This window comes from Paenibacillus sp. IHBB 3054 (assembly GCF_051594305.1).
In the GTDB taxonomy this organism is placed as follows: domain Bacteria; phylum Bacillota; class Bacilli; order Paenibacillales; family Paenibacillaceae; genus Paenibacillus_AQ.
Window position 1 is genome coordinate 230,686 of record NZ_JBOFBG010000005.1, and the last position, 48,556, is coordinate 279,241.

Consider the following 48,556-nt stretch of genomic DNA (forward strand, 5'->3'; position numbering starts at 1 on the left):
CAGGAACACTGCCCTGCTTCAGATTCAAGTCAAAACAATTACAGATTTTAAGTTAACCCAAAGACACCTTTAACCGCCGTCAGGCGCGACTAAAGGCGTCTTTTTCAAATTATGCACGTCTTCATATGAGTCAACTGCGTTATGTACAACCTGGAACAAGGTCAGAGAGAGCGCCCGGCGAAGGCTGGGGAAATGGGGGAAGAACATGGTTAAGAAAAGCCTCGGACTGTTGCTGTGCGGAGTATTGCTGACAGGAATAGGAGGCGGATCGCTTTCTGCGCAGGGGGCGCCGTTTCCGGATGGCTTGCAGACTGCGGGGAATGTATCGTCTTCAGGAAAGATCAAAGAAATAGGAAGTACCCTGACCGGCAGCAAAAAGAGTGCAGCCTCGATAACCGATCCGGTACCGCAAATTATCAAAGAGGTTTCCCCGTCGGTAGTAGGAATTATCGGCAAATATTCAGAAGATCGCTCTAATGCACCCAATGACCGTTTTAATCTGTCCCATGGATCAGGTATCATCGTCAGGGCAAACGGCTGGATTATTACGAATGCGCATGTGATGAAGGGACTGCAGAATGCTGTGGTCGTTACATCGGACGCGAAGTCCTACAGCATCACAAATACGTATTTGGATGAGGTTAGTGATCTGGCACTGATCAAGATCAATGCCAAGGCATTAAAGCCCGCGAAGTTTGCCCAATCTGCTGCCAGCCTTCAGGTTGGCGACAAAGTGATTGCCATCGGTACACCCATTTCCTTCTCGCTGCGAAATTCTGCCACGGTAGGGGTGGTCAGCGGTCTTAACCGTTCAGTTGATGCTGCCTATCGGCTCATCCAGAGTGATACGGCGATTAATCCAGGCAACAGCGGCGGTCCGCTCGTCAGCATGAAAGGCGAGGTACTGGGCGTGAACAGTCTGAAATTTGCCGCAGTAGGTGTAGAGAATATGGGATTTTCTATCCCGTCTGATACGGTACAGTACATTATGAACCAGCTGTTCAAGTATGGAGAGGTAAAACATCCAAGTCTTGGCCTGGAGCTGGAGGAAAGCTGGTCTGCCTTAGTGGGCCTGCCCTCACAAGATCCCTTAACAGTTACGAAGGTCATCTCTGCGGAAGCAGACAAGGCAGGGATTCTTGAAGGGGATGTTTTATACGCGATTAACGGCCACTGTGTCGGCTCCTTAGTGGATGTTAATGAACTTTTCAAAAGCTACGCACCGGGTGCAGTGGTAAATCTGCTTATGCAGAGCGACGGCGATATTGTTACCCGGAAGCTCACGCTTGGCCAGGGCGATCCCCTGATAAACAATGAAGAAGCTGATGTGGAAGGTGATGCTGATGGACAAGCGGAAGAGTAAAGGGGTACTGGGAAGAGAGGGGCGGAAGAGGGACCGCAGATTTACTTATCGTGGTCTATGTACAATGATGCTTGCTCTGGTGCTGCTGCTGACTGTGCTCCCGGTCACAGAGGTGCATGCGGCGGAGAAGGCGGAGCTGCAGCTCACCCTTAAGGTCGGCAGTCCGGTTGCAACGGTGAATGGCAAAAAAATTACGATTAAGCAGCCTTTTATGAAGAATGGTACCGTCATGGTGCCGCTCGGCGTGTTCAAGAAAACATTTGGCAGCACGGTTTCCCTCGAACCCAGCGGTGTGGTCAAGGTGATGTACGGACGGCATACGGGAACGATGGTGATAGGCAGCAGTACTGCCTGGAAGGATGGCGTCAAAATCAAACTTGCTACACCGCCGCATATGGTCTCTGGGGTTTTGATGGTCCCACTGAGGTTCGTGGCGGGAGTGCTGGACGCACGTGTAACTTCCGGCAGCAACGGTGAGCTGGTAGTGTCGCTTGTGCCATCGGTCACTGAAGAAGAGGCGCCCGGGGATAGCGGCATTGACAGCGATGTCGGTAAGACGCGGATAGGGAACAGCCATTTTCAGTGGAGCATCAATTATCCTCCCGGACTGGTGGTTGGCGACAGCGGCGGCAATGAAGGCGTGGCTACCTTTATGAATTCAGAGAATCAGTATTATCTGGAGGTTCATGCCTCACCGCAGGAGAATCCGGCAGACCCGGAACAATTGCTGGATGGGCTGCTCCGCTCGGCCGAAGAAGGCGGGGAAACGATTTTGGACCGGGAAACTTATCCGAATGCCGTTGTGCCCTACGCGCGAATTGTCAGCAAGGATTCCAGCGGCGCACTGTGGGAGAACAGGCAATATAATGCCGGAGGGAGACTGTATGAGCTGTATCTGACCGATGACAATGCAGCGAACTATAAGGATTTTGATGAATATGCGGTGCTGTTAAACTCCTTCCGGCCAACCTTTGATCCGAATGATAAAAGCCAACGTGATCTCTCCACAGTGAAAAACGGGCTGCATGAAGGGTACAATGAGGACTACGGCATTGCGCTGCAGGTCCCTGCAGACTGGAGTATGGATGACCAGCATCTGTATTATGAGAGCAAACAAGGGAGCTATTTGCGTGTGAAAGTGACATCTGCTCCGTCCGGTTCTACGCTGGAAACCTGGAGCAAGGAGTTGGAGGCGCAGATTCGAGCCAACTATGTGGACGGGGCTTATACGATTAATGAAAGCACGTCTGCAAAAGTTTCCGGTCAACCGGCGCGGGTCATTGAAAGTCTGCTGAATCCGGGCAGCGGCTGGATTACGAAATATCAAACCCTGCTGTTGAAGAATGGGCACCGCTATTACGTAGAATATGTGGCAGTTGCCGGTCAGGATGAGGACAAGGCACGGTTCAAGGATATTTTAAGCTCAATCGATATTGATTTTGAATTAATAAAAGAGAACTTCGGGCGGCTGGAAATAGATGACTATCCGGTACTTTACGCTAAAACAGTCAACAAAAGCTCCAAAACCTATGGCTACAGCATTCATATTCCGTCATTATGGACAGCTGTCCAGGATGTCTTTGAAACCCAGAACGTAGAGTACCGCTTCACCGGAGGGCGTTTCCAAATCACTGTGAGCCCCGAAGGTTCGGCCGAGTACACTGTGAGCCAGCTCCAAAGCTACTATCAGAACACGAAAAACGACCCCAAAGGCCCGCAGGTCGAACGTGTGGAGGACATCACCTTTGCCGAAGTTCCAGCCACAAGCCTTACTGTCCACCAGAGCAAAAACGGCATTCCTTACCGCACCCAGCTCATCGTTTTAAGTAAAAATGAACGGGTCTATACTCTCACTGTCACGCTAAATGACGCTAACGCAACGCCTGAGCAGCAGGCTCTTATAGACAAGACGCTGAAGTCTTTTGTATTGGCGGGGGAGAAAAAATAGGTAGGACATGTTGAGGAATAAGGAATAAATAGTATAATTATTGCAGACGAAGAACGTCCCAAGTTGCCAATTTTGGCTGGGGCGTTCTTTTTTTTTATGAAGAAATGAGGAGGGATTGAGCAATGAGTTTTGAACAAGAACATCAGTTATTGATGGAACATCATTTAGGACTAAGAACAGGGGGACGGCGGGGACGTTTGGCTAGAGGACATCTATATGCCAAAAAGCTTCTGCTGCAAAATGTCTGGGTGCCACTATTCGGTAATTTTGATGACCTGCATCCTGAATATGAAGTTTACGATTGGAATCGCAAGTCGCAATTTCTTTGGCCTGGTTACTCTTTGAACCGGGATGCTTTTTTATCAGGGCTGGGTTGGAGAATCATTCATTTCTCCTTCGACGATGTGCAAAGGCGGAAGGGATAGGTTAGGAATAAGTTCGGTTTAAATAATCCGGTTAAAGCCCTTTCCCTGTATAATTTCTGGCAAATCAATGGCGCAAGGCTGTGATTTTTGATACAATTAATAAGTTGAAGAGATGGAAATGACCCGTCCATATGACGGTTTGGGAGGATATAAATGAACGAGCAAGGAATACGCAGGGAAGACGTGGAACTGTTGGCTCCGGCAGGTGACTGGGAGTGCATGCGTGCAGCAGTGGCGAACGGGGCGGATGCTGTCTTTTTTGGCGTAGAGAAATTTAATGCACGGGCCAGAGCAAACAACTTCCGCTCGGAGGAGCTGCCGGAGATTATGGCATTCCTGCACAGCTATGGCGTGAAGGGGTTTCTGACCTTTAATATACTGGTGTTTGAGAACGAGCTGGCAGATGCAAAAGAATTGATTGATGCCTGTGTAGATGCTGGTGTGGATGCGGTGATTGTACAGGATTTGGGGCTCGTCAAAATGATCCGCGAGATTTCTCCGGACTTTCCAATTCACGGTTCGACGCAAATGACGATTACTTCACCGGAGGCGGTGGAGTTTACGAAGCCCTTCGGGCTGGAGCGTGTAGTGCTCGGCCGTGAGAACAATCTGAAGCAGATCCGCACGATCGGGGAGCAGGCCCGCCTGCCGATGGAAGTTTTCGTGCATGGAGCACTTTGTGTGTCCTATTCAGGGCAATGCCTGACCTCGGAAATGTGGGGGGGACGTTCCGCGAACCGCGGGGAGTGTGCCCAGGCCTGCCGTTTGCCGTATGACCTGATGGTCGACGGTGAAGTGAAGCCGATGGGTGATGTAACCTATCTGCTGTCTCCTAAGGATCTGGCGGCCATTGATCTGATGCCGGAGCTGATCGAAGCGGGTGTGACCTCTTTCAAAATAGAAGGCCGTCTCAAAACCCCGGAGTACGTGGCAAACGTGGTGAGCAAGTACCGTAAGGCTATTGACCGGTATTTTGACGGAAACTGGTCTCCGACTTCTAAGGAAGATATCCGTGAGCTGCAGCAGAGCTTTTCCCGCGGCTTTACGCATGGCTTCCTTGAGGGAACAAACAACAAGAAGCTGGTTGACGGGACTTTCCCGAAAAGCCGTGGTGTGTATATGGGCACGGTTGAGCAGATTTTGCGCGATGGTGTAGTCTGCCGCATTCATGCTCCGCTTAAACGCGGAGACGGCATTGTGTTCGACGCCGGTGATCCGACCAAGAAGGAAGAAGGCGGACGCGTGTATGACTTGCGCCGCAAAGGCGTGAAGCTTGAGGGCGAAGCCGGAGAAGGCTGGATCATCGACATTGTGCCTGGGCGCAACGATGTGGATTTGCGCCGCCTGCATGTCGGCGACCGCATCTGGAAGACCAATGATCCGGCGCTCGACAAGGCGCTGCGCCAGAGTTACGAAACCGAGAAGCCGTACCGCGTCTTCCCGGTTCATGTCAAGGTGGAAGGCCGCGCCGGAGAGAAGCTGGCTACATGGTGGACGGACGTGCAGAAGGACGTCACTGTCCGTGTAGACTCGGAGCTGCTGCTGGAAACCGCGCAAAAGCGCCCGATGGACGCCGCACTGCTGGAAGAACAATTCGGCCGCCTGGGCGGGACCGTGTTCCAGCTTGAGGCGCTTACGTCGCAGCTGGAAGGCGACGTGATCGTGCCTATGCGCGAGCTGAACAGCATCCGCCGCCAAGCGGTGGAGCTGCTTGCCGGCGAGCGCCCGAAACCGCCCGTCTATGTGAAACGGGCGGTAGAGATCTATAGCGACGCCTCCCGCAGGGACGTCGCTGCACGCGGTGATGCGGAGCTCACCGCGCTGTGCCGCAGCCTGCCGCAGGTGCAGGCTGCCCTCGAAGCCGGCGTAAGAAGCATTTACGCCGACTTCGAATTTATCAAGCAGTTCCCGGCAGCGGTAGACGCTGTCCGGGCTGCGGGGGCCAGCATCACGCTAGCCACGCCACGCATCCATATGCCGGGCGAGAACGGCTATCACGCCAATATTCTGCGCCTGCAGCCGGATGCTGTGCTGGTGCGCAATACCGGCGCGCTGTATTATTATCTGCGCCGCCGCATGGAGCAGCCGGATGCTGTGCATCCACGGCTGATTGGCGACTTTTCGCTGAATATCGCCAATCATAAGGCGGTGGATCTGTTCCTGGAAGCGGGCTGCGATGTTGTCACGCCTTCTTATGACCTGAACATTCAGCAAATGGTCGATCTGCTGGGCCGCAGCAATACCTCGCGGATGGAGGTTGTGATCCATCAGCATCTGCCGATGTTCCACACCGAGCACTGCGTGTACTGCACCTTCATGAGTGAAGGCACAGACTATACGAACTGCGGACGCCCTTGCGAGGAGCAGCGTGCATCTCTGCAGGACCGGATTGGCATGTCCCATCCTGTCCGCGTGGATGAAGGCTGCCGCAATACCGTATACAATGCGGTTGAACAGTCAGGCGCGGAATACCTGAACAATTTCCGCGAGCTGGGCGTTTCTTCTTTCCGCGTCGAATTTCTGGAAGAAACACCGGAGCAGGTTGCCGAGGTCATTAGTCTCTACTCCCGTGCGCTCCGTGGGGAGATCTCCGGCACGCAGGTATGGAAGAGCCTGAAGGCCACCAACCAGCTTGGGGTTACACGCGGACAGCTCGTCAACGCGAAATAAAGAAGAGTGGGACTGGCTTACCAATCCCATGGTAATTAGTCCCTAGCTCCGATTCAATGCAGAGCCAGTGTGGCAAAGGAGGTTTGATGAATCCTCCATGCCACACTGGCTCTTTTTGTCTACAGGATTATTCTTACTGGAGGTTAACCATATAACTGCCAAAAATCGTCCATAACTGCTATAATTAAAATAATTATGCATTTTACCATGTCATCTAAAAACCGGAAAAAGAAAAGAATACGAAGGAGCTATATGATGAAGATCCGTAAAGCGATTATTCCCGCTGCCGGTCTCGGAACCCGTTTTTTGCCCGCGACCAAAGCGATGCCCAAAGAAATGCTGCCGATTGTAGACAAACCAACGATTCAATATATTGTAGAGGAAGCCGTTGCCTCCGGCATTGAGGACATCATCATTGTGACGGGTAAAGGCAAGCGCGCGATTGAAGACCATTTCGACAACTCATTTGAGCTTGAGTTCAACCTGGCTGAGAAACAGAAGTGGGAGCTGCTGGAGTCTGTGCGCAAATCCTCCGAAATGGCCGACATTCACTATATCCGGCAAAAGGAACCGCGTGGACTAGGACATGCTATCTGGTGCGCCCGCAAATTCATCGGGAATGAACCGTTTGCTGTATTGCTCGGAGACGATATTGTTGAAGCGGACAAACCTTGCCTTAGACAGATGATCGAAGTTTACGATCAATATAAATCCTCCATAGTCGGAGTTCAGCCGGTGCCTTGGGAAGAGGTATCCCGATACGGCCTTGTAGATGGTACACCTTTGGCTGAACGTGTCTACAAAGCTAACCGCCTTGTTGAGAAGCCAAAGAGAGAAGAGGCTCCTTCCAACCTGGCGATCTTGGGACGTTATATACTGACTCCGCGTATTTTCGATATGCTCGGAGAACAGCAGGTTGGAGTAGGCGGCGAAATCCAGCTTACGGATGCCATTGCCCGTTTAAGTGAAGTGGAGCGGATCATCGCTTACGACTTTGAAGGCAAACGCCATGACGTCGGCGAGAAGATGGGTTTCATCCAGACGACGATCCACTATGCGCTCCAGCATGAGGAGCTTAAGGAAGGCTTGCTGCAGTACCTCCAGGAAGTGATCCAGAGCGAAGCTCAGAAAGTCGGTAATTAACTGAGCGTCGGTACCCTTAAATCTACACACGGCATTTACCATAACACAAAATAAATAAGAGCGCTCCGCTGTCTATAACTGCGGGACGCTCTTATTTATTTTTCGAACTAAAGATCTATAAGACGATCATATGTTCATAGCTCTTATTACAGCGGGCGCTGATTCCATATAGAATATCGTCCGCTACCTTGTTATCCTGTTAATTACTCTTGAAATGATGTGCTTGCAATTTCAGTAATCTTTTCAATTTCCGCAGGATCAGCAGCGATTAGCTTATTATACACATCCTGATCGAGAGCGGTGTTGGCCTTTTGTTGAGCAGCAAGGTACCAACGGGCAATTTCGCGGTTAGTAGCATCAGTATAATTCTCACTCAATCCAAGCTTCAATGTTGCGGCAGCAACCTGAGTTTGACCTGCCATGAACTGAATTCGGCCTGCATTCAAAGTAATTGCTGAAGGAATGGCCTGGCCCTGCAAGTCTGTAGTTACCTGACGATAGGCTTCGAGGCCGATTTTGAGATTAAGCTGTTTACTATCGTCATTCTTTTGAGTGAAAGCCTGCTGAGCCAGCTCGTAGGAACGGCTGATAAGCGCGCTATACCAGTTCGTGTCCCAGAGAGTTGTACTGTTTACGATATCAGTATAGTTGTCGTTAAAGCCTAGTTTTAACGTTGCTGCCGCTGCATCATTTTCTCCAGCCAGCAACTGCATTCGGCCGATATTTAATGCAATGTTTGGTGTTATCGAGAATGGACGGCCTTGCAGCTGCTCAGGAGGCAAAGTTTTCAGGTGTTCCACTCCATCAACCACATGCTTGTAGGCATCAAAGCCACTAGTCAGGTATTGTTGTTTTTTAGGTTCATCCTTTTGCACACTTGCTGCATTTGCAAGTGCTTGGGACCGGCTGATTATCGTCTCATACCAATCAATGTCCCACACAAATTTATCGGCATTATCAAGGTAGACGCCCAGGGCAAGATCGCTCTGCCCCTTAAGGTCATAATATCCGACTAATTGCTTCAACAAATCCTTATTATAAGGCTCGTCCTTAAGCGCACTTGAAATTACGCTGTAAGCTTCCTCCAGATACTGCTCATCTTGGGTTTGGCTAAAGACTTGCTGATCCATGGACGATAAGTATATCGCCGATTCTGGATGGAATGGACGGTCTTTCAGGGCATCTACCAAAGGTGCTTTAATTTCCTCATAAGATTGGCTGACGCCGATCAGTTTTTTGGCTTTCATTGCGTCATTGCTTGATCCGATATAGCTTATCGACATAAAGACCAGATAGATGGTGCCAATGGTGAGTACAGCCAAGTAGCCGATACGCAGTCCGGGTTTACTCCAGCCACGGCGAAGCGGTTTGCTGTCCATGACAGCGGCCATTCCAGCCAGCCCAAGGAAAACAAGGATTCCCATAAAGGCATAGCTTAGGTTGAAATCCAGTAGGCTGTGGACAAGAATGGACAAGGCGATAATAAGGAAGAAAAATCCATTGTCAAATTCATCTTTCTCCCGTTTCACATAGCTGCGGATATATTTATAGAAAATGTATCCGATAAAGCCCATAAATACGATGAATCCGACAATTCCAACCTCAATCAGATATTGGAGGAAGAAATTATGTGCTTGGCGGCTGGTATAAGGGTTATTCTGATAGTGCTCGTAGAGAGAAGCCCAGCCTCCGCCTCCCGCGCCAAGAATCGGATAATCTTTAACAACCTTAAGAGCATCTTTATAGAAAGTGAACCGCTCCAGTACACTGTGCTGCTTGAAGTTGATATTCTCCAGCCGTGTTTCAATATTGTCCGGCAAAACACTGCGGACGCTTGTACCAATGAGCAGGAAAGCCGCAATTCCAACAAGCACAATCGATGCCAGTGGAAGCCACAGCCCGGAAAACTTACGGGAAGACATGCCGGATAGCTTTGCTTCCAGCCAAGGAGCAACAACACGCTGAACCGCCCACCCAAGAGCAGCAACGATAGCAGAGGCCCCGATCAGATACGCCCAAGCTTTAAGAGCAGCCCCTGAAGTGAAGCTGGTATTCAGCTCTAGTCCCAGCGTAGTCAGCGGATTTGTAACGAGCAGAGCTGCAAGGCCGGAAATGACAAGGTGGATAATCCAGAGAATTTGCTGAACAGGTTTCAGGAACAGCAGCAGCAGGATGAATACCACAGGCAGCATGACGAGTCCGCCACGGGACAACGTCAACAGCAGCGATACAATAATGGGCACAAGCATGAATCCGTGAGTCAGCGTACCGTACCATTTTTTAGAGCGGACCAAAGCAAATACAGCCACAAACAGAAAAGCCATCAGGAAGGCTGCATAGGTATTTGCATATTGGAATATGGAAGTCAGCCGCAGACCGTTGGAGTCGGTCATGACAGCATCCAAATATTTACCACCCCGCACTGTGTTGGAGAACCAGCCAACCAGACTGCCGGCAAATTTCGAGCTGCCAAGCCAATTTATTAGTCCAAATCCTACAACAAAGTAAGCAATCGCAAGGACAGCGTTTTGGATGACAACATTTACTTGCTTTTGCTTCAAGAGATATAACGCTATAATGAATATTGCAATGTACATGCTCTGAATTAACAGCAGGTTCATCGCCATATAATGCGAGGCTGCACCAAAGAGTGACAAAGCATACGTTATTGGAAGCAGCAGTGAGGCGACAGCCAGCAGATCGCGTTGCTCCTCAAGCCTGAATTTATTGAAGTAGAGGCCCATCCACACCAACAACATCAGGCCGCTAAGCAGAGCAGACACATAGACCGGTTTTTCAAAATCAATCTGTTGTCCATTAAACACCCCCACCTGAAACGGGGTCCAAACCAAAAACACAATAAAAGCGACAACTAATGCCCATATGGGGCTGGATATCTTTTCAACATTTCTCGACTGAACAGCATTTTTTCCGTATACTGGTTTAGACACGTTTTAATCTCCTTTTCTTGTAGGTACGTGGATATTTTAGCATACGACAGGATTGAATTAAACTTTATTCTCAGGTAACTAGGACGATTTGATTTTCAAACAAAGGTAAGGGGAAATATGAATGCAATCCATGAAACGTTTATTTCTATTCTTGTGTACAATTGCAATCTTTGCAGGGAGTTACTATTACATCAATCTTTATATTAAAGATCATACTAAAACTTACTTGCATTTGGTGGTTAAGTCCGAGATGTCTGATCAGTATCAAGTCTTTTTCTCAACAGCTGAGAATACTTGGAACGAAGATAATTCTTCTCTCCAAAATTACAGTCATCAAGGTGAATGGGAAGATTTAAAGTTCGAACTGCCCAGCGGATATTCCTTCATTAGAATTGATACCGGAAAAAGTAAAGGCGAAATTTCCATTGATGATATATATTTCTCCGGAAATTCCAATGTAAAAGTGAACATTGGTGAGCTTGGACTGGAACTAAATCAAATTAAAATAGTCAATGATGGAAAAAAAGGGGGAATCCTATTAAATTCAACGGGAATTGATCCTTATTTTTCTTTTAATATAGAATCATTACTACAAAATTCAAAAAACCACATTAATATAGGGATGCAATTGTTTGCTCTATTGACAAGTCTTTTAATAGCTGGAGCTTCATTTTTTGTAGGAAAAGCTTTGCGGGAAACGTTACAATTTGTGAGGAGTTTCTTTGAAAATCAATCTTTAATAATGAATTTAGCTAAGAATGATTTCAAAACCAAATATGCATCTTCATATCTAGGAATACTTTGGGGATTTATTAACCCTCTTCTAACCATTGCAACATATTGGTTTGTATTTCAGGTAGGACTAAGAAGTGGAGATATTGGAGATACTCCTTTTATAATTTGGTTTATTGCTGGGATAATCCCCTGGTTTTTCTTTTCTGAAGCCTTATCGAGTACAACTAATTCCTTTGCTGAATATAGCTATCTCGTAAAAAAAGTTGTTTTTAAAATTGAATTGTTGCCTCTAGTCAAAATCTTATCAGCCTTTTTCGTACAATTGTTTTTTATTGTCTTTATATTTGTTGTTTATGGTTTCTACGGTCATCTGCCAACAATATATAGTTTACAACTAATATATTATGTTTTTTGTCTTATTGTTTTAGTCGTCTCTTTAGCATTTTTTACTTCTGCAGTGGTCCTCTTCTTTAAGGACTTGAATCAAATTATTGCTGTTATATTACAGATGGGATTTTGGTTTACTCCTATTGGATGGTCTGTTAGCATGCTTTCGGATTTTTGGGAGAGAGTATTTAAGCTTAACCCGATGTTTTATATAGTTCAGGGTTATAGGGACTCATTAATAGACCATATATTTATATTTGATCGTCCATATCAGATGGTATATTTCTGGATGTTTTGCTTAGTTATGTTTACTTTTAGTATGAAAGTCTTTAAAAAGCTGAGACCTCATTTTTCTGATGTACTATAGGAGTGGTAATTATGACTAATATTATTGAAATTACAAATATTACAAAATCATACAAATTGTACGATAAGCCAACGGATAGACTTAAGGAAGCTATTCATCCCTTGAAAAAATCTTATCATAAAGAGTTTGTTGCACTAGACGGGATTACTCTTTCTGTGAAAAAAGGCGATGCGCTAGGTATTTTGGGGAGAAACGGATCAGGCAAGTCTACACTTTTGAAAATGATCACGGGAGTTCTCACACCAACTAGTGGGAATATTAATGTAGAGGGCAAGATATCGGCTATATTAGAGTTAGGAGCTGGTTTTAATCCTGAATACACAGGTAGAGAAAATATTTATTTGAACGGATTGATGATGGGGTATAACCGTGAAAAAATGGACGAAAAGGTAGGATCCATCATTGAGTTTGCAGATATAGGAGACTTTATAGATCAGCCTGTTAAAGTATATTCGAGTGGCATGTTTGCCAGGCTTGCTTTTGCAGTTTCAATTAATGTAGAGCCTGATATTTTAATAGTGGATGAGGCATTGGCTGTCGGAGACACAAGATTTCAAACTAAATGTATTGATAAAATGAAAGACTTAAAACTTAGAGGGACAACCATTCTTTTTGTATCTCACGCATCAGAGCAAGTGAAGAGGTTTTGTAACAAGGCAGTTTGGATCAAAGATGGAAAGTTAGAGGTAATGGGCGATTCGAGTGAAGTAGTAGATTTATACGAGGATTTTATGAGGAATGATATTGAATCTTCAGAAAACAAAGTTGATGCGCGCATTATTCAAGAGTCCCAGTATGATCCGGACTTCATTCTACCGGCAAATCCAGATGTTTTAGCCTTAGTAACCAAAGTTGAGATTAACAAGAATTCATTCAAGACCTTTGATGAACTGAAGGTTGAAATAGAATATGAAGTATACGAAGAAATCATTGATGATTTACTATTAGGAGCTGCTATATATACCCCTAAAAGGGAATATATCTTTGGACCCAACACCTTTCTGGAAAAGGTACCAATCCCCAATAAGAGGGGACGGCATAAAGTGAATTATTGCATTCCTCAATTACCCTTGCTTGGTGGGAGTTTCTGTCTAGACGTAGGCTTATTTAATAACGAGGGTATAGTGAACATTCATTATAAGGAAAATGCAGTTTCCTTCAACATAACTAATAAGTACTTTTCAGAAGGAGTAGTTTATATTAACCACAAGTGGGAGGTTTTGAAATGATCGATATCCTATTTGATCAATTTCAGAGATATAATAATGTAACCAATATTATAAATACATTAAGGAAGACAGGACAAACTTTCAACATTTTAGAAGTTGGAGCAAATGAACATCAAAATTTAGAAAGATTCCTACCGGAGGATCAAATTACGTATCTTGATATTTCTTTGCCTGAAAATCTAAAAAATAATCCTAAATATATTTTGGGTGATGCTACGTCAATGGGTTTTTCAGACAATCATTATAATATTGTGGTTGCATTAGATGTGTTTGAACATATAGCAGAACAAGACCGCATCAAATTTGTGAGCGAGTTACATAGGGTCAGTTCAGACTTTTTCATAATCACTGCTCCTTTCCATTCACCCAAAGTTGTTCAAGCCGAAAAACGAGTTAATGCAGTTTTCAAATCGCTATTTAATAAGGATTTTATCTGGTTGGAAGAACACATGACCAATGGATTGCCTAATATAGATAGATTATCCAATTATTTGGATTCAAATGATATGCAATATAAATTGATAAGTCACGGGGATATAGATATTTGGGAGAGAATGATGGCAATTCATTTTATTACCGCTCACAATCCTGCGTTGACTGTCTATAGACAAGAGATCGATAGATTTTACAATCAGCATATTTATGGAATTGATTATATAGATGACTCCTATAGAAAAATCTGTGTGGTCGCTAAAAATTGTAGCCTCTCAGAACTAATTATGCCTAATCCAGAAGTGGATTCTGTGAAAAATAGGGCTATTTTAGAGAAATTTGATGTTCTTGAGCGGACTTTCTTTAATTTAGCGTCAGTAAATACTGGAGTTCTATTAAACAAAAAGAAAGAAGACTCTTTCCAAGTATTTTGGAATAATGGTAATGGATTTAATGAGATAAATAGCATCCGAGAGAAAGTAGTTAGCAGTACATGTCATTTTGAAAAGAGGATTGATTTGGCACTAATGGAATCAATCCGGATCGACCCTTCCGATTTCAGAGGTGCATTTAGATTTAGTGGTATTTTAATCAAAGATGAAGATGGAAAAGAAATTCTGGAAGATAGATACAGTGTAAACGGGAACTATAATTTTAATTATAAAGATATGTTTGTTTTTTATAATGACGACCCCTTTTTAACTATTAATTTTAATCATGAAGTGTCTATAACGGATATAAGACTGAGTATAACAAAAATAAATGACGATGAGTTTAAAATCATCATGATTGAGAATATGAAAAAAAAAATTGAGGAACAGGCTGCACATTGCCGAGAACTAAGTGAATGCAAGGAGAAAACTGTTTCCTTGAATAAGATTGTTTCGGAGTTGAATCAAAAAAATGAAGATATGCTTTTCGAAAATAATGAATTAGTAATCCAGGTGGAAAAATTAAATCATTTGATAGCAGATTTGAATAATCTGAATAAAGAAGCTTTTAGTAAGAATGAATCACTTTCTCAAGATATTATTAATTATAAAGAGCAAGTGGAAGAAAAAAATAGAGAATTACAGGGAGTATATGGATCGAGATCTTGGAAATATGTAATGAAACTTAAAAAAATAATGGGGAAATAACGAGGAGAGAGCAGATGCCTTTTTTTTCTGAGAAAGCTATGAATATATGGTACTTTATTATTGGTTGTTTTGGTATTACAAACAAAATAAAGCTGAACCCAGTCAATGATATAGTGAAAATAGAGAATGGGAATTGGAATTCAGTGGGTGATGATCCATACTTCTTACTAGACGGCAAAATCATTAGTGGATGGAATAGGTTGTCTTGGGACTCAATGTCGGATATATATATACCCCTAAAGCTATATTGGGACGATGGAGATGGATACTCCGAAGAGAAAAGTGTCATTTTCTCAGGGATACCTAGTGGAAAAGTGAGTTTTAAAACGTTTTTACATGTACCTTCTAATACAAAGGGGATAAGATTGGATCCAGGAGAGGGCAAAGCGGAATTTTATTTTGATAATTTAAGAATAAGAAGAATAAGTAGAATCTCTTTACTAATAGCCTCATTTCGGAATTTTCTAAAACAAAGAGGTATTGGATATAAGCATATTGGCATGATCTTTAGTAAAGTAGTCAATATATGCAGAAATGAAGGGGTTGCATCGCTCTGGCTTAGAGTCAAAAGAAATCTAGACATTAACACCAATAATGTTGTTAGTGGGTATGACTCATGGATTGAAAAAAATAAACTAATGGATTCTGAGATTGAGGAAATAAAGAATAATATCGAACAATTCTCCTATAAACCTCTTATATCTATTGTTTTGCCTGTTTATAATGTTGATGAGATTTGGCTTAGAAAGTGCATTGATTCGGTTATCAACCAATATTATTATAATTGGGAATTATGTATTTCTGATGATGCTTCAACTAAAAATCACATAAAGAAAGTTTTACAAGAGTATGTCAAGCAAGATTCTAGAATAAAGGTTGTTTATAGGTCTGAAAACGGACATATATCTAGATCTTCTAACTCATCATTAGAACTAGCAACAGGGGAATTTATTGCTTTGTTAGATCACGATGATGAATTGACTGTTGATGCATTATATGAAAATGTCAGTCTATTAAATGTTCATCCTGAAGCTGATGTTATTTATAGTGATGAGGATAAAATCTCAACGGAAGGTGAACGCTTTTCACCCTTTTTTAAACCTGACTGGTCTCCAGATTTGTTAATGTCTCAGATGTATATCTGCCACTTAACTTTATATCGGAAGTCATTAATAGATAAGCTTGGGGGTTTTAGAGTTGGATATGAAGGTAGTCAAGATTTTGACTTAATGTTAAGAGTTTCTGAGTTAACGGATAGAATATTCCACATTCCAAAAATACTGTATCATTGGCGAACGATTCCTAACTCTACAGCGTCTAACACAGGCTCAAAAGATTATACGCATATTGCTGGTCTTAAGGCACTGGAAAGCGCAGTTGAAAGAAGAGGCATTAAAGCGGTAGTTGAATCAATAGAAGATGAGTCCAATATCTATTTAACAAGATATATACCCGTAGGAAATCCTAAAATTTCAATTATTATTCCTACAAAAAATATGGTGTCAGTTCTCCAAAAATGTTTGGAATCTATCTTTGAAAAAACAGTTTATGAAAATTTCGAGGTTTTAATTATTGATAATGGTAGTGATGATCCTGAAGTTTTTAATCTTTATAGTTATTGGGAAGAAAATGAGAAATCCCGCTTTAGAGTTTGGCCATTAAATATTCCTTTTAATTATTCTAAGTTAAACAACTTTGGTGCTACCAAAGCAGAGGGCGAGTTACTGCTATTACTAAATAATGATGTAGAAGTAATATCTGAAAATTGGTTGACTGATATGGCAGGACAGGCTATTCGTCCTGAAATCGGAGCCGTTGGTGCCTGTCTCTATTATCCAGATGAGTTATTGCAGCATGGAGGGGTAGTCCTAGGCTTAGGTGGGGTGGCAGGTCACAGCCATAAGCATTTCCCCGCTGAAAACCCTGGCTACTTTAGAAGGTTGAAAGTAATATCTAATTACACTGCGGTAACTGCAGCCTGCTTGATGATTCGTAAAGAGATATTTCTTGAAGTTGGAGGTTTGGAGGAGGAGTTGCAAGTAGCATTTAATGATGTTGATTTCTGTCTGAAAGTATGGAGTAAAGGCTACAATAATCTATGGCTGCCTCAAGTGAAGTTATTTCATTATGAATCAAAAAGCAGAGGCTACGAAGATACTCCAGAGAAGCAGGCACGATTCCTGAAGGAAATTAATTGGATAAAAAGACAGTGGTCAAGTGTTCTTGATAATGATCCTGCTTATAATCCGAATCTAACAAAAGACAGAGAAGATTTTTCTCTTGGGGAACCTGCAAGTGTGTATATTAACAACATCGGAGTAAACAGAAAAAATAAGCTAAAACAAATGGAAGTAAAGGGAGAGTACAGTGGTTGATAACAATAAGCACTTCTTTATTAAATTAGCAGGTTTATTTATATGCGTGTACTCTTTTCTTTTAATAATTAAAGTTGCCCCAGGTGACGATACTTGGTTCCGTGATATATCAGATCAATATTCATTCCTGGACTACTTAAATTTTCGGTATAATGAGTGGTCTGGAAGAATGCCAGTTGAAGCAGCGTTATACTTCTTTTTAGATGGAAGAACGTGGATGTGGAGAATCATAAATGCTTTTATGATTATTTCATTAGCATATTTAATTGTGAGGATTATTAAAGAAAAAGTGCAATTTCGAGAAATATTGACAGCAATTCTGTTGTTAGGCTTTTTTAGTCATAGTATACTGAGTTCTGGACTCTTGTGGATTACTGGATCTATGAACTATCTATGGCCTATTTGCGGGGCTTTATTCGCATTGGTACCTTTTGCTGACTACACATTAAGAGACGGAGTCAAGAATGGGAATACCAAACTAGTCTTAAGTGGCATAATTGGTTTTCTATCCGCCAGTAGCAATGAACAAGTAGCGCTGTGTTTAATTTCTTTTGCTAGTATTTCAATCATTCATTCTTTTTTTATAAAGAAAAATGGCAATTATAAATTAGTATTCTTAGCAATTATTTATGTGATGGGCTTACTTATTCTTTTTCTGGCACCAGGCAACGATAAACGATTTATTGCTGAAACTGCTACTTGGTTTCCTGGCTTTGATCTATTGTCGATTAAGGACCATCTATATATTGGGGTAATTTGGTTCTTTAGCAAATTCACCATAGAGATAAAGTATATAATTTTATTGATTTCTGCAATTTCTATTGCAGCAATCTATAAAAAGAATCAACAGATTAAAATAATCCCAAGCGGCATAATGTACATTTTCACTTGTATGTTTTTGGTAGTTATCTTTTCGGCAATAATCAAAGGTTCAACGTCGTTACTATACGATTTTACGGCTATCAAGAATTTTGATTTCAGTGTAAGTGTTTTGAATATTTTGAGAATGAATCTTGATTTTTTGGCTTCATTCATCCCATATGTATTTTGGGGAATATATTTTATTATCCTTTGTTACATTATTTTTATTATTACCGATAGAAATTTATTTATTATTTTAACTTTGTTGGCATCACTGGCTACCATGGTGGTCATGTTTGCATCACCTACAATTTATGCGTCAGGAAATAGAGTGTTAACTGTTGCTACAGTTTTAATCATGTTAGTTGTTATTGAATTAATTATTAGATTCAATTTATTGAATTTTAGAATCACTTGGATTATCCTTTGTACCTTTTCGGCAATAAATATACTTACGCTCTTTATCAGTTGGGTAATCCATGGTTACACTCCTGTACTGTAGAGTAATAGAATTGGGAGATACTAATGAATCAGATAACAATTCTAATTCCTGCTTATAACGAAGAAGAAGTGCTATACACCTTATACGAAAGACTACTGGCTGTATTTGAGAGCCTACCTAGGTTTGAATTTGAGGTCCTTTTAGTTAATGATGGTAGTACCGACAATACTTTAGGTATTATTAAAGCTTTGCGAAAAAATGACCCTAGAATTTCTTTTGTGGATTTGACAAGGAATTTTGGTAAGGAAATTGCAATGATGGCAGGCTTTGATTATGCCAAGGGTGACGCAGTTATCATTATCGATGCAGACCTACAGGATCCTCCAGAATTAATACCAGAAATGATCAAGTACTGGCAGGATGGATTCGAAGATGTGTATGCAAAAAGGAGAACTAGGGCTGGAGAAACATGGTTAAAGAAGTCTACATCGTCACTTTTTTACAGCTTACTTCAAAAAATATCAAGTATTCCTATTCAACCGAATACCGGAGATTTTCGTTTGTTAGATAGAAGGTGTATTGAGGCTTTAAAGCAAATGCGGGAAACCCAACGTTATACAAAGGGGATGTTTAGTTGGATTGGCTTCAAGAAAAAGGAGATTCTATTTGATAGAGATGCAAGGGCAGCTGGAAAAACCAAGTGGAATTATATAAAATTAATTGATTTAGCTATAGAAGGTATTACATCTTTCACTACTAAACCTCTTCGTTTATCGGCCCTGTTTGGATTTGCTATTTCATTATTTGCTTTTATTTATATCGTATGGATTGTCTTCAAGACACTAATTTACGGTGAAAGTGTAGCTGGTTATCCATCATTAATGACCATAGTGTTGTTTATGGGGGGAATACAGCTTTTGTCATTGGGAGTTATAGGCGAGTATTTAGGGAGAATATTTAATGAAACTAAGAAGCGACCGTTATATTTTGTTAATGAGTATAATGATGCGAAAAGATTAGCGGAATGAAAAAGTATCAAGAGGTATGTAGTTATATTATTTTCGGGATTTTGACAACGGTAGTAAATATATCGATTTTTTATGTTTTGAGTAAAAGCGGCTTTGATTTTAAAATATCAACTACGATAGCTTGGGTGATTTCAGTACTATTTGCATTTATTACTAATAAAAAATACGTTTTTAAAAGTACAGAAAATAAACCCAAGTCAACTTTGAAGGAGTTTAATCAGTTTTTTATTCTTCGGATATTATCTTATATTATTGATCTGGTAAGTATGATTTTGCTCATCAATTATATATCAATGGATGTTATGATAGCAAAAGTTATAACTAATATAATTGTAATAGTATTGAATTATTTAATTAGTAAAAAACTAATATTCAAATAGAAATAGGGAGGTAAACTCATGAAAGGCATAATCCTAGCTGGGGGCACTGGTTCACGCCTCTACCCTTTAACTAAAGTGACTAATAAGCATCTATTACCTGTAGGCAAATATCCGATGATCTTCCACTCCGTTTATAAATTAAAACAGGCAGATGTAAAAGATATTCTTATCGTTACAGGCAAGGAACACATGGGCGACGTCGTGAATTTATTAGGAAGTGGCAGAGAAATGGGTGTTACCTTCACCTATAAAGTACAAGATGAAGCAGGTGGGATTGCTCAGGCTCTGGATTTGGCAGAGCAATTCGTTGGACAAGATCAAATGATCGTTATTCTTGGAGATAATGTATTTGAGGATGATATTGCACCATTCGTTGATAATTTTCGTGAACAGAAAGCTGGAGCTAAGATATTGATTCAGGAAGTTATTGATCCTTCAAGATTTGGTGTGCCTGAACTAGAAGGTGATCGTATTGTTTCGATTGAAGAAAAGCCCGCAACTCCTAAATCCAATTATGCTGTAACAGGGATATATATGTTCGATAGTGAAGTGTTTAAGATCATTAAAACTATATCTCCCTCAGCGCGCGGAGAATTGGAAATTACTGATGTGAATAATGCATATATTAATCGAGGAGAATTAACTTTCGATGTTCTTCAAGGTTGGTGGACGGATGCAGGTACCCATGTTTCACTGGCAAAAGCTAACGGTTTAGCTCAAGAGATTACGTTTGGTGAGGAATTCGGTAAATTGAAACTATAGATTTGGAGGGCGTATCATATGAAAGCTACAGCCTTGCAATTACAGGGTGCATGCATCCTTGAGCCGGTGGTTCATGGCGACAACCGGGGTTTTTTTATGGAGAGCTATAATGAAGAATTAATGCATAAGGCAGGAGTGAACTATAAGTTCATCCAGGACAATCAATCACTTTCTTCTGAGGTTGGAGTACTTAGAGGATTACACTATCAATTGAATCCGAAAGCGCAGACCAAGCTTATTCGAGTTCTATCGGGTGTGATTTATGACGTTATTGTTGATATTCGCCGTAATTCTCCAACATTCGGACAGTGGGTTGGGGTAATTCTCAGTGAATATAATAAACGTCAGTTGCTGGTGCCAAAGGGCTTTGCACATGGGTTTTGTACGCTGGTGCCGAACACCCAAGTGTTATACAAGGTGGACGAATATTATTCCCCCGAGAACGACCGCGGCATATTATGGAGTGATCCGGCACTTGGCATTGACTGGCCGGTGTCAACTCCAGTCCTGTCGGACAAAGATGGGCGCCATCCTTTGCTTAAGGATGCGGAGCTCAATTTCGATTAAATACTATTCATTGAACAAAAGGTGGGCTAACATATGAAACTGCTCGTTACCGGCGGGGCCGGATTTATCGGCAGCAATTTTGTAATATACATGCTGCAGCAGCACCCGGATTACCAGATCGTGAACGTGGATGCGTTGACGTATGCGGGGAATTTGGAGAATTTGAAGTCGGTGGAGGGCAATCCGAATTATACGTTTGCCAAAGCGGACATTACGGATGTAGAGGCGATGGACACACTGTTCAGCCAGGGAGTCGATATCGTAGTCAACTTCGCGGCGGAATCACATGTGGACCGGAGTATTCTGGAGCCGGATGTGTTCGTGAAGACAAATGTGCTCGGCACACAGGTGCTGTTGGATGCAGCAAAGAAATATAGTGTGACCAAATTTGTTCAAGTGTCTACAGATGAGGTGTATGGAACGTTAGGAGCTACGGGACTCTTTACTGAAGAAACTCCACTCACTCCAAACAGCCCTTATTCCGCCAGCAAAGCGGGCGGAGATTTGCTTGTGCGCGCCTACCACGAAACCTTTGGATTGCCGGTTAATATCACCCGCTGTTCTAACAACTACGGGCCATACCAATTTCCGGAGAAGCTGATTCCGCTTATGATTTCCCGTGCGCTTGCTGACCAGGCGCTGCCGGTTTATGGTGATGGAATGAATATCCGCGACTGGTTGTATGTAGAAGATCACTGCAGCGCAATTGATCTGGTAATTCACGAAGGGATAAACGGCGAGGTCTATAATATTGGCGGCAATAATGAGCGCACAAATGTGCATATCGTGAATACTGTGCTGCGGGAACTGGGCAAACCGGATTCTCTGATTACTTACGTGCAGGATCGTCCCGGACATGACCGCCGCTATGGCATCGACCCAACTAAGATTACGAACGAGTTAGGTTGGAAGCCAAAGCATACATTTGAAACCGGCATTAAAAAAACCATTCAATGGTATTTGAATAATAAAGAGTGGTGGACCCGTATTCAATCCGGTGAATACCAGAAATATGCCGAACTTCAGTATGGCAGCCGTTTGGGGGATTTCCTGTAATGTCGAAGATGAAAGTATTAGTTACGGGTTCCTCCGGGCAGTTGGGGCAGGATCTTGTGCTTTTGTTGCAGCAGCAAGGACATGAGGTTCTAGGCTGTGACCGTCAGGAGATGGATATTACAGATCTCGATCAATGTACGGAGGTCATCAGCAGGTTCGGTCCGGATGCGGTCATTCATTGTGCCGCCCATACGGCAGTGGATGCTGCTGAAACTGATGTGGATGCCGCCTATTTGATTAATGCTACCGGAAGCCGCAATGTAGCATTGGCTACGGAGAAATCCGGAGCCAAGCTGGTATACCTTAGTACGGATTATGTTTTTGATGGCATGGGAACTCAGCCTTATCATGAATATGATAATACGGATCCGCAAAGTATTTATGGCAAGTCGAAGCGGGCAGGAGAAATCCTAGTGCAGTCTTTGTCCTCGAAATTTTTCATCGTCCGTACATCATGGGTATATGGCAAGTACGGCAACAACTTCGTAAAAACAATGCTGAAGCTGGGACAGGAGAAGCCGCTGCTGCAGGTGGTAGACGATCAGCAAGGATCACCTACCTACACGGTAGATTTGGCCCGTTTCCTGCTTGAGCTGATTCAAACGGAGAAGTACGGAATTTATCATGCCTCTAACAGTGAGTCCTGCACCTGGTATGAGTTTACACAGGCAATTTTCGCTGAGGCAGAAGATATTCTGGGTCTGAAATTCACAGCAAAGCTAGAGCCATGTGCTACAGAACAGTTTCCACGCCCGGCGCCACGTCCACGCAATTCGGTAATGGAGCATTTAGCCATCCGCACGAACGGGTTTGAAGATATCCGGCCTTGGCGGGCCGGACTGAGGGACTTTTTGCTGGAACTGAAATAGATAAGCGCAAGCTAAGCTCCTGAACCGTCATCGACGGTCGGGAGCTTTTTGCTGCAGTAACGACTGTTCACATTAACACATTACAAAGTGCTGACACCATGGCTAAAATTTCATTTTTTATTCCTTCTCCAAGGGATGTCATCATTCCAGGGTAACGTAGCCGCAACCTGTTGTTTTCGTTATAATAATGTTTAACAGCTTCAGAACCATAATGAATTCAAGAATCCGAGGATATTTATGAATAACAAAACAGTCAGTGTACATATTGTTACCTTTAACAGTGCGGATGATATTATTGATTGTCTGACGGCAGTACTCGCCCAGGATTATCCGGTGAAGCAGATTGTGGTGGTGGATAATGCCTCAACAGACGGATGCGTGGAAAGAGTAAAGGAGTTTTATCAAAAGATCGAAGAGGCCGGGGTTCCTTCCCTTGTTCTCATAGAAAATGCGATCAATACTGGCTTCGCCCCCGCCCATAACCAGGCCCTGGCGGCAACGGATACAGACTATGTACTCGTGCTTAACCCGGATCTGGCGCTTGAAAACAGTTATATTTCCAGGCTTATCTTGCAGATGGAGTCGAATTCGCGTATTGGCAGTGCTACTGGCAAGCTTTTGCTCAAAGCTGATCACTCGCTAGTGGACAGCACAGGGCTGCTGATGAATAGAGCCCGGCGTGCCTTTGACCGCGGTGCAGGAGATCCCTCCACAGACTGGCCGGAATCTGGTTTCGTATTTGGCGTATCTGGCGCCGCAGCGATGTATTCGCGCCGGATGATTGAAGATGTCAGCATTGAGGGGGAGTTCTTTGATGCGGATTTCTTCGCCTATAAGGAGGATGTGGACGTGGCATGGCGGGCTGGGCTGTTCGGCTGGTTGGCTTACTTTGAAGCAGAAGCCATAGGCTACCACGAACGTGGCTGGAAACCTTCCGGCCGGGACAGCAAACCGATGTTCATTAGGCGGATTTCGTATATTAACCGCTACAAGATGATTTACAAGAACGAGCCTGCCGGCACGCTGCTTCTCACTTTGCTGTATTCACTGCCGTATGAACTTGCCGCACACGGTTATACACTGCTTAAGGAACGCCAATTGCTAAAGGCCTGGTCTGCTTTTTTTAAGCAATGGAGACATCTTAAACAGAAACGGCGATATATACAAAATAAAGCATTCAGGAAACCGGACGCGTAAGGTAATTTACCGGCACAGGAAATCTGTAAAAACCTCCCTAATTAGGCTCCGCCTATCAGGGAGGTTTTTATGTTATAATAGTTGTCGGTAGATTACTATATTAGTCAGGAGCGTAGTGAAGTGAATATAGATGTCAGTATATTAATCTTAAATTACAACACATGCGGCCTGACGATGGACTGTATTAGGTCGGTATATGACTCGGTAACTAATTATTCCTATGAGATCATTTTAATAGATAATAATTCCCGTGATCATTCTGTCGAGTCGATCAGCAAGGAATTCCCGGATGTGCTGCTGATTGCCAACTCTGAGAATGTTGGTTTCGCCCGGGGTAATAATCAGGGGATGGAGGCGGCCTCCGGACGTTATGTGCTGCTGCTCAATTCCGACACGGTAGTGCGGAAGGATACGCTGGAGACGATGGTTTCCTTTATGGACAGCCGGCCGGATCTTGGCGCTTCGGGCTGCAAGGTGATTTTGCCGGATGGATCGCTGGACAAGGCCTGCAAGCGAGGATTTCCGACGCCTTCGGCATCCTTTTATTATGCTTTTGGTTTCAGTAAGCTGTTTCCCGACCGGCCCAGATTCAACGGCTACCAGTTAGGTTATTTGGATCCAGATTTGGATTACCCGGTAGACTGTCTAGTCGGGGCTTTTATGCTGGTGCGGCGGGCGGCGATCGAGCAGGTCGGCGGTCTGGATGAAGAGTTCTTTATGTATGGTGAAGATTTGGATTGGTGCTTCCGGATTAAAGAAGCCGGGTGGGGGATTTATTACTATCCGCAGACCTCCATCGTGCATCTAAAAGGCGGCAGCGCGCGGCGCAGGCCATTTAAAATTGTCTATGAGTTTCACAGAGCGATGATTTTATTTCATCGCAAGCATTATAGCAAGAGGTACAACAGTATGATTAATGGAGCGGTATATGCCGGAGTCGGGGTAAAGTTCACCCTTTCGCTTGTCCGCAATATGTTAAAGTCTTCACGCGTGGTTTCTTCACCGGCACAGAGCCTTGCGGATTCCGGAGAAGCAGGTCCACGCAATGAAACGAATGCTGAGGTGAGATTATGATTCGCCGTAATCAGAGGTTTTTAACACAACTCTATATGGTTGCCGACTTCCTGATTATCCAAATCTCCTTTCTAGGGGCCTGGTGGCTGAAGTTCAAGAGTGGTTGGCTGGAATCCTATAATACGCTTCCGGTTGAATCCTACGCCTATTGGAGCCTTATTTATGGTGTGATTTCCGTATTTATAGGAATTGTGCTTTCCCTGTATTTGCCGAAGCGTAAGAAACGTTTTGTCGATGAATTCCTCAAAATATTTCAGGTGCACATCATGGCAGTCTTTATCCTGCTTGGTCTGATGTTCTTCCTGAAGGAAATCGACGTTTCCCGTCAGTATCTGGCTATATATATGGGTTTTAATATTCTCTCCATCATGCTTTACCGTTATGTGCTGAAGACGATGCTGAAATCACTCCGTGAAAAAGGCTTTAACCGTCAATTCGTGCTGATTATTGGTGCGGGCTCGCTCGGCAAACGATTCTACAACAATTTGGTGCAGTATCCGGAGCTGGGTTATGAGACCATTGGTTTTCTTGATGATTATCAGGAATGGGACGGGATAGAGGAACGGCGCTTTAAGCCAATTCTCGGCAAGGTGGATGAACTGGCTGGAATGCTGGAGCTGCTGCCGGTAGACGAGGTGATTCTGGCGCTTCCGCTTGATGCCCACTCCAAGTATCCTGCCATTATTGCCGCCTGCGAAAAGGCGGGGGTACGGACGCTGATTATTCCGGATTTCTTCGACTACCTGCCGGCGCGTCCTTATTTTGATAATTTTGCTGGAATGCCAATGATTAATGTCCGTGATATTCCTCTGGATATGACTGGGAATAAGCTGGCCAAGCGGCTGTTTGATATTATTTTTTCGCTGTTCGCAATTATTGTAATGTCGCCTGTAATGCTCATAGTGGCCCTTGGTGTTCGCCTGACTTCTCCTGGCCCGGTCATCTTCAAGCAGGAACGTGTAGGACTTAACCGGCATAATTTCATGATGTATAAGTTCCGCTCGATGAAAATGCAGCAGGACGGCGAAGAAGATACAGGCTGGAGTACGCGGGAGGATCCGCGGCGCACCCGCTTCGGAAGTTTTATCCGCAAGACCAGTCTAGATGAGCTGCCGCAATTTTTTAATGTGCTGCTGGGGCATATGAGTGTGGTAGGGCCCCGCCCGGAACGGCCGTTCTTCGTGCAGCAGTTCCGGGGAGAGATCCCTAAGTATATGGTGAAGCATCATGTGCGTCCGGGTATTACCGGATGGGCACAGAGCAATGGTCTGCGTGGGGATACCTCGATTGAAGAACGGATTAAGCATGATATTTTCTATATTGAAAATTGGTCATTGCTGTTTGATATCCGGATTATTGTCAAAACGATTCGTAACGGATTTAAAAATGCCTATTAATTTCACATAGAAACGGTTGCTATCCTTACCCAAGGCCACAGCCGTTTTTTGTTTTTATACTCTAACTTTTGCAAAGGAAACCTACTATAATGGATAAAAAAAAGAGTACTGCATCAGTCATCATGGTTATAGCAATAGTACTTTTGCTTGTGATTACGCTGATACCGGAAGATAAAGAGCCGGCCGCCGGCATTGCTGCCCACCGGATTGTTGCCCATGCAATGGGTGGCATCAACGGCCATGCCTATACCAACGCTGTTGAAGGTTTTATCGCCAATTATGAGCAGGGAACACGCGTATTTGAAGTTGATCTGCTGTTCACGGGGGATCAGAAACTAGTGGCCCGTCATGAGTGGTCAAAGGATATGACTAAGCAGTTAGGACAGCAGGAAGTGCTTCCTGCAGACAAGCAAGGGGAAGTACTGGATTATACCGAATTTAGGGACAGTCCGATTCTGGGCCTATACTCGCCGGCTGATATTGAGAAGATCATGGATTTGATGATGGCTTATCCGGATGCCTATATCGTAACCGATACGAAGGAGGTTAAAGCTGAGCTGGTCACACAGCAATTCGAAGTGATTGTCGAGGCAGCTGAGCGCAGGGATCCATCGCTGCTGAAGCGGATTGTGCCGCAGATTTACAGTCGTGAGATGTTGGATATGATCCGTAAGGTGCATGTCTTCCCCAAAGTCATTTATACGTTATATCAATCGGAGGACAGTGATGAAGTGGTGACTCAATTCGTCAAGGAAACCGGGGCGGACATCACCATGTCTGACGACAGGGCCACCAAGAGCTTTGTGCAAAAGCTGAAAAGGGCCGGTGCCCGCGTCTATGTGCATACGATTAATGATGAGAAAGAAATCGTCCAGCTGTCCCGTTTGGGTGTGGACGGGTTCTATACCGATTTCGTTTCTGAAGATGACATGGACAGACTCAGAGGTCTGCGGCGAAACTAGCAGCCGGCAGAGGTGATGATGAGCAATCATAGTTCGATGAACGCTGCACTTAAAGCATAGTTTCTGCCAGAAAGATAAGACTGATCTTTAGCATAAAACAATGAATTCTTATATTATAAAAAGGCGAAAAAATGTTCGCATTTTTTCGCTCTTTAAATTGACACTCCCCTTAGCGCTGGCATAGACTAGAGTTACGGCTTTTTGCGGTAGCGGGAGTGTATTTGGCTTGCTAGATGAATGATGGAGATGGACGATTGATGAATATGATGCGGCAACTGATACAGCCTTGGCGGCATGTTTTTAAGCTCGATCCGGACCGTGCGCTCGGAGACCTTGAACTGGAGGCCATTTGCCTGTCCGGAACCGATGCGATTTTGGTTGGGGGCTCCACCGGTGTGACTTATGAGAATACTATTGATCTGCTGAACCGGCTGCGGCGTTATGAGCTGCCTTGCGCACTGGAGATTTCGGATCTGGAGGCAGTCGTTCCCGGCTTTGATTTGTATATGATTCCTATGGTGCTTAATACACCAGACACGGCCTGGATTATTGGCCAACACCGCAAAGCCATTCAACGTTACGGAAGCCTGATTCCATGGGAACTGCTGCTGGCTGAAGGATATATTGTCCTGAATGGAGATTCTTCCGTAGCACGGCTTACGGGTGCAGACCATTCGCTTAGTGCCGAGGGGGCTGCGGCTTATGCCCAGATTGCGGACAAGCTGATGCAGCTTCCGGTAGTGTATCTTGAATACAGCGGCATGTTCGGTGATATGAAGACGGTTCGTTTGGTAAGAGAGATGGTGGAGAACAGCCAGCTGTTTTACGGGGGCGGTATTACCGGCGAGGCTGAGGCTGAGCAGGCAGCTGCCCTCTGCGACACCGTAGTGGTCGGGAATATTATTTACCAGGATATACAGCAAGCACTGCTCACCGTGCAGGTGGTAAAGAAGACCCCGCAGATGCATTGGGAGTAGCAAGTTTGAGATAGCACTGTTCATGACATTTTAAGCTTAAACTGAGAAAGGAGCATGTCACACATGCAACTTGTTAACATACAGGAAGCCGTAAGCCGGCTCAATCCTCCACAGCGCCAGGCTGTAGAAGCTACTGAAGGTCCCTTACTGATTATGGCCGGCGCGGGCAGCGGCAAGACCCGGGTGCTTACCCACCGCATTGCCTGGTTGATTGCGAACCGCAAGGCTCCGCCGTGGGCAATTCTGGCGATTACCTTTACGAATAAGGCGGCCCGGGAGATGCAGGACCGTGTCTCCAAGCTGGTTGGACCAGAAGGACGGGATATATGGGTATCCACGTTTCACTCGATGTGTGTACGGATTCTGCGCAAGGATATAGAACGGATTGGCTTCACCTCCAATTTCTCAATTCTCGATTCTACAGACCAGTTGTCCGTCATCCGCAACTGTATGAAAGACCTGAATATCGATACGAAGAAATTTGAGCCAAAGGCTGTCCAGGCCGTCATCAGCACAAACAAAAATGAGCTGATTACTCCGGCGCAATACGAGCAGAAGATTGGCGATTATTTTGAAGGTCTTGTTGCTAAAGTGTACACCAAGTACCAGCATCGGCTGAGAAGCAACAACTCGCTGGATTTTGATGATTTAATTATGAAGACGATCCAATTGTTCAAGGAAGTGCCTGAGGTACTTGATTTCTACCAGAAGAAATTTAAATACATTCATGTGGATGAGTATCAGGATACGAACCGTGCGCAGTACATGCTTTGCCGCATGCTGGCGGAAAGCCATCACCGGATTTGCGTAGTTGGTGACAGCGATCAGTCGATTTACCGTTGGCGCGGAGCAGATATTACGAATATCCTTAATTTCGAAGAAGACTATCCGGAAGCGAAGACGATTCTGCTGGAGCAGAATTACCGTTCGACCTCCAATATTCTGAACGCAGCCAATGGCGTAATTGCGCTGAACTCCGGACGTAAACCGAAGAAGCTGTGGACGGATTCAGAGGAAGGTCCGAAGATCAAAGTGTTCCGCGGTGACTCCGAGCATGATGAAGGTTATTTTGTCACCGGAGAGATCAGTAAGAATGCCAAGCAGGGCCAGGCTTACCAGAATCATGCCATCCTGTACCGCACGAATGCGCAGTCTCGTGTAATAGAAGAAATTTTGATCAAATCGGACATTCCTTATCAGATCGTCGGCGGGATCAAGTTCTATGACCGTAAAGAAATCAAGGATCTGCTGGCGTACCTTCGCCTGCTCTCCAATCCGGATGATGACATCAGTCTGACACGTATTATCAATGTGCCAAAGCGTGGACTTGGTGATACTACTGTAGGCAAGCTGGCTGTAGCAGCAGCAGAACGTGGGGTATCCATCTTCCGTGTGCTGCAGACGGTGGACGATCTGGGCTTTGCCGGACGGACGCGTAATACGCTGGTGGAGTTCTATGATATGATCGAAGCGCTGCACCGGATGGTCGAATTCCTTTCGGTAACGGAGCTGACGGAGAAGATTCTGGAGCTCTCGCAATACCGGCTGGAGCTGCAGAATGAGAATACGCTAGAATCCCGCTCACGGCTGGAGAACATCGATGAGTTCCTGTCCGTGACGATGGAATTCGAGAAGAATAACGAAGACAAGTCACTGGTCTCCTTCCTCACGGATCTGGCGCTGATTGCTGACATCGACAGTGTGAATGACGATGAGGAGGAACGCGACGATGCTGTAGTGCTGATGACCATGCATAGCGCGAAGGGGCTGGAATTCCCGACCGTGTTTATTATCGGGATGGAAGAGGGCGTATTCCCGCACAGCCGCGCCTTCCAGGACAACGACGAACTGGAAGAAGAACGGCGGCTGGCGTATGTAGGCATTACGCGTGCAGAGAAACAGCTGTTCCTAAGCTGTGCCCGCAGCCGCACGCTGTTCGGACGGACGACGGCCAACCCGCCGTCCCGCTTCCTGGAGGAGATTCCGGAGGAGCTTAAGGAAGATACCGGCTCTGCTTCGGACCGCTTCCGGCGCGGTGGCGCGGAGGTTGGCGGTGCCTATGGCGGCCGTGGCTTCACCGGCGGCGCCCGGGGGAACTTCGGCAGCCGTGGAGGCGTTGCCGGGAGTGCGCCGGCAGGCGGCGGGACCGCCGGCTTTGGCGGCAGCACAGCGTCAGCGGCCGGAGCAGGCCGCGTGACCGTAACCTCCGGAAGCGGCGCACAGCGCGCATCAGGAGCGGGGGCCGCGGCGCCAGGCGATTATAAAGCCGGCGACAAGGTAGCCCACGGCAAATGGGGCACCGGCACCATTGTGTCCGTGAAAGGCAGCGGCAACGACACGGAGCTGCAAATTGCTTTTCCGGCACCGGTCGGTGTGAAACGGCTGCTTGCGGGTTTTGCCCCGATTACCAAAGTCGAATAATCCGGCGACGGTTAACGAATGCATTTTTAGAATATAAAGATAAAGTAGAAGTATCATTCACATGCTTTACATTATCCTTATGACGGAGGGATACGCCCGGATGGACGTTATGCATACGATGGAAGAGCTTGTGGCTGAGCTGAATCAATACAATTACCATTATTACACGCTGGATGCACCGCAGGTCAGCGACAAGGAATATGATGTGCTTTACGATAAGCTGGTGGCCCTGGAAGCGGAGAGCGGCATTGTGCTGCCGGATTCTCCTACCCAGCGTGTGGGAGGGGAACTGCTGAAAGGCTTTACCCCGCATCGTCACCTTGCTCCGCTATGGAGTTTGGACAAAGCGCAGAATATTGAGCAGCTGCGGAGCTGGAATACCCGTGTGCTGCGCCTCGTGAACGACTACAACACGAAGAATCCGGAAACACCTCTGCCCGAGCCTTGTTATGCCGTCGAACTGAAATTCGACGGCCTGACCCTGAACCTGACCTACCGTGACGGTGTGCTAGTGCAGGCGGCAACAAGAGGAAATGGAGTGACGGGTGAAGGCATACTGGCTCAGGTGAAGACGATCAAGTCTGTTCCATTGACGATTCCGTTCAAGGAAGGTCTTATCGAAGTGCAGGGTGAGGGGATTATGAACCTTTCGGTGCTGGCCGACTACAATACAAGGGCTGCCGAACCGCTAAAGAATGCACGCAATGGCGCCGCCGGAGCACTGCGCAACCTTAATCCTAAGACTACGGCGAACCGCAGGCTAAATGCTTTCTTTTATAACGTGGGTTATGCTGAAGGGGTGCAGTTTGCCGATCATCAGGAGATGATGAATTTCCTGCGGACCAACCAGTTTAAGGTGAATCCGTACCTCACCTACTTCGCTAACTTTGACGAGGTTACAGAGCAGCTGGCGGAGATTGAAGAGAGCCGTTCCGGTCTGGACTATCTGATTGACGGTGCGGTAATCAAGGTTACTGATTTCCGTATCCGCGAAGCGCTGGGTTATACTGATAAATTCCCGCGCTGGGCGGTTGCCTACAAGTTCGAAGCTGAAGAAACGACGACGATATTGGAGTCAGTCAGCTGGAATGTAGGCCGCACAGGCAAAGTCACACCTCTGGCCCGTGTGGAGGCGGTAGAACTGGCTGGAGTTACTGTCCAGAACTGCACGCTGAACAACGTCGGAGATATCGAACGCAAGAATCTTAAGCATGCGCTGGGCACGCGGGTGTTTATCCGCCGCTCCAATGATGTCATTCCAGAGATACTTGGCAAGGTGACGGAAGAAAGCGACGGCGGGGAAATTGTATTCCCCGAGAATTGTCCGTCATGTGGTTTCCCTCTCGAAATGCGCGGGGCGCATCTTTTCTGCAACAACAAGCTGGATTGCAAGCCGCAGATTATCGGACGGATCACCCATTTCGCTTCCCGTGATGCGATGGACATTGAGACCTTCAGCGACAAGACGGCCGGGCAGCTGCACGAAGAGCTGAATGTGCGGGAGCCTGCCGATTTATATGAACTGAATTTTGAACAGCTGGTCAAGCTAGATCGCTTCGGTGAGAAGAAAGCGGACAATTTGCTGAAGGCGCTGGAAGAGAGCAAAGGGCGTGATCTAGCCTCGTTCCTCTTTGCCCTAGGCATTCCGAATACCGGCAAAGCAACCACACGGATGCTGGCCGATCATTACCGCAGTCTGGAGGCTCTAATGTCTGCTACAGCAGAGGAATTATCTGGATTGCCGGATATCGGCGGGATTGTGGCAGAGAGCATCGTGGGCTTTTTCGCTGATCCTTTTGTGGTAACGGGTATTAACCGTATGCTTGCACTGGGTGTAGAAGCGAAGGCACCTGAGGCTCCACGGCCGGTCAGTACGGATTCCTTCTTCAGCGGCAAGACCGTAGTGTTAACCGGCTCGCTGCAGAAGCTTACCCGTGAGGAAGCTGCGGAACGTCTCGAGGCGCTTGGCGCCAAAGTATCGGGCAGTGTCTCCAAGAAAACCGATCTGGTCATTGCCGGCGAAAAAGCGGGCAGCAAGCTGGCCAAAGCACAGCAATTGGGTATTCAGGTCATTGAGGATGAGGAAGAATTGATCCGGCTGCTGGAGATTTAAGATTGTTTTACGACATAGTACTGAATATCAATGTACAGCAAGATACAAAGTCCTGTGATCATTTCGCTTCCTGCGAAAGGTCACAGGGCTTTTTGAAATTTAAGGATATACAATTCTACGTTTACATCTGCAACAGCAGGATCATTCCTGTCGAGGAGAAGCTTTTCTTTCGAGTTGTGGTGGAAAGAGAATGTAGTGTTGAATGGAAAATTAATCCTGGCGGTGAATTGTTTTTATGCTAAAATGAATGAATAATAATATATTCATTCACATAAACCTTGTTGTAGCTGCAGATTTATCAATTGCCTTGGTCAAGCATACGCCTCATTGTAACGGTCCATGAAAGGAGGACTAAAGATGAATAAAGCCATGACGGCCCAGTCTGTTCACTATGGGATGGGTACAGAGATGATCCACAAAGTTTTCGGCGATCATGCAGAAGAAGCACTCAGAGCTGTCGAGTATGAAGCTGCAAGGCTTGAAAACCTACTAAGCCGCTTTATACCCGATAGCGAGATAAGCAGGGTCAACAGGTCAGCGGGTATGAAGTGTGAGAAGTTGAGTCCGGATACCTATGAGGTGCTGTCGCTTGCTGCTGAATTCTCAAATTATAGTGATGGATGTTTTGATGTCACTATCGGCCCCTTAGTAGATCTATGGGATTATAAGAATTCATCCGAAATTCCCGATGAGGTAAGAATCACTGAGGTTCTTCGTAGGGTGAATGCTGCAGATTTGATGTTAGAGCCTCACGAAAAGACCGCTAGACTTCAAAAAGTGGGGCAGTCCATTGATTTAGGGGGGATAGGCAAAGGATATGCCAGCGATAAGTTTGTAGAACTATTTAAGGAATTTGGTGTCTCATCGGCTTTCACAAACATTGGCGGAAATGTGGCAGCTGTAGGTGTAAAGCCAGATGGTTCCCCATGGCGTGTAGGCATCCGTCATCCCAGGCAGGATCAACGTTTGATTGGCGCTGTGGCTGTTTCAGACAAAGCTGTGGTTACCTCCGGGGATTATCAACGATTCTTCATGGATCGTGAGGGGAAAAGGCGGCATCATATCCTGAATCCGCATACCGGATATCAGGCGGAATCAGGTTTGATCAGCGTGACCATTGTTGCTGATAGCGCTACGCTTGCGGATACGTTGTCTACTCTGGTATTTGTAGCCGGGATGAACAAGGGGATTCAACTTCTTACAAGCTTCCCTGGAACCGAAGCGGTTCTCGTGGATACGGACTTGCAGGTTCACGTTACCCGAGGTCTCAACAACTGCTTTCAGCCGGAGATGGGGATAAGAGCTATTATCTTAGGATAAAAGACGGGAGTAGATTGCAATGAAACGAAAGGGGAGAAACAAAATGCTTATCGCAGTTATCGTACTGGTGGTACTCGTTGCGGGAGGTGCTGGGGGAGCGTTACTCTTTACTGCGGGGGAACGGCGTGAAGCTAAAAACCTCCCGATCAGAGCACTGGATTTTAAGCAGATTAAGAATGGAAAATATGTTGGGGAATATGAGGGAGGTATGTACAAGTGGAGGGCCAATAAAGTTCAAGTGACCGTGACCTCCAGCAAAGTTACAGAGATCAAGGTATTAGAGCAAGCAGAGAAAAAACCGGCCGAGTTCACAGATGAATTGTTCGGCAGGGTAATCCGGGAGCAGTCGCTGCAGGTGGATACCATAAGTGGCGCAACGCTCACCTCCAAAGCTTTTCTCAAAGCGATAGAAAATGCGCTGGATTAAGCAATGGAATCATTACAAGGAATCGAGAGGAGCATCCGATGATATTTTACTTTTCGGGAACCGGGAACTCGTTATATGCTGCTAAAAATATTGCTTTTCATACGGGTGAAGAGTTAGTTTCCATATCCGCCGCAGAGAACACAGGCAATGAATGCAATGAATATAATCTGAAGGATCATGAAATTATTGGATTTGTCCATCCTACTTATTCGTGGGGACCGCCTGGAATCGTCCTTGAATTTATTAGAAAGCTTAAGCTGAACAATTTCCAGGGGAACTACGTCTTTTCCGTCGCAACCTGTGGAGGAAGCATCGGCAATTCAATGAAAGTGATGAAGGATTGTCTGAGCAGAAAAAAGATAAAATTAAACAGCGGATTTTCTATCAAAATGCCAAATAATTTTATCATCATGGGCGATGTGGATTCCAAAGAAGTGGAGCAACACAAGCTATCTGCGGCAGAGGAGACACTAAAACAAATCAACCATGACATTGAGCAAAGAACAACAGGAGAATTCAGGATAGATAAAGGCATGTTTCCGTGGCTGTTAACCGGTATTATTAACCCAATGTTTACTAAAAAGGGCATTGATCCGACCAAATTTCAGGCAGATGATAGTTGTATCGGCTGTGGTACCTGTGAGCAGGTCTGTAACTGCAATAACATTCAAGTTTCTGAAAAACCACAGTGGGGGCAAAATTGTACACTATGTTTGGCGTGTATTCATTATTGCCCCGTCAAAGCCATTCAATATGGCCAAAAGACCGAAAACAAAGGAAGATATACAAATCCCCATATAACCATTGCAGAATTTATAAATGAAAGATGATTGTACAGAAAACGTTGCTAGCCCTCATCTTGGTGACAAGGTGTGGGTTCTTTTGTGTCCCGATGATATATGAACAGTTGATAATTTAATACAACCCCTGACTACATTTGACAATTGGTTAACCTTTCGAAGGTAAGATTGGTTAAAGATCTTTATAACAAGGAAGGGGTTTATAATGAAAAAGCTGATGAAGAGTGTGGTAATTGGAGGATTGGCAGCAGCAGTAGTCTCAGGAGCTACATTGGCCGGAGCGGCACAAAGTGCTAAAACTTCTGGGGGAGCTGCAAAAGCCCAGTCCAAAAATCTTATCGTACTAATTGGTGACGGCATGGGTCCGGCCCAAATTTCTGCCGCAAGATATTTTCAGCAATACACCAAGGGAGTCAGCCATCTTAATCTTGATCCGTACTACGTGGGACAAGCGACTACATATGCAGACCGTGGAGAGGACGGCGGGAAAATCGTTTCTGGGATCGTTACAGATTCCGCCTCAGCCGGTACTGCATTTGCTACAGGCCACAAAACATACAACGCAGGCATCAGCGTTTCCAATGAAGATGTATCCAAACCGTTTGCCTCCATTATTGAGGCTGCGGAAACGAGCGGCAAAGCAACAGGACTTGTTACCACAGCCCGTATTACTCACGCGACGCCAGCTGTCTACGCCTCCCATGTCCGCAGCCGTGATAATGAATCGGCGATTGCCTCGCAATACCTGGAGAGCGGCGTAGATGTTCTGATGGGCGGGGGCAAGCAGTTTTTTGTAACCAAAGATGAAAAGGGCAAACGGACGGATAAGAACATCCTCCCTGATTTTAAAGCCAAGGGATACACTGTAGTTGAAAATAAAACAGCCTTAAATGCGCTTACCTCCAAAAACAGTAAGGTGCTGGGCCTGTTCGGCAGTTCCCATGTGGCTTATGTTCCGGACCGTACAGCGGAAATTCCAAGCCTGGCGACAATGACCTCCAAAGCGCTGAATATTTTATCAGCGGATAAAGAAGGCTTTGTCATGATGATTGAAGGCGGACGGATTGACCATGCCGGTCATGCCAACGATCTGCCGACTCTTGTTCAGGAGGCACTCGACTTCGATGCCGCGGTGAAGATGGCGATTGATTTCGCGAAGAAAAACGGCAACACCTCCGTTGTGGTCACAGCCGACCATGAAACGGGCGGACTGTCCCTCTCCCGCGACAACATTTACGAAATCAATATCGACCTGTGGGATAAGCAAAAACATTCCTCGGAAAGCCTGGCTGCCGCTCTGGAAGCAGCACAGACACCGGAAGAAATCCGCAGCATCGTAACAGCCAATACATGGATTACAGATCTTACAGACGAAGAAGTTGCACAAATTATGGAAGGTGACGGGTCTTCGTATAAACGTGAAGGAGCCTACAATGCAGTAGTTTCCAAACGTCTGCTCGTGGGCTGGTCAGGCCATGGCCATTCCGCAGTAGATGTGGGTGTCTGGGCTTATGGTCCGATTGCGGAGCAGGTAAAAGGACAGGTGGACAACACCGAGATCGCGAAGGCGGGTGCCAGCATACTGGGCCTTGATTTGAACAAACGTTCCGCAGAGCTGCAATCCCAATACGTTTATCCGAAGTTCAAAATCAGCCGCGACAACAAAGTACTTTATCCTGCTGAAGCTTTGATCAAGGCGCTGGGAGGCACTTACAAAGGGGATGCTGCCGCTGCGAAGCTGACATTGCAGAAAAACGTGATTGATGTGAATCTGACCGACAAAACCGCTAAGCTGAATGGCAAGGCTGCTTCTTATATCGTTGATATCGATAACGGTGTATTGTACCTGCCGCTTAGTGCATTCAGCCAGCTGAAGGGCACAACCTTGACTTGGGATGCTTTGTCCGAACGTATTAAATTGAGATAGGAGTGGCTCTGTTGCTCCAAATTCACGATTTGAAAAAGCAATTTCGTGTAGACGGAAGAAATGTGCCGATACTAGATATTCCTGAATGGAGTGTTGAAAAAGGAGAGAATGTAGCGATTACCGGACCCAGCGGGTCCGGTAAAAGCACTCTTCTGCATCTGATCAGCGGAATTCTGCTGGCCGACAGCGGTGGGATTGTCGTGGACGGCAAGCCGCTACGCGAGCTCACAGAGGCGAAGCGTGATGCTTTCCGGGCTTCCAATATCGGGTATGTGCTGCAGGATTTTCATCTGATCCCCTCATTGACGGCAAGGCAGAATGTGGAGATCGCTATGGCCGCAAAGCTTCCGCTTAAGGAGAAAAGAAGGGTAGTCGACGATTGGCTGGATCAGGTAGGTCTGGCAGACCGGGGCCGGCATCTTCCATCCCAGCTTTCCCGCGGGCAGCAGCAGAGGGTAGCGATTGTGCGGGCGCTGGTGAATGAGCCGCCGCTTGTGCTGGCGGATGAACCCACCGGCAGTCTGGACTGGGAAACGGCAGATGAAATTGCCTCTCTTTTACTGGATCTCAGCGTCGCTCATGGACATACCTTAATTGTGGTAACGCATGATCTCAATATGGCGAACCGTTTTCCCCGCTGTCTGAACATTCAAGAGATTAACCGGATACGCCGGGAATCAGCGCCCAAACTCCAGAGCAGCCGGGAGAAACGGAAGAGGGAATTGTATGAGTCTCTTTAGATTAACACTGCGTAATTTGCTGCATCGGCGGTTTCTGTCGCTGTTGACGGTATGTGCGGTCGCAGTTACGGTTGCTTTTATCGTCCTGCTATCCTTGTCCCGGCAAAGCGTTGAGCAAGGCGCCAAAAAAGGGTATGGCCCCTTCGATCTCGTAATTGGTGCAGCCGGCAGTGAAACCCAGCTTGTGCTGAATACCTTTTATCATATCGGTGCTCCGACAGGCAATATCCCGCTTGCTGTTCTGGATCAAGTGGAGCAGGATCAGGACGTGGATAAGGCCTTTGCGATGACAACGGGAGATAATTATAAAGGCTTTCCGATCGTCGGCATTGATTCCGGATATTTTGTTACCCGTTACGGCGACCGTAACCTTCAGGACGGGAATTTATATGCGCACACTGGTGAGACCATTATTGGATCGTATGTGGCGGAATCTCTGGGTCTGCACATTGGAGATACATTTACGGGCGCACATGGACTTGTTCAGGGAGACAGCCATGAAACTGCGGAGGCGGAACACACGGAGGAGCATGGGGGAAATCATGAGGAAGATCATGAGGAAGACCATGCTGCCGAGGCGGCTGGAGATTCGCCGGACGAAGAACATAGCGAAGAACATGGTGAAGAACACGCACATGAAAGCTTCCAGTATACCGTTGTGGGTATTCTTCCGGCCCTTCATACCCCTGATGACCGCGCAGTATTTACGACCGTAGATTATGCCTGGGCCGTACATGGTCTGCCTCCTGAGGAGCGGGAGATTACAGCTGTGCTGGTTAAACCGGCCAGTCTGCTGGGGGCCCATGATTTAAAAGAGGTACTGGATGGCAGTAATGGAGTTCAGGCTGCCTATACAAGCCAGGCGGTTTCCGACGTGCTGAACGCTGTTGATCAGGGAGCACAGCTGCTGAGTGGGCTCACGGCATTATGCGTAATTCTGGCAGCGATAGCGATCCTGCTGTCTTTGATTGCCGCAGTCGGGGAACGTACCAAGGATGTGGGGTTATTGCGTCTTCTCGGCAAATCCAGAGCCTATGTATGGTTGACCTTAACGAGCGAAGGTCTGCTGGTGACAGCTACCGGACTTATCGCCGGACTGCTGCTGGGTCATCTTGGCGCTTACCTGCTGAAGGATGCACTGTTCGCCCAAGCTGGCATTCAAATTGAACCTTATCAGTGGACATCTGATCATTGGCTTATTGCTGCAGGGGCGCTTTCCATTGGTCTGCTGTCTTCGCTGGGGCCTGCATTCCGGATGTACCGGATGCATCCTCTTGCTTTGTTCAAATCCTAGGAGGTACATTCACTTGATAACATTAAAGGGTAGGTTGATCCTGATGACGGCTGCTGTTACAAGCATGCTGCTGCTTCAAGCATGCGGCCAGAACAGTGCAGCTGATGGCGGTGGAGAGTCCTTTGCTGCTGCGGTGGAGGCGGACAGTTCGGTAACAGAGGATGTGGCGCAATCACCCGAAGCTACACAAGTACCCATAGTTCCAAAAGAATCACCGGCAGCTTCGCCAACCGTGGAGCGCTCTCCAGAAGCCGCCACGGCCACATCGGGACCTTCACCGGAACCCGAACTGGCTGCGGCGCCATCCATCGCACCTGCATCGGATACAGGTAAAGGGGGAGACGCCAAATATACAGCGGCTAAATCTCACGCACCAAGTACATCCAAACCTTCTGCTCCAGCAGCAGCAGGCATTCAAGATACATCGAAGAAAACTGCAGGCTCCAGCAAGAGTAATAGCAAGAGCCCGGCATCTCCAGCACCTGAAACGAAGTCAAAGGCTAAAACAGGTGAAGCAGACAAGAACGGTGGAAAGAGCAGCGCAGTATCTCCGTCTCCACAAGCCAGCTCTCTCCCTGAGGTCAGCCCTGTCCCAACCGCAACCGCAGTGGCCCAATTGAAGACTTCCTCCACAGGCCTCACTGCCATTGATTGGAACGGCTTCTTCGACGGCAGCGACCAGACCCGCCCCTCGGAGCAGTTTTGGGATCTCAGCGGCAGCGAGGTTACGATTAAGGGCTTTATGGGCGAAGTCCTTTCCTTTGAGAAGAACTGGTTCCTGCTGATTCCAGAGCCCGGGGCGGAGTGTCCCTTTGATAATGGGGATGAGACCTATTGGAACAAGATTATGATTGTCTTTGTGCCTGAAGGCAGCAAACTCCGGCATACCTCCGGCCCACTGCAAATTACCGGACGTCTGGATGTGGGCATCAAGATTGACGAGTCGGGCTACAAAACGATGTTCCGGCTTTATGATGCCTCCTTCAAGAGCATTTAAAGAACCTAATCAAATGAAATAACACCAGCCTTTGTATACCTTATGGGGATACGGGGCTTTTTTTAGGTTTATAGATTGGATAATTTCTAATATATTAGAAGGTAGATTACCACTTATGGAATGGAAAGGATCCTACCTGTGAAACAAGAAACAATACTGCTAGTGGACGATGAGCGGGAGATCGTTAACCTGATGGATATTTATTTCTGCAACGAGGGTTACCGGCTGCTCAAAGCCTTTGACGGACAGGAAGCGCTGGAATATTTAAAAGAGGAGAAGGTGGACCTCATTATTATGGATGTGATGATGCCCAAGATGGACGGGATAGAAGCCTGCATGAAAATCCGTGAAGAGCAAAATATGCCGATCATCATGCTGTCTGCCAAAAATTCGGATATGGATAAAATTCTTGGACTCAGTATAGGCGCCGACGATTATGTCGTAAAGCCGTTTAATCCGCTGGAGCTTGTGGCCCGGGCCAAATCACAGCTGCGCCGCTATCATAAATTCAATAAGGATACCCAACCAAGGATAAATGACAATGAGCTGATCTTCGAGGATCTGGTTATCGACATATTGAAACACGAGGTCTGCGTGGATGGACGTAAGGTAAGGCTGACACCCCGTGAATTTTCCATTTTGGAGCTGCTGGCGAGACATCAGGGTCAGGTGCTCAGCATGGAGCAGATTTACAGGAATATCTGGAATGAGCCTTTTCTGGACGGAGGCAGCACGGTCATGGTACATATCCGCAATATCCGCGAGAAAATTGAGCTGGATCCGAAGCAGCCCCGTTATGTGCAGACTGTATGGGGGATCGGGTATAAATTGGACGGGCCATCCTGAGAACTTGAGGTGATGATGCTGTGAATGCAAAATATATAAGTACTATCCGCTGGAAATTCATTTGGGCGTTTATTCTCAGCATGTTGTCAGGAGCCATCCTGTTATTTGGAGGTTACCGGCTGGTGAATTCTCTGCTTCACATGAACACGAGTTCACCGTCGGCACCCTATTCCCTGGTTTTGAAATGGATTATTAACCATATTGGCTCAGTGCCGGTAATGACAGCCGTAGGTATTATCAGCTTTTTGGTATTCTTTTTCTTGTACACGCGAAAAGTAGTATCCTATCTCGAAGAGCTCACACAGGGGATTCAGCAAATCACCAAACTGGGAGAGTCACACCGGATTGAAGTGCGGACCAGTGATGAGCTAGGTGTACTGGCAGAGAATATTAATATTATGTCCGAACGGCTGCAGCAGTCCCTGCTTGAAGAGCGTAAGGCGATCCAGGCCAAAAATGAGCTGATTACCGGGGTCTCTCATGATTTGCGTACTCCGCTGACCTCGGTTTTGGGTTATCTGGATTATATTGAGCAGGACCGCTGCCGGGAAGAGACAGAGGTGCGCTATTATGTAGGCATTGCTTATCAGAAAGCACTGGTGCTGCGTAAGCTGATTGATGATCTGTTCGAATATACCCGTGTCAACAGTGGAGGACCGCCGCTTGCAGCAGAACAGCTGGACCTCAAGGCGTTCATTCGGCAGCTGGCGGAAGAGGCGGTTCCAGAGCTTGCCCGGGCAGGCATGGCCTATGAACTGGTGGATCATACAGAATCCTTATGGATTCAGGGAGCGCCTTACGAGTTGCTGCGGGCTTATGAAAATTTGATTACCAATGCCATCCGTTACGGGCGTGAAGGGAAAAAACTGGAGATCGTACTCACCCGAGAAGGAGATGAAGCGGTCGTGCGGATCAGCAATTTTGGAGAAATGATTGCCGAAAGCGACCTTCCGCATATTTTTGAAAGATTCTACCGGGCTGAACGCTCCCGTTCCCGGCATACCGGAGGTTCGGGGCTGGGACTTGCTATAGCCAAAGGGATTGTGGAACGCCACCATGGAGAAATTACAGCCCAAAGCGATGTGAACCGTACCGACTTTATTACCCGCTTCCCGTTATCTCCACAGGAGTCTTTAGAGAATCTTTAGAACTTGTGCGGGAGGTTCTTAAGAACTTGCCGGTATTCTATGTGTCATGGAGTAGTAATTGCACAGATACCGGGAGGGGATAAACTTGAGAAGACTAAATACGGTACGAACCGGATATTTGTATGTTATTGGAGGAAGCTTGCTGCTCAGTGGTGGTGTTCTTATGGTACTACAGGCGGTGGTTTCCTTTCTATATTCGCGGCATAGCGCGGGTTCCGGGGCTTTTATTGTCCGCTTATTGCATTGGATGATCAATCATATCGGCAGGTTGCCTTTGGCTGTAATTCTTTTCACCGCTCTTTCCGGCGGTTTTTTCCTGCTGCGTTCGCAAAAATTATCCGATGATTTCAAGGCGCTGCTGCGGGCATCGGATGAGCTTGCGGCGAATGGCTTCTTTAGGGAACTAGAGGTATCCACCGGAGGAGAGCTGGGCAGGCTGGCTGCCAATCTGCGGAAACTGAACAAAGGCCAGCAAACAAAACTCACCGGTACGGCAGAGATTGAATCGGCAGATGCAGAAGAAGCGGGATGGAGCAGCGAAGAGAGTATGGCCCTCATACTAAGGATGAAGACGCTGCTGCGCTTGCTGGATGAGCTGAAGGCTGCAGAAGGAGAGGCCGTTCAGGTGGATGCGGTGAAACGTGAAGCGGCGGGCTTGGAGCGGTTCCTTGTGAACCTGATCGCAAAGTGTTGAGCAGGGGCAATACCGGCACCAGGCTTACCCGGCGAAAACTGCTGCGTGTTTTTTATACCGGATTTGATCTTGCGGTAATTGGCGTGTTACTGCTGCTGGCAATGCTGTTTTATGTCCGTGTATATGGAGAGGCTGTGGTAAGCCGTCAGGCCGGGAAGCTGGTTTTAGATCAATCAAGCGTCATTACCGACTCAGAGGGGAATGTGCTGCGCCGAATTCCACTGCCGGAATCGGGATATCGCACGATGGCTCAACTGGAAGAGATGCCGGCTCTGCTGATCGACACTTTTTTGGCAGTCGAGGACCGCCGGTTCTATAGCCATCAGGGACTGGACTATACGGGAATCCTGCGTGCCGCCATTAACAATACAGTGAACTTCAGAGTAACAGAGGGAGGCAGCAGCATCACCCAGCAGTTAGCCCGCAATCTCTATCTAAACAGAGATAAAAATATGCTGCGTAAGCTAAACGAGGCCTCCATTGCTACAGCTTTGGAGAAACGGTTGTCAAAGCAGGATATTTTGCAGCTTTATCTGAACCAAATCTATATGGGCCGGGGGCAGTATGGAATAAAGGCGGCAGCAGAGTACTATTTCGGTGTAAGTGATCTCAAAAAGCTGGAGATTTCGCAAATCGCTGCTTTAGCGGCTATCCCGAAAGGTCCTTCCATCTATAATCCTGCGGAGAACAACGCGGTTTCCGAGGGGAGGAGGGAGCTTATTCTGGGAATCATGCAGCAGCGGGAGCTGATCAGTCCACAGCAAATGGTTGCCGCGCGCAAACAAAAATACCAGCCTCCGGAAGAAGCTGAGACTGAGGTTGCAGGTGCTTCCTATATTGACGCTGTGCTGAAAGAAGCCTCCCGGGTTACCGGTAAATCGAGGGAAGAGCTGCAAACAGGCGGTTACAGGATTAAGACAGGGATGAATACAGGCATCCAGAAGACACTGGAGCAAGCATTTCGTAACACAGATGTCTTTCCTCCCGATGGGAAGAACCAGCAGGTCGAGGCGGCCATGGTGATACTCAATCATCACAGCGGGGAGATTGCTGCCATGATGGGAGGGCGCAATCCCCAAACGGGCAGCCTTAATCGGGCGATTATTGACGCACGCCAGCCGGGTTCCGCCTTTAAGCCGATTATTGATTACGGGCCTGCGCTGGAAAGCGGGAACTTTACTCCATCGAGTATAGTTCCCGACCGTAAGCAGTCTTACGGGAGTTACAGCCCGGGTAATCTGAATGGCGTATACCGTGGCCAAGTTAGCCTGAACCAGGCGCTCCAGCAATCCATCAATGCTCCGGCCGTATGGCTGCTGAAGCAGGTTGGAATCTCCAGCGCCCGTCAATTTGCCGGAAAGCTGGGGTTAGAACTGCCGCAGGAGGATAACAATCTGTCCATTGCGCTCGGGGGGCTCCACAATGGGGTATCTCCTCTGAAAATGGCCCAGGCCTACAGTGTGTTTGCGAGCGGGGGGATGTTTAATGAAGCTCATACCATTAGCAGCATAACCAATGCGCACGGGCGGGTTCTATACAAGCATGTCTCCAGCCAGCGGCAAGTGATCTCGGCGCGAACTGCGGAAAGCATGACGTTTATGCTCCGCAATGCAGTAAATCAAGGGACAGGGAAAAAAGCGCGGATGAACATACCGGTTGCCGGCAAGACCGGAACGACTCAGGCAGCGCTTTCCGGTGTCGACAGCAAGGCTAATCGGGATCTTTGGTTTGTCGGCTACACACCGGATTGGACAGCCGCTGTATGGATGGGTTTTGACCGTACCGATAAGGATAACTATATGACTGCGGGCAGCGGGATGGCGGCCGCTTTATTCTCCTCAGTGATGAACAAAGCAATAGCCGTTCGGAATTGAAAAAGGCGCTGACCGCAGTTATACACGATTTGCTCCAGGCAGCCAGGCGTCTTTGTCGTACCCCCGCTGTTCCCAATAGCCGACATGGTCCTCAGCAATGAGTTCAATCCGGTTGAGCCATTTTACCGATTTATAGGCATACATTTGCGGAGTGACCAAACGTACAGGCCCGCCCAGCTGATTCGGAATCGGCTTGCCGTCATGCATGACGGCAACCATAACATCCTCCATTCGCGCCTGTGCAAGTGTCAGGGAGTCCGTATAGACGCCGTCGCCGGAATACAGCTTGATCATCACCGCCTGGCTTTTCACTCCGGCAAGATCAAGCAGCTTGGAGAGGGGCAGACCCTCCCATGTATTCTTGTAGACAGACCAGCCAGTGACGCAGTGGAAATCACTGACCTGCACCTCGCGCTGCAGCTTGACGAATTCTTCCCAGTTCCAGGTGAACTTCTTGTTCACCAGCCCGTCAATCGTAAATGACCAGTTCGAATTATCGAATGCTGGAATATCGGTTACAGTATACACGCGGAAGTTTCCATCGGCCCCTCCCCCGATCGGTGGTACTGAATCTGCCAGCGGAATAGGGTCGGGAATTAGTGTGTTGGCATTGTTTGCTGCATAATCCGCGGTTCCGGGCAACTGAAAAGATTTGCCGATCCAGCGGACAAAGGTCGGTCCGAGCGTTACCGCAAGTCCGGCACCCACAGCGACTTTTATGAAACCGCGGCGGGTATACATCGGCTGCTGAACATGGGCCGCTCCCGGCTGTTTCTGCTCATCATTAGAAGCGGATGCTCCATTAACTGACGTTACCGATTCTGGTACAATAGAGCGTTTCTTCGGTTCTTTGAGCCATTTGACTCTGGTAATAGAGTGGTAGATAATTACCGGAAGTCCAACCCAAGTCAGAAGATCGTGTATAAATAGTGCGGTATTTGCCGCTCTTGGCCCGGCAAGCCTGAATTGCCAGAGTACGACACCCGACACAATCCACCCGATCAATAGGACCAGCACAAAAATCACATTAGCCTTTTGCCCATTTTTGCCCTTGAGCCTTTTCCAGTGTTTTGCAGCAAGCAGTAAATAATAAATGACCGGAATCAGCAGCACCAGTCCAAACGCGATATGTGCCCATTTTAGCCACACCCTGCCCTCACCCAGAAGCTCCCGCCAGAAACCGCCGACCAGCAATAATCCGCTGAGTGCCAGAAACAGGACCAGCCAGGCATTCCACATATGGATGGAGACAAGCTTCTTCCCGTATCCTTTACGAATGTTCGTGAGTGCTTTCTTCAATTGCCATTCCTCCTCAGCCTTCCGCGCTATGACAATTAGTTCAACTTTTAATTAATTGTACCCTAAAAAAGGGCGGTTGGATAATTCTGCTGGCTGTTAAGAGTTTATATCTTCTGCTGTAAAAAAAGCCCACCCTACTCTTAGAGAGAAGGATGGACCCTTAAGGACCTTTTATAGAAGAGAGACGAAGCGATGAAATCATGCTGCTTATTCAGCGGCCCATTTCTCCAGCGTCTTATCATTGGGTAACAGCAGGGCAAGCAGGCCAAGCAGCGGGAGAAAGCCGCAAGCTATGAACACCGTCGCAATTCCGATCCGGTCGATCAGGTCGCCGATAACTACCGAGCCAATCCCACCAAGCCCAAAAGCCAGTCCAGTAATCAGTCCCGAGACGGTTCCGATATTGCCCGGATAGAGCATTTGTGCATAAATGACTGTTACTGAGAAGCTGGACAGCAGGACAAATCCGGAGATGATTAGCAGAACAGCGGCCCAGAAATGGTTTACAAAAGGCAACGCCAGCGCAAAAGGCACCGTACTCACCATAGAGATCAGGATGAGATTACGCCGTCCGAAACGGTCGGCTAGCGGGCCACCGAAGAAGGTGCCTACTGCACCGGCCGCCAAATACATAAAGATGTATATTTGAGCGTCATCGAGCTTCATTCCGTATTTATCCATTAAGTAGAAGGCATAATAGCCGCCGATGGAGGCGCTGTACCAGGAGCGTACAAACACGATAAAGACCAGGATCACGGTTGCGGTCAGGATGCTTTTGCTGCGAGCAGGGTCAAGCGTGCGTCCAGTCGATTTTTTGCGGAACGTATAACCTGCATTAAGCATTTCTTGGTACCATTTGGCCACATAGGTCTGTACGGCTATTCCGGCGGCAGCGATGACGGTGAACCCAAGTGCACCCATCTGCCCAAAGGGAATGAATACCCATTTCATCAAAAGAGGACCCAGGGATTGTCCGGCGTTGCCTCCCACTTGGAAGATGGATTGCGACAATCCCTTGCGCTGACCTGCAGCCATATGAGCTACACGCATGCCCTCCGGGTGGAACGCAGCAGAACCGAAGCCGACAAGCATAACAGAGAAGATGACCAATACGTAATTTCCGGCAAAAGCGAGCAGGAACACTCCGGCGAACGTGCAGCACATCCCCAGAGGGAGCAGGATCGGTCGCGGTTTACGGTCAGCGGCATAGCCGATTATCGGCTGAATCACCGAAGAAGTGATGTTCAGGGCGAAGGATATCCATCCGACCTGTGCATAGGAGAGCAGCATGTTTTCCTTTAAGATAGGAAACATCGCCGGGATAAGGGCCTGAATGGAATCATTGAATAAATGCACAAAGCTTACGGCGAGTAAAATCCGGTAAATAGTATCCTGCTGCAGATTGCGTTGTTCCCGGTCTTTTGCAACTAAAGAGGGAGCAGCGGGTATAGAATTCTTATTCATCTGAGCTCCTTTCAAACGGGTTAATGGGTGAGCATATATATGGAAATCCGATAAATCCTATTTTAGCCACAATCGAAGCGTTATGGGAATCAATTTGTGCTCGAGTCGATCCAATTATGCGTTAATTTATTTTTTTATAAAAAAGGGTTGCAAACATTCCTTCAGCATGATATATTATCTCTTGTGCTTATGAGGCATCGACGCTGAACTTGATCAGCGAAAAAGAAATAAGTTGACAAGCAATACAGAAACATGATATGATCTATTTCCTGTGCAAGAGACATGTCGTTGAAAGCCGGGAGCAAGTTCTTTGAAAACTGAACAAATGGAACGCGTTAATTTTTAAAGATTCATTTAATGAATCGTCAGTTTCAAAATGAGCAATCGCTCTTTTCAATATCTTTTTCGGAAGGTTGTTTTCTCGAAGTAATTCGGGTGAAGTAACCGCTCGGAAAA

At 46.4% G+C, this 48,556-nt stretch carries 36 protein-coding genes and 1 pseudogene; 34 read left to right on the forward strand and 3 right to left on the reverse strand.

The features are described 5' to 3' along the window. Window positions 1-184 precede the first annotated feature (184 nt). From ACQ76X_RS09030 to galU, 5 genes and pseudogenes are all read left to right on the forward strand, one after another. Window positions 185-1,363: a S1C family serine protease gene (locus ACQ76X_RS09030; protein ID WP_438493178.1), complete on the forward strand. Its 1,179-nt coding sequence runs from the start codon at window positions 185-187 to the stop codon at window positions 1,361-1,363. Then, window positions 1,314-3,311 carry a stalk domain-containing protein gene (locus ACQ76X_RS09035; RefSeq protein WP_438493112.1) on the forward strand — a complete coding sequence of 666 codons (1,998 nt, stop codon included), beginning with the start codon at window positions 1,314-1,316 and terminating at the stop codon, window positions 3,309-3,311. The genes ACQ76X_RS09030 and ACQ76X_RS09035 overlap by 50 nt, the downstream gene beginning before the upstream one ends. A gap of 122 nt (window positions 3,312-3,433) precedes the next feature. Next, a pseudogene (locus ACQ76X_RS09040) lies at window positions 3,434-3,727 on the forward strand (hypothetical protein); the annotation flags it as partial. Window positions 3,728-3,889: 162 nt separating this feature from the next. Then, window positions 3,890-6,406 (forward strand): DUF3656 domain-containing U32 family peptidase, encoded by a 2,517-nt coding sequence (locus ACQ76X_RS09045; protein ID WP_438493113.1) that lies wholly within the window; start codon window positions 3,890-3,892, stop codon window positions 6,404-6,406. 255 nt (window positions 6,407-6,661) lie between these two features. Next, the gene (gene galU, locus ACQ76X_RS09050; protein WP_340896332.1) at window positions 6,662-7,549 is read left to right on the forward strand and encodes a UTP--glucose-1-phosphate uridylyltransferase GalU; all 888 of its coding nucleotides are present in this window, start codon (window positions 6,662-6,664) and stop codon (window positions 7,547-7,549) included. 203 nt (window positions 7,550-7,752) lie between these two features. Here the strand turns inward: galU and ACQ76X_RS09055 are convergent, their stop codons facing one another. Further along, window positions 7,753-10,500 (reverse strand): O-antigen ligase family protein, encoded by a 2,748-nt coding sequence (locus ACQ76X_RS09055; RefSeq protein WP_438493115.1) that lies wholly within the window; start codon window positions 10,498-10,500, stop codon window positions 7,753-7,755. 121 nt (window positions 10,501-10,621) lie between these two features. Here ACQ76X_RS09055 and ACQ76X_RS09060 point away from each other — a divergent pair, with 121 nt between their 5' ends. The 29 genes from ACQ76X_RS09060 (at window position 10,622) to ACQ76X_RS09200 (ending at window position 45,337) form a co-directional block, all read left to right on the forward strand. Then, window positions 10,622-11,989: an ABC transporter permease gene (locus ACQ76X_RS09060; protein WP_438493117.1), complete on the forward strand. Its 1,368-nt coding sequence runs from the start codon at window positions 10,622-10,624 to the stop codon at window positions 11,987-11,989. 11 nt (window positions 11,990-12,000) lie between these two features. After that, complete coding sequence (locus tag ACQ76X_RS09065; protein WP_438493119.1) at window positions 12,001-13,218, forward strand: ABC transporter ATP-binding protein; 1,218 nt, start codon at window positions 12,001-12,003, stop codon at window positions 13,216-13,218. Beyond that, window positions 13,215-14,789 carry a methyltransferase domain-containing protein gene (locus ACQ76X_RS09070; RefSeq protein ID WP_438493120.1) on the forward strand — a complete coding sequence of 525 codons (1,575 nt, stop codon included), beginning with the start codon at window positions 13,215-13,217 and terminating at the stop codon, window positions 14,787-14,789. Before ACQ76X_RS09065 ends, ACQ76X_RS09070 begins: the two co-directional genes overlap by 4 nt. 14 nt (window positions 14,790-14,803) lie before the next feature. Further along, complete coding sequence (locus ACQ76X_RS09075; RefSeq protein ID WP_438493121.1) at window positions 14,804-17,164, forward strand: glycosyltransferase family 2 protein; 2,361 nt, start codon at window positions 14,804-14,806, stop codon at window positions 17,162-17,164. After that, window positions 17,157-18,527 carry a DUF6056 family protein gene (locus ACQ76X_RS09080; protein WP_438493123.1) on the forward strand — a complete coding sequence of 457 codons (1,371 nt, stop codon included), beginning with the start codon at window positions 17,157-17,159 and terminating at the stop codon, window positions 18,525-18,527. Before ACQ76X_RS09075 ends, ACQ76X_RS09080 begins: the two co-directional genes overlap by 8 nt. Before the next feature lie 23 nt (window positions 18,528-18,550). Beyond that, entirely contained in the window at window positions 18,551-19,495 is a 945-nt protein-coding gene (locus ACQ76X_RS09085) for a glycosyltransferase family 2 protein (RefSeq protein WP_340896339.1), read from the forward strand. Further along, the gene (locus tag ACQ76X_RS09090; protein ID WP_438493125.1) at window positions 19,492-19,875 is read left to right on the forward strand and encodes a GtrA family protein; all 384 of its coding nucleotides are present in this window, start codon (window positions 19,492-19,494) and stop codon (window positions 19,873-19,875) included. Before ACQ76X_RS09085 ends, ACQ76X_RS09090 begins: the two co-directional genes overlap by 4 nt. An 18-nt stretch (window positions 19,876-19,893) precedes the next feature. Then, window positions 19,894-20,637, forward strand: a complete 744-nt coding sequence (locus ACQ76X_RS09095; RefSeq protein ID WP_038597190.1) for a sugar phosphate nucleotidyltransferase — start codon at window positions 19,894-19,896, stop codon at window positions 20,635-20,637. 18 nt (window positions 20,638-20,655) lie between these two features. After that, complete coding sequence (gene rfbC, locus ACQ76X_RS09100; protein ID WP_438493127.1) at window positions 20,656-21,204, forward strand: dTDP-4-dehydrorhamnose 3,5-epimerase; 549 nt, start codon at window positions 20,656-20,658, stop codon at window positions 21,202-21,204. A 33-nt stretch (window positions 21,205-21,237) separates the two neighbouring features. Next, window positions 21,238-22,260: a dTDP-glucose 4,6-dehydratase gene (gene rfbB / locus ACQ76X_RS09105; protein ID WP_438493128.1), complete on the forward strand. Its 1,023-nt coding sequence runs from the start codon at window positions 21,238-21,240 to the stop codon at window positions 22,258-22,260. Between the two features lie 8 nt (window positions 22,261-22,268). Further along, window positions 22,269-23,129 carry a dTDP-4-dehydrorhamnose reductase gene (gene rfbD, locus ACQ76X_RS09110; protein WP_438493180.1) on the forward strand — a complete coding sequence of 287 codons (861 nt, stop codon included), beginning with the start codon at window positions 22,269-22,271 and terminating at the stop codon, window positions 23,127-23,129. 237 nt (window positions 23,130-23,366) lie between these two features. Continuing rightward, a complete protein-coding gene (locus ACQ76X_RS09115; RefSeq protein ID WP_438493130.1) occupies window positions 23,367-24,326 on the forward strand; it encodes a glycosyltransferase family 2 protein in 960 nt (319 codons plus the stop codon). 126 nt (window positions 24,327-24,452) lie between these two features. Next, window positions 24,453-25,400 carry a glycosyltransferase family 2 protein gene (locus ACQ76X_RS09120; protein ID WP_438493182.1) on the forward strand — a complete coding sequence of 316 codons (948 nt, stop codon included), beginning with the start codon at window positions 24,453-24,455 and terminating at the stop codon, window positions 25,398-25,400. After that, window positions 25,397-26,797 carry an undecaprenyl-phosphate glucose phosphotransferase gene (locus ACQ76X_RS09125; protein ID WP_438493132.1) on the forward strand — a complete coding sequence of 467 codons (1,401 nt, stop codon included), beginning with the start codon at window positions 25,397-25,399 and terminating at the stop codon, window positions 26,795-26,797. Before ACQ76X_RS09120 ends, ACQ76X_RS09125 begins: the two co-directional genes overlap by 4 nt. Window positions 26,798-26,886: 89 nt before the next feature. Continuing rightward, on the forward strand, window positions 26,887-27,759 hold the full coding sequence (locus ACQ76X_RS09130; RefSeq protein WP_438493134.1) for a phosphatidylinositol-specific phospholipase C/glycerophosphodiester phosphodiesterase family protein: 873 nt from the start codon (window positions 26,887-26,889) through the stop codon (window positions 27,757-27,759). Window positions 27,760-28,025: 266 nt separating this feature from the next. Then, window positions 28,026-28,736, forward strand: a complete 711-nt coding sequence (locus ACQ76X_RS09135; protein ID WP_438493184.1) for a heptaprenylglyceryl phosphate synthase — start codon at window positions 28,026-28,028, stop codon at window positions 28,734-28,736. Between the two features lie 63 nt (window positions 28,737-28,799). After that, a complete protein-coding gene (gene pcrA / locus ACQ76X_RS09140) occupies window positions 28,800-31,157 on the forward strand; it encodes a DNA helicase PcrA (RefSeq protein WP_438493136.1) in 2,358 nt (785 codons plus the stop codon). A 100-nt stretch (window positions 31,158-31,257) separates the two neighbouring features. Then, a complete protein-coding gene (gene ligA / locus ACQ76X_RS09145; protein ID WP_438493138.1) occupies window positions 31,258-33,270 on the forward strand; it encodes an NAD-dependent DNA ligase LigA in 2,013 nt (670 codons plus the stop codon). A gap of 357 nt (window positions 33,271-33,627) precedes the next feature. Then, on the forward strand, window positions 33,628-34,590 hold the full coding sequence (locus tag ACQ76X_RS09150; RefSeq protein WP_438493139.1) for an FAD:protein FMN transferase: 963 nt from the start codon (window positions 33,628-33,630) through the stop codon (window positions 34,588-34,590). A gap of 19 nt (window positions 34,591-34,609) precedes the next feature. After that, on the forward strand, window positions 34,610-35,017 hold the full coding sequence (locus ACQ76X_RS09155; RefSeq protein ID WP_438493141.1) for an FMN-binding protein: 408 nt from the start codon (window positions 34,610-34,612) through the stop codon (window positions 35,015-35,017). Window positions 35,018-35,055: 38 nt separating this feature from the next. Beyond that, window positions 35,056-35,847 (forward strand): EFR1 family ferrodoxin, encoded by a 792-nt coding sequence (locus ACQ76X_RS09160; RefSeq protein WP_438493143.1) that lies wholly within the window; start codon window positions 35,056-35,058, stop codon window positions 35,845-35,847. A 175-nt stretch (window positions 35,848-36,022) separates the two neighbouring features. Beyond that, window positions 36,023-37,744 (forward strand): alkaline phosphatase, encoded by a 1,722-nt coding sequence (locus ACQ76X_RS09165; protein WP_438493144.1) that lies wholly within the window; start codon window positions 36,023-36,025, stop codon window positions 37,742-37,744. A gap of 2 nt (window positions 37,745-37,746) precedes the next feature. After that, window positions 37,747-38,484 (forward strand): ABC transporter ATP-binding protein, encoded by a 738-nt coding sequence (locus ACQ76X_RS09170; RefSeq protein WP_438493145.1) that lies wholly within the window; start codon window positions 37,747-37,749, stop codon window positions 38,482-38,484. Next, window positions 38,471-39,778 (forward strand): ABC transporter permease, encoded by a 1,308-nt coding sequence (locus tag ACQ76X_RS09175; RefSeq protein WP_438493147.1) that lies wholly within the window; start codon window positions 38,471-38,473, stop codon window positions 39,776-39,778. Before ACQ76X_RS09170 ends, ACQ76X_RS09175 begins: the two co-directional genes overlap by 14 nt. 13 nt (window positions 39,779-39,791) lie before the next feature. Further along, complete coding sequence (locus ACQ76X_RS09180) at window positions 39,792-40,775, forward strand: hypothetical protein (RefSeq protein ID WP_438493149.1); 984 nt, start codon at window positions 39,792-39,794, stop codon at window positions 40,773-40,775. A 138-nt stretch (window positions 40,776-40,913) separates the two neighbouring features. Beyond that, window positions 40,914-41,621, forward strand: coding sequence for a response regulator transcription factor (locus ACQ76X_RS09185; RefSeq protein ID WP_438493151.1), 708 nt, complete (start codon window positions 40,914-40,916; stop codon window positions 41,619-41,621). 20 nt (window positions 41,622-41,641) lie between these two features. Beyond that, on the forward strand, window positions 41,642-42,769 hold the full coding sequence (locus ACQ76X_RS09190) for a sensor histidine kinase (protein WP_438493152.1): 1,128 nt from the start codon (window positions 41,642-41,644) through the stop codon (window positions 42,767-42,769). Between the two features lie 85 nt (window positions 42,770-42,854). Beyond that, window positions 42,855-43,463, forward strand: coding sequence for a hypothetical protein (locus tag ACQ76X_RS09195; protein ID WP_438493154.1), 609 nt, complete (start codon window positions 42,855-42,857; stop codon window positions 43,461-43,463). Next, entirely contained in the window at window positions 43,460-45,337 is a 1,878-nt protein-coding gene (locus ACQ76X_RS09200) for a transglycosylase domain-containing protein (protein ID WP_438493156.1), read from the forward strand. Before ACQ76X_RS09195 ends, ACQ76X_RS09200 begins: the two co-directional genes overlap by 4 nt. Before the next feature lie 18 nt (window positions 45,338-45,355). On the opposite strand, the gene ACQ76X_RS09205 is transcribed toward ACQ76X_RS09200, so the two are convergent. After that, on the reverse strand, window positions 45,356-46,636 hold the full coding sequence (locus tag ACQ76X_RS09205) for a molybdopterin-dependent oxidoreductase (RefSeq protein ID WP_438493158.1): 1,281 nt from the start codon (window positions 46,634-46,636) through the stop codon (window positions 45,356-45,358). A 207-nt stretch (window positions 46,637-46,843) separates the two neighbouring features. Then, the gene (locus ACQ76X_RS09210; RefSeq protein ID WP_038597156.1) at window positions 46,844-48,100 is read right to left on the reverse strand and encodes an MFS transporter; all 1,257 of its coding nucleotides are present in this window, start codon (window positions 48,098-48,100) and stop codon (window positions 46,844-46,846) included. Window positions 48,101-48,556: the final 456 nt, after the last annotated feature.

What these genes read in the sequence shown, in the direction of transcription:
- ACQ76X_RS09035 (WP_438493112.1), top strand. Translation starts at nt 1,314, where the DNA reads ATGAAGAAGCTGATGTGGAAGGTGATGCTGATGGACAAGCGGAAGAGT.
- ACQ76X_RS09045 (WP_438493113.1), top strand. Translation starts at nt 3,890, where the DNA reads ATGAACGAGCAAGGAATACGCAGGGAAGACGTGGAACTGTTGGCTCCG.
- galU (WP_340896332.1), top strand. Translation starts at nt 6,662, where the DNA reads ATGAAGATCCGTAAAGCGATTATTCCCGCTGCCGGTCTCGGAACCCGT.
- ACQ76X_RS09060 (WP_438493117.1), top strand. Translation starts at nt 10,622, where the DNA reads ATGCAATCCATGAAACGTTTATTTCTATTCTTGTGTACAATTGCAATC.
- ACQ76X_RS09065 (WP_438493119.1), top strand. Translation starts at nt 12,001, where the DNA reads ATGACTAATATTATTGAAATTACAAATATTACAAAATCATACAAATTG.
- ACQ76X_RS09070 (WP_438493120.1), top strand. Translation starts at nt 13,215, where the DNA reads ATGATCGATATCCTATTTGATCAATTTCAGAGATATAATAATGTAACC.
- ACQ76X_RS09075 (WP_438493121.1), top strand. Translation starts at nt 14,804, where the DNA reads ATGCCTTTTTTTTCTGAGAAAGCTATGAATATATGGTACTTTATTATT.
- ACQ76X_RS09085 (WP_340896339.1), top strand. Translation starts at nt 18,551, where the DNA reads ATGAATCAGATAACAATTCTAATTCCTGCTTATAACGAAGAAGAAGTG.
- ACQ76X_RS09090 (WP_438493125.1), top strand. Translation starts at nt 19,492, where the DNA reads ATGAAAAAGTATCAAGAGGTATGTAGTTATATTATTTTCGGGATTTTG.
- ACQ76X_RS09095 (WP_038597190.1), top strand. Translation starts at nt 19,894, where the DNA reads ATGAAAGGCATAATCCTAGCTGGGGGCACTGGTTCACGCCTCTACCCT.
- rfbC (WP_438493127.1), top strand. Translation starts at nt 20,656, where the DNA reads ATGAAAGCTACAGCCTTGCAATTACAGGGTGCATGCATCCTTGAGCCG.
- rfbB (WP_438493128.1), top strand. Translation starts at nt 21,238, where the DNA reads ATGAAACTGCTCGTTACCGGCGGGGCCGGATTTATCGGCAGCAATTTT.
- rfbD (WP_438493180.1), top strand. Translation starts at nt 22,269, where the DNA reads ATGAAAGTATTAGTTACGGGTTCCTCCGGGCAGTTGGGGCAGGATCTT.
- ACQ76X_RS09115 (WP_438493130.1), top strand. Translation starts at nt 23,367, where the DNA reads ATGAATAACAAAACAGTCAGTGTACATATTGTTACCTTTAACAGTGCG.
- ACQ76X_RS09125 (WP_438493132.1), top strand. Translation starts at nt 25,397, where the DNA reads ATGATTCGCCGTAATCAGAGGTTTTTAACACAACTCTATATGGTTGCC.
- ACQ76X_RS09130 (WP_438493134.1), top strand. Translation starts at nt 26,887, where the DNA reads ATGGATAAAAAAAAGAGTACTGCATCAGTCATCATGGTTATAGCAATA.
- ACQ76X_RS09135 (WP_438493184.1), top strand. Translation starts at nt 28,026, where the DNA reads ATGCGGCAACTGATACAGCCTTGGCGGCATGTTTTTAAGCTCGATCCG.
- pcrA (WP_438493136.1), top strand. Translation starts at nt 28,800, where the DNA reads ATGCAACTTGTTAACATACAGGAAGCCGTAAGCCGGCTCAATCCTCCA.
- ligA (WP_438493138.1), top strand. Translation starts at nt 31,258, where the DNA reads ATGGACGTTATGCATACGATGGAAGAGCTTGTGGCTGAGCTGAATCAA.
- ACQ76X_RS09150 (WP_438493139.1), top strand. Translation starts at nt 33,628, where the DNA reads ATGAATAAAGCCATGACGGCCCAGTCTGTTCACTATGGGATGGGTACA.
- ACQ76X_RS09155 (WP_438493141.1), top strand. Translation starts at nt 34,610, where the DNA reads ATGAAACGAAAGGGGAGAAACAAAATGCTTATCGCAGTTATCGTACTG.
- ACQ76X_RS09160 (WP_438493143.1), top strand. Translation starts at nt 35,056, where the DNA reads ATGATATTTTACTTTTCGGGAACCGGGAACTCGTTATATGCTGCTAAA.
- ACQ76X_RS09165 (WP_438493144.1), top strand. Translation starts at nt 36,023, where the DNA reads ATGAAAAAGCTGATGAAGAGTGTGGTAATTGGAGGATTGGCAGCAGCA.
- ACQ76X_RS09175 (WP_438493147.1), top strand. Translation starts at nt 38,471, where the DNA reads ATGAGTCTCTTTAGATTAACACTGCGTAATTTGCTGCATCGGCGGTTT.
- ACQ76X_RS09210 (WP_038597156.1), bottom strand. Translation starts at nt 48,100, where the DNA reads ATGAATAAGAATTCTATACCCGCTGCTCCCTCTTTAGTTGCAAAAGAC.